The following is a 57,671-nucleotide window of genomic DNA, read 5'->3' on the forward strand; positions in this document are numbered from 1 at the left end:
GCCGACCGCGCGCTCGGCCGCTGGGCGGGCTTCTCCATCGGCTGGCTCTACTGGTTCTTCTGGGTCGTCGTGCTGGCGGTCGAGGCGACCGCGGGCGCGGTGATCCTCGAGAGCTGGATCCCGGCCGTGCCGCAGTGGGGCTGGGCACTGATCGTGATGGTCGTGCTGACCGCGACCAACCTGGTCTCGGTCTCGTCGTACGGCGAGTTCGAGTTCTGGTTCGCGGGCATCAAGGTCGTCGCCATCGGCGGCTTCGTGATCATCGGTCTGCTGGCCGTGTTCGGCGTGCTGCCGGGCTCCGACAACCCGGGCGCGGGCTTCGCGCACCTGACCGACTCGGGCGGCTTCCTTCCCAACGGCGCGGGCGCCATCCTCACCGGTGTGCTGATGGTCGTCTTCTCCTTCATGGGCAGCGAGATCGTCACGCTGGCGGCCGGTGAGTCCGAGGACCCGCGCCGCGCGGTCACCAAGGCCACCAACAGCGTGATCTGGCGCATCGCCGTCTTCTACCTGGGCTCGATCTTCGTGGTCCTGACGCTGCTGCCGTGGAACGACAAGTCGATCATCGAGAAGGGCTCGTACGTCGCGGCCCTGGACTCGATCGGCATCCCGTACGCCGGCCAGATCATGAACGTCATCGTGCTGACGGCGGTCCTGTCCTGCCTGAACTCCGGCCTCTACACCGCCTCGCGCATGGCCTTCTCGCTGGGCCAGCGCGGTGACGCGCCGAAGGCCTTCGCCAAGGTCAGCGCCAAGGGTGTGCCGACCGCCGCGATCCTGGGCTCCGTCGTCTTCGGCTTCGGCGCCGTGTACGCCAACTACGCGTACAAGGACTCGGTCTTCTCCTTCCTGCTGAACTCCTCGGGTGCCGTGGCGCTGTTCGTGTGGCTGGTCATCTGCTTCACCCAGCTGCGCATGCGCAAGATCCTGCTGCGCGAGGCGCCGGAGAAGCTGACGGTGAAGATGTGGCTCTTCCCGTACCTGACCTGGGCGACCGCCGCGATGATCACCTTCGTGCTGGTCTACATGCTCTTCGACGACGCGAACCGTGAGGTCGTGCTCTGGTCGGTGGCCGTCGCGGCCGTCGTGCTGATCATCGGCTTCGTGCTCGACCGGGTGCGGCCGAAGCAGGCCGTGGACGCCGAGCCGGCGCAGCAGATCGAGGACGCCAGGGTCTGAACGGATTGAACCCGGCGCAGCGCCTGACGGCTTGCGTCAGGCCCTGCCGGTAGACACGAAAGAGGCTCGCCCGGGTCGGTGATTCGACCCGGGCGAGCCTCTTTCGTGCGCTTACGGCCTCAGCCGCGGCGGCCGATGAGCTTCCAGGCGGTGGGCAGCGCGCCCATCGCCAGCGCGGCCTTGAGCGCGTCACCGATCAGGAACGGGACGAGACCCGCCGACACGGCCTGGGCGAGCGTCATTCCGGTGGCGAGGGCCAGATACGGCACGCCGACCGCGTAGATGATCGCGGAGCCGAGGACCATCGAGCCCGCGGTGCGCAGGACGGAGCGGTCGGCGCCGCGGCGGGCAAGGGCGCCGACCACGGTGGCGGCGAGCAGCATGCCGAGGATGTAGCCGAAGGACGGCATGGCGTAGCCGGAGGTGCCCTCGGCGAACCACGGCATGCCCGCCATCCCGGCGAGCGCGTACAGCGCGAGGGAGAGGAAGCCCCGGCGGGTGCCGAGCGCGGTGCCGACGAGCAGCGCGGCGAAGGTCTGGCCGGTGACCGGGACCGGGGAGCCCGGGACCGGGACCGAGATCTGTGCCGCGATGCCCGTGAGCACCGCGCCGCCGACGACGAGGGCGATGTCCTTCGTGCGGGAGGCGGGCAGCAGGTCGGCGAGGGTCCCCCGGCCTTCGGCATGGGGAAGCCCACCCGATCGGACGGGGGCGGCAGCGGTGCTCATCGGGTCTCCTGAAGTCAGTGTGGACATGGCGACGTTAGCCCAGGAGTGAACGACCGATCACCGTCAGCCGATGACAAAGGCCCGGTCCGCGGCTTGGTGGAGTTCACACAAAGCGGTTCCGGCACGCACCGATGCCGAGTGATGCTCGTCACTGAGGTGACGGGACGAGGGAGCCCGTTTTGGCGATCGGAACGATGCTCGGGGAGACTGTAGGTTCCCCATAAATCCCCACAGTCCCCCGAGAGCCCCCAGCACCATGCACGATGCACCGCCCAGCCTGCCGGCCACCGAGGCAGAACCTCTGTCGCACGGGCTGAAGCAGCGGCACCTGACCATGCTCGGCCTCGGCGGGGTGATCGGTGCGGGGCTGTTCGTCGGCTCGGGCGCCGGGATCGCGCTCGCGGGCCCCGGCATCGTGATCTCGTATCTGCTCGCCGGCGCGCTGGCGATGCTCGTGATGCGCATGCTCGGCGAGATGTCGGCGGCGATGCCCGCGTCCGGCGCCTTCTCCGTGCACGCCGAGCGGGCGCTGGGCCGCTGGGCCGGCTTCAGCGTCGGCTGGCTGTACTGGTTCCTGCTGGTGGTCGTGCTCGCCGTGGAGGCGACGGGCGCGGCGACGATCGCCCACGGCTGGGTTCCGGGCGTTCCGCAGTGGACCTGGGTGCTGGTCTTCATGGTGGTCTTCACGGTCGCCAACCTCGCCGCGGTGAAGAACTTCGGCGAGTTCGAGTTCTGGTTCGCCGCGCTGAAGGTCGGCGCGATCGTCCTCTTCCTGCTGCTGGGCACGCTGGCGATCCTCGGTGTGCTTCCCGACACGGACCCGGTCGGGCTGAGCAATCTGACCGGCCAGGGCGGATTCCTGCCGAGCGGCTGGGCGGGCGTCGTCTCCGGAGTCCTCGCCGTGGTCTTCGCCTTCGGCGGCCTGGAGGTCGTCACGATCGCGGCCGCCGAGTCGAAGGACCCGGCCCGCGCGGTCGGGCGAGCCGTGCGCAGCGCCGTGTGGCGCATCCTCCTCTTCTACGTCGGCTCGATGCTGGTCATCGTGACCGTGCTGCCGTGGACCGCGATGAAGCCGGGCCAAAGCCCGTACGTCGCCGTCCTCGACGCGATCGGGGTGCCCGGGGCCGCGCAGATCATGAACATCGTGGTGTTCGTGGCGCTGCTGTCCGCCCTCAACGCCAACCTCTACGGCTCGTCCCGGATGGTGTTCTCGCTCGCCGAGCGCGGCGAGGCGCCCGCGGGTCTGCTGAAGGTCTCCGAGGGCGGGGTGCCGCGCCGGGCGGTGTTCGCGTCGGTCGCCTTCGGCTTCGTCTCCGTACTGCTCAACCTGAAGTGGCCGGACACCGTCTTCCTCTACATGCTCAACGCGGTCGGCGCGGTGCTGCTGTTCGTCTGGGGCCTGGTCGCCGTGTCACAGCTGCGGCTGCGCCGGCGGATCGAACGCGAGGCGCCGGAGAAGCTGACCCTGAAGATGTGGTGCTTCCCGTGGCTGACCTGGGTGGCGCTGGCCGGGATCGCGGCGGTGCTGGTGCTGATGCTGGGTGACGACGGCGCGCGCCCGCAGGTGCTGTGGTCGGCCGCGGCGACGGCGGCGGTGCTGCTGGTGGCGTGGTTGCGGGAGTTGCGCGACCTGCGGGCGAGCCGTGCCTGACCCTTCACAGTGTGTGAGCATCTTGTCCGTATAGCGGTCCCGCGTGCTCCGTGAGCGGTACGACCCGCAGACTGTGGGCCACTCCCCTTTCCCGCTCATGAACAGGGCACGCCCATGTCTCGGACCTCGGCGCCCGCGCCGGTCGACACCAAAGTCGACTCGGCGCTCGCGCACGGCCTCAAGCAGCGCCATCTGTCGATGATCGCCCTCGGCGGTGTGATCGGCGCAGGCCTCTTCGTCGGCTCCGGCGCCGGTATCGCCGCCGCCGGACCGTCGATCGTCATCGCCTACGCGATCTCCGGCCTGCTCGTCATGCTCGTGATGCGCATGCTCGGCGAGATGTCGGCGGCGAACCCGGCCTCCGGCTCCTTCTCGGTGCACGCCGAGCGGGCGATCGGCCCCTGGGCGGGCTTCACGGCGGGCTGGGCTTTCTGGTTCCTGCTCTGTGTGGCGGTCGGCCTCGAGGGCATCGGCGCCGCGAAGATCGTCACCGGCTGGCTGCCGGGCACGCCCGAATGGGCCTGGGTCGCGCTGTTCATGCTGGTCTTCTGCGTCACCAACCTCGCGGCCGTGAAGAACTTCGGCGAGTTCGAGTTCTGGTTCGCCGCGCTGAAGGTGGGCGCGATCGTCCTCTTCCTCGGTCTCGGTGTGCTCGCGATCGTGGGAGTGCTGCCCGGCAGCGACGCCCCCGGCACCGCGAACCTCACGGGTGACGGCGGCTTCATGCCCAACGGCACCGAGGGGCTGGTCGTCGGACTGCTCGCGTCCGTCTTCGCGTACGGCGGCCTGGAGACGGTCACCATCGCCGCGGCCGAGTCCGAGCACCCGGTGCAGGGTGTGGCCAAGGCCGTCCGTACCGCGATGTGGCGCATCGCGATCTTCTACATCGGCTCCATGGCGGTCATCGTCACGCTGGTCCCGTGGGACGACAAGACCGTCGTCGAGAAGGGCCCGTACGTCGCCACGCTCGACCACCTCGGCATTCCGGCCGCCGGCCAGATCATGAACGTGGTCGTGCTGGTCGCCCTGCTCTCCGCGATGAACGCCAACATCTACGGCGCCTCCCGTATGGCCGGTTCGCTGGTCACCCGCGGCCAGGGCCCGAAGGTGCTCGGGAAGATCTCGGGCGGCGTACCGCGCGTGGCGGTGCTGACGTCCTGCGTCTTCGGCTTCGCCTGCGTACTGCTCAGCTACTGGCGGCCGAACGACGTCTTCATCTGGCTGCTCAACATGATCGGCGCGATCATCCTGGTCGTCTGGATCTTCATCGCCGTCTCGCAGCTGCTGCTGCGCCGCCGGACCGATCGCGAGGCGCCGGAGACGCTGGTCGTGCGGATGTGGGCCTACCCGTACCTCACCTGGGTGGCGCTTGCGGGCATGGCCGCGATCTTCGTCCTGATGGCCCGCGAGGAGGACACCCGTCTGCAGCTGTACTTCACGGGTGGGCTGACGGTGGCGCTGGCCGTCATCGGTGTCGTCCGTCAGGTGCTGGCCTCGACGGCGGCGCCCAAGGCGAACGAGGCCGAACCGGCCGATGCCGCCGACTCCACCGACTCCACCGACTCCACCGACTCCGCCGATGTGAAGGCGTAGCCGCCGGCCTCCCCTGGACGCGGCACGCCGCCGCCCCGCACGCGCGCCGGCGATACGGCACAGCACACCGGACCCCCGGGCCGCCTCGGCCCGGGGGTCCGGTGCGTCGCGGAACGGAGCGGATGCTTCCCCGGGTTCGGGGCCGAGCCCTTTCCGCCGCCACGCCGCACCGCGTGGTGCACGGCAGGCGTACAGGTGGTGAAGCCGCGGCCCCGGGCACGGGAGCGGGCCTAGCCTCCGGAGGCGGAAGGGGAACGTCCACAGGAATGAGGGAGAGTCGTATGTCCGTGATGCCTGGGCGTCGTTCGATACTCGTCGCGGCGGGTGCCGCCGCCGCGGCCGCGGCAGGTGCCGCCGGGACGGCGGAGGCCGTGGGGAGGACACCGCGAGGCCCCGTGGTCATCGGGCACCGGGGTGCCGCGGGATGGCGGCCGGAGCACACGGCCGCGTCGTACACGTACGCGGTGCGGGCCGGGGCCGACTGGATCGAGCCGGATCTGGTGGTCACCGGGGACCAGCGGCTGGTGGTGCGGCACGAGAACGAGATATCGGGGACGACGGACATCGCCGCGCACCCGGAGTTCGCGGACCGCCGGACCACGAAGACCATCGACGGCCGCGCCGTCACCGGCTGGTTCACCGAGGACTTCACGCTCGCGGAGCTCAGGACACTGCGCGCCGTCGAGCGCCTCCCTGCCGTCCGCAACCGCAACACCGTCTTCGACGGTCGCGAACAGATCATGACGTTCGAGGAGGTCGTGGAGCTGGCCAGGGACCTGTCCCGGCGCCACCGCCGCACCGTCGCCGTCTTCCCCGAGACCAAGCACCCCACCTACTTCCGCTCCATCGGCCTCCCCCTGGAGCCCCTGCTCGCCCGCGCCGTCCGCCGCGCCCGGCTGCGCGGCCACGAGTGCGTGGTGCAGTCCTTCGAGCCGGACAGTCTGCACCGGATCGCCGCCGAACGGCTCGGCGTACCGCTGTGGCAGGCGCTCGGGACGACCGGCGGTCCGTACGGCCATCCGGTCACGTACAAGCAGATGATGACGCCGGCGGGGCTGCGCGAGATCGCCTCGTACGCACGGTGGATCGGCCCGGACAAGTCGTCCGTCGTCCCGCCCTCGACGCTGGTCGCCGACGCGCACGCCGCGGGGCTCCGGGTCGGCGCGTACACGTTCCGCGCGGAGAACCAGTACCTGCCCGCGGACCTGCGCCGCGGCACCGACCCGAACGCGTTCGGCGACGCCTTCGCCGAGTACGAGCGGCACTTCGCCCTCGGCGTCGACGCCGTCGTCACCGACTTCCCCGACCTGGCCGCGACGGCCCGCGACGACCGTCCCGACGCCGCACGGACCTAGGCCGTGTCTGACAAATCCCGCCTGACGCGCGACGCCCGGCACCCGCACTCGCTGCGTTGTCGGAGTCATCCAAGTACGTCCAGTACGAGGATGATCTCCCCCAGCCTTCGGCGGGGGCACCCCCACCGCCTTGCGATTGCACGCACCGGACGCCGCGCACCCCGCCCTGCGGGCGGACGACGCTATCTGTCAGACGCGGCCTAGGGCGAAAGGCTGATCAAGTTCCCGACCCTCCTGCTGCTAGCCTGCAGTTGCACAAGGTTTGCAATAAGCAGTCGGAGGGCTCGGACATGGCCATGTACACGCTTCCTGAACTTCCGTACGACTACGCGGCGCTGGAGCCGGTGATCAACCCGGAGATCATCGAGCTGCACCATGACAAGCACCACGCCGCCTACGTCAAGGGCGCCAACGACACCCTCGAGCAGCTCGACGAGGCGCGTGACAAGGAAGCCTGGGGCTCGATCAACGGTCTGGAGAAGAACCTCGCGTTCCATCTCTCCGGCCACATCCTGCACAGCATCTACTGGCACAACATGACGGCGCCGAAGGAGGGCGGCGGCGGCGAGCCGCTGGCCGCGGACGGTGTCGGCGAGCTGGCGGATGCGATCACGGAGTCCTTCGGCTCGTTCGCCAGGTTCCGCACTCAGCTGTCGAAGGCCGCCGCGACCACCCAGGGCTCCGGCTGGGGCGTCCTCGCCTACGAGCCGGTCAGCGGCCGGCTGATCGTCGAGCAGGTCTACGACCACCAGGGCAACGTCGGCCAGGGCTCGGTGCCGATCCTCGTCTTCGACGCCTGGGAGCACGCCTTCTACCTGCAGTACAAGAACCAGAAGGTGGACTTCATCGACGCCATGTGGGGCGTCGTCAACTGGCAGGACGTGGCGAAGCGTTACGCGCAGGCCAAGGGGCGCACGCCGCTCATCACCCCGTGACGCACGGCTCCCGGCCGGTCGCGAAGTCGTCCTGCTCGTGATCGTCTTCTCAACCTTCACCCGCAGGCGGAAAGAAGAAGGACCCCCGCGAGGACGTGACTCGCGGGGGTCCTTCCGTAGCACGCGGCGGCTACGGGACCACGGCCTCAGGAGAAGTCGGGGCCCTTCGTCCGCGTGCGCTTGATCTCGTAGAAGCCGGGGATCGACGCCACCATCAGCGTGCCGTCCCACAGCTTCGCCGCCGCCTCGCCCTTGGGCGCGGGGGTGACGACCGGACCGAAGAAGGCGATCTGCTCGCCGTCCGACCCGGGCACGGCGATGACGGGCGTGCCGACCTCCTGGCCGACCTTGGAGATGCCCTCCTCGTGGGAGGCGCGCAGCTCGGCGTCGAACGTGTCCGACTCCGCGTGGTCCGCGAGCTCCGCCGGGAGACCCACCGCGTCCAGGGCTTCCAGGATCACCTCGGGCGTCACGCCGCGCCCCTCGTTGTGGATGCGGGTGCCGAGGGCGGTGTAGAGCGGGCCGACGACCTCGTCCCCGTGCTTCTGCTGCGCGGCGATGACGACACGGACCGGGCCCCAGGCCTGCTTCATCCCCTCGCGGTACTCCTCGGGGAGTTCGTCCATCCTGTCCTCGTTGAGCACGGCCAGGCTCATGACGTGCCAGCGCACCTCCACCGGGCGGACCTTCTCCACCTCCAGCATCCAGCGGGAGGTCATCCACGCCCAGGGGCAGAGCGGGTCGAACCAGAAGTCGGCGGGGGTCCTGTTCTCGGACATGTGTCTCCTCATACCTCGTGACCGGACGCTCCACGATTCAACGTCACCGGTCGCCGAACGCATTCCCGATGCCCGTGGTCACGAGTGCATGCGAGGATCGGTCCTGACCGAACGAGACACGAAGGAGTGGACGTGCCCGGAGAGAATCTGTCCCGCGACGAGGCCCGCAGCCGGGCCGACCTGCTGTCGGTCGAGGGGTACGAGGTCTTCCTCGACCTGCGTTCCGCGACCGGCGAGAGCAGCGAGGTCGAGCCGCGGACGTTCCGTTCGGTGACCACGATCCGGTTCCGCCGTATCGCGCCGGGTGACACCACCTTCGTCGATCTTGTCGCCCCCTCCGTGACGTCGGTGTCGCTCAACGGCCGCGAGCTGGACCCGACGGACGTGTTCGACGGCGCCCGGATCGCCCTGACCGGTCTCCAGGCGGAGAACGTGCTGGTGGTGGACGCGCAGTGCGCGTACAGCCGGACCGGTGAGGGCATGCACCGCTTCGTCGACCCGGAGGACGGCGAGGTGTATCTGTACACGCAGTACGAGCCGGCCGACGCCCGCCGGGTCTTCGCCACCTTCGAACAGCCCGACCTGAAGGCCCCCTTCCGCTTCGAGGTGGCCGCACCGGAGGGCTGGACCGTCTGGAGCAACGGCGCGGAGGAGTCCCGCGACGGACAGACCTGGCGCTTCGCGGAGACCAGGCCGATCTCCACGTACATCACGGCGGTCGTGGCCGGTCCGTACCACTACGAGACCGATCTCTACACGCGGACGTTCGACGACGGGACGACGCTGGAGATCCCGCTCGGCGCGATGTGCCGCAAGGGGCTGGCCAAGCACTTCGACGCGGACGACATCTTCCTGGTCACCAAGCAGGGCCTGGACTTCTTCCACGACCACTTCGACTACCCCTACCCGTTCGGGAAGTACGACCAGGCCTTCGTGCCGGAGTACAACATCGGCGCGATGGAGAACCCCGGATGCGTCACCTTCCGGGAGGAGTTCGTCTTCCGGGGCAAGGTGACGCAGGCGTCGTTCGAGCGGCGGGCGAACGTCATCCTGCACGAGATGGCGCACATGTGGTTCGGCGACCTGGTCACCATGCAGTGGTGGGACGACCTGTGGCTGAAGGAGTCCTTCGCGGACTTCATGGGCGCGTTCTCGCTGGTCGAGGCGACGCGTTTCCGTAACGGCTGGGTGACCTTCGCCAACAACCGCAAGTCGTGGGCGTACCGGGCGGACCAGCTGCCGTCCACGCATCCCGTCACGGCCGACATCCGTGACCTGGAGGACGCCAAGCTCAACTTCGACGGGATCACCTACGCCAAGGGCGCGTCGGTGCTGAAGCAGCTCGTCGCCTACGTGGGGCGGGACGCGTTCCTGGAGGGCGCCCGCCGGTACTTCAAGCGGCACGCGTACGGCAACACCCGCCTCGACGATCTGCTGTCGGTGCTTCAGGAGACCTCCGGGCGCGACATGAAGGCGTGGTCGCGGTCCTGGCTGGAGACCTCGGGGGTCAACTCGCTGACGCCGCAGGTCACCTATGACGCGGGCGACCGGATCACCGAGCTGGCGATCGTGCAGGACGGCGACACGCTCCGGCCGCACCGGGCGGCCGTGGGCCTCTACCGGCACGAGGGCACCGAGCTGGTGCGCTACGCCCGCGCCGAGGTGGACGTCACCGGGGTGCGGACCGTCGTGACGGAGCTGGCGGGCGAGGAGCGCCCGGCGCTGGTGCTCGTCAACGACGACGACCTGACGTACTGCAAGATCCGCTTCGACGAGGGTTCGCTGGAGACGCTGCGCGGGCACCTCGGCTCGGTGACGGACCCGCTGGCGAGGGCCCTGTGCTGGTCCGCGCTGTGGAACCTGACACGGGACGCGCTCATGCCGGCGCGCGACTTCGTCGGGCTGGTCCTCGACTTCGCCGGGCGCGAGTCGGACATCGGTGTGCTGCAGATGGTGCACGCGTGGGCACGGACGGCGCTCGTCCACTACGCGGCGCCCGAATGGCGCCAGGAGGGCGGGCGGCTGCTGGCGGAGGGTGCGCTGCGGGAGCTGCGGCTGTCCGGGCCGGGCAGTCAGCACCAGCTGACGTGGGCGCGGTTCTTCGCGACGGCGGCCACGACGGAGGCGGATCTGCAGCTGCTCCAGGGGCTGCTGGACGGCACCGCGAAGATCGACGGGCTCGATGTGGACCAGGAGCTGCGGTGGGCGTTCCTGGAGCCGCTCGCCTCGCACGGGCTCGCGGACGAGGCGGTCATCGGCGCGGAGCTGGCGCGGGACGACACCGCGTCCGGCAAGCGCCACCAGGTGCGCTGTCTGGCGGCGCGGCCGTCGGCGGCGGTCAAGGACCAGGCGTGGGCGCAGGTCGTGGAGTCGGAGGCGCTGTCCAACGCGCTGGTGGAGGCCACGATCTCGGGCTTCACGCAGGCGTCGCAGCGGGAGCTGATCGCGCCGTACGCCGAGAAGTACTTCGCGGCGATCGAGCGGGTGTGGGCCGAGCGGTCGATCCAGATCGGCATGGACGTGGTGCGGGGCCTCTTCCCGGCCCTCCAGGACGACGAGGCCACGCTCACCGCGACGGACGCCTGGCTCGACTCCCACGCCGGTGCTCCCCCGGCCCTGCGCCGTCTGGTCCTGGAGTCCCGTGACGACCTGGCCCGCGCCCTGCGCGCGCAGGCCTGCGACACGGCGGCGTCCCGCGGCTGACGGCCTTCTCCCGTCCGCGTCCCCGTGACCGTTCCCGTCCCTCGCGACGGGGGCGGTGACGGGGACGGTGCCGGGGATGCCCGCATTGTCGGGCAGAACTGATCGGCAATCGAACGTCCGTACTTTAGGACGGGGTTGTCCGGAATTGTCGACGAGCGTGTAACAGCGGTTAGGAGGCGGCCTCAGCGCGGGAATTGGCGAGGCATGAACCACAACACCCCTCTGTCTCCCCGTCCGTTGAGCGACCTCTCCGATGTGCGTCGGCGTGTGCTGTCCGCCGCTCAGCTGCGCGAGCAGGGCGTGACCGCCGCCCACGCCGCCGAGCAGTGCCGGCCCGAAGGGCCCTGGCAGCAATTGCTGCCGGGGGTGTTCCTGCTGCACCCGGGGCCGCCCACCAGTGAGGAGCGGCTGCACGGCGCACTGAAGTACGCCTCCCGCCCTGGTGAAGGCGGCGCTTGCGGCAGCGGCGAGGCGATGGTCACCGGCCTCGCGGCGCTCGCGCTGTACCGGTTCGGCTCCGCCCCGACGCTGCCGGCGCTCGACCGGATCGACGTCCTCGTGCCGCGTACCCGGCGGCTGCGGTCCGCCGGCTGCGCCCGGCTGATCCGTACGCAATCCATGCCGAAGCCGGAAGAGGTGACGGGCCTGCCCGTCGCCCCGGTGGCCCGCGCGCTGGCGGACGCCGTCGCCCGGCTCTCCGACGCGGGCGCGGTCCGCCGGCTGCTCACCGAGGCGGTGCGCGGCGGCCACTGCGAACCCTCCGCGATCGTCGGGGAGTTGAACGGCGCACGGCTGCTGTCCCGCCCACACGTCGTGGAGGCCGTCGACTCGCTCCTCGCCGAGGGCCGGGCCGTCGCCGAGGACCGGCTGTACGACCTCGTCCGGATGTACGGACTGCCCGAACCGGTGTGGAACGTGGACCTGCGCCTCGCCGGCGGCCCCCACCTCGGCGGCGTCGACGCCTACTGGCCCGAGGAGGCCGTCGCCGTGGAACTCGCCACCCGGGCCCCGCGCCCGGCCCACGCCCGGGGCCGGGCCGGGGCCCCGGGCCTGGACACGGACCTGTCCGGAAACACCACCCGGCGCGAGCACCTGGAACGGCTCGGGATCACCGTCGTCCGCATCTCCCCGAGGAAGCTGCGGGACACCCCCGTACAGCAGGCCATGGTGATCCGGACGGCCCTGATGGCCTCCTCGGACCGGGAGCCGGCGCCCTATGTCGTGGTCCTGCCCCGTTGAGCGGTCACGGCCGGCAGAACTCCGCCTCGACGACGGCCGCGCCGTCCCCCGCCCAGTCGCTGTTGAAGTTCAGCGCGAGCGCGTGACGGCCGTCCGGGGAGGTCACCGCCTCGGAGGAGGAACCGTGGATCCCTCCGCCGTGCCCCCAGACCTCCTTGCCGCAGGACAGCTTCTGCGCCATCAGGCCGAGCCCGTACCGCAGCCCCGGCGCGTCCTCGCCCATCGCAACCGTCGTGGTCATCTTCCTGACCTGGCCCTTCGGCAGCACCTTGCCGGTCAGCAGGGCGCGGTAGAAGCGGTTGAGGTCCCCGGTGGTGGAGATCATCTCGCCGGCGGACCACGCGGCTGACGCGTTCAGCTCCGTGACGTCATGGATCGCGGTGCCGGGCTCGGGTCCCACAAGGACCGAATACGCCCGCCCGCTCGGCCGCGGCATCCCCGGCCGGGTACCGGGCAACGACGTGGCGCGCAGCCCCAGTGGGCGCAGCACCCGGCGCTCCAGCTCCTGCCCGTACGGGCGGCCGGTCACCTTCTCGATGACCAGCCCGGCGAGGACGTAGTTGGTGTTGGAGTACCGCCAGTCCGTGCCGGGGGCGAAGTACGGCTCGTGTCCCATGGCGGTCCGCACGAGATCGCGGGGAGCCCAGGTGTCGTAGCGGTGCTCGAAGAATCCCTCGCCGAAGAGCTTCCGCACGAACGCGTCGTCCTCCGTGTAGCTGTAGATGCCGCTGGTGTGGTTGAGGAGCTGGCGAAGCGTGACGGAACGCCCGTCGTGGCCGTTCCCGCGGACCAGCCCCGGCAGCCACCGCTCCACGGTGTCGTCCAGGCTCAGTCTTCCCTCCGCCTCCAGCTGGAGGATCACCGTCGCGACGAAGGTCTTGGTGATGGAGCCGACCCGGAAGCGGTCCTCGGGCTTCCGCTCCCGGCCGGTCGTGCGGTCGGCGACGCCGGCCTCGCCGTTCCAGGTCGGGTGCCCGGCCCGGGCGGCCTGGGCGAGGGCTCCGGGAGAGCCCGCCTCGACGGCCTGTTCGAGCGCCTGCTGGGTGCGCTCGTGCCCGGAGCCGGAGTGGTGGGTCCGCTGCCGGGGTTCCGCCGCCGCCGGCGTCACGAGGGCGCCGGCGGCGATCGCTGCCGCCACCACCGCCACGGCGAGACGCGTCCGGACCGTTCGTACGGGACGTACTGTCATGCGAACTCTCCTGTCTGCGAGCTTCTGCGACTGGGCTCGGCGGACAGGACCCCGGCGGAACGCGAGGAGTTGAGCGGTACGCAGGGGGTTGGGCGGGTTTCAGCCGTGTGTGCGCTCGTCGCCGTCCACCCGCCCGACGGCGGGCCGCTCGCGCCACAGCTCCAGCCCGATGTCGACCAGAGCGACCCGGTCGAGCCCGGCGACGGCGTCCAGGGGGTGCCAGGCGGCGAGGTCGGTGGAGCCGTCGGGCTCGGGCCGGAGCTCACCGCCCGTGATCCGGCCTTCGTAGACGACGCGCAGGCTCTGGAAGTCCCCTCCGGGGCCGAGCTTGCGCGGTTTCCGGGTCGTCATGGAGTCGAGGCCGAGCAGAGCGGTCACCTCGGCCGTGTAGCCGGTCTCCTCCCCGACCTCACGCACGACCGTGTCGACGGGGTGTTCCCCGTGGTCCATTCCGCCGCCGGGCAGGGTCCAGCGCTTCGTGCCGTCCCGCGCCACCCAGCGCGCGAGCAGGATCTGTCCGTCCCGTATGCACACGGCGTACGCCGCGACCCTCAACTGCTGGTTCATGCGGCGAGGTTAGCCGCCGGGAACGGGCCGGAACCGGGGCATCGGCCGGCCCGTAGCCTTGAGGGTCAGCCGACCCCGGGAGCCCGTCCATGACCACGTCCGATCCTCGGCCGCTCGTCGGCGAGCCCCTCGCCCTGGACCTGCTCAACACCCGGTGGATCCACGAGGGCGAGGAACACGACCTGCTCGACTCCGTGAACGGGCTGCGGACCTGGCTCGCGAGCAGTGCTCTCGCCGGCCGTTTCACCGCCGACGGCGCCACTCTGGTCAGGACCCGTGCCGCGCGGGACGCCCTGGCCGCCGTGATGGACCGCCCCGGGGACGCCGCGGCGACGGCGCGGGCGGACGCGGTCCTGGAGCACGGACGCATCCGGGCCGCGCTCACCCTCGGCGGACCCGCCGAAAGGACCGAATTCGCCGATCCGTCCTGGGGTCCCGGCTGGACGGCCGTGCGCGACTATCTGGAACTGCTGCGCACCGCGCCCGACCGGATCCGCGCCTGCGCCCACACCTCATGCGTCCTGCGGTTCTTCGACACCTCGCGGAACGGAACCCGGCGCTGGTGCTCCATGGCCGTCTGCGGGAACCGCGCGAAGGCGTCCCGGCACTACGCGAGGACGCGCGAGGACTGATCACCCGACGCCGAAGTGATCCATTATTGAACGGCTTTGCGGGCCCGATCGACAGTTATCCACCCCTATGTCCCCCATGGGACCGGTCCCGCCACTGGCGGATGTACGCCATGGCCGTATCCCGCCTCTGACAACTCTCCACAAACCCCTGTCACTTGCGAAAGGCTGAGCGGTCATCCGGTACCGATTTCCGGACCCCTCTTTCACAAAACAGGGATGCTGATGACCACCCTCGAGTCCCAGGGCTCCATATCCGGGCACAGACGCGTGGCCCGGATCGCCGCCGCTGCAGGCCTTGTCGCCGCACTGGTGGCCTCCGGCGCCGCCCCCGCCTTCGCCGCTGCCGCGGCGGACGACCCGGCCGGAGCCAACGGCCCGGTCAAGACCGCCGAGATACCGGCCGACAAGCTCGGCCGGGCGGACGCCGAACTCCTCGCCGAGGCCGAGGCGAAGGGCCAGAAGACCGTCACCGTGATGGTCGCCACCGCTCCCGGCCAGACCGAACAGGTCGCCGGTCAGCTCGACTCCGTACCCGGCGCCGTCGTCGGCCAGAAGGACGACAAGCTCGGCTACGTACGGGCCACTCTTCCCACCGGCAAGGCGAAGAGCGCGCTCAGCAGGGCCGGTGAACTCTCCACCGTGCAGGGCATGGACCTCCAGCGCGAGATCAAGCTGGACGACCCGAGGCCGGACGCGGGCGCCAGGGGTGCCGCTTCCGTCGGCCAGAAGTCGGGTTCGTACCCCGCGCCCGGCAAGAAGACCCCGGCGAAGAACCCGTACAACCCGTCCCACGAGACGGGCGCCGTGGAGTTCGTCGAGGACCACCCGAAGGCCGACGGCCGCGGGGTGACCATCGGCATCCTCGACTCCGGCGTCGACCTGGGCCACCCGGCCCTGCAGAAGACCTCCACCGGCGAGCGCAAGATCGTCGACTGGGTCACCGCGACCGACCCGGCCAAGGACGGCGACGGCACCTGGCGCCGGATGGACGCCGGCGTGACCGGCCCGGTGTTCACCGTGGGCGACCGCAGCTGGAAGGCCCCCGCGGGCGAGCACCGGTTCAGCGTCTTCGAGGAGCGTGCGACGCTCGGCGGCGACATGGCCGGTGACCTGAACCGGGACGGCGACACCACCGACAAGTGGGGCGTCCTCTACGACCCCGCCGCCGGTACCGTCCGGGTCGACCTGAACGACGACGCGGACTTCACCAACGACGCCGCGATGAAGCCGTACAAGGACGGGTACCAGGTCGGGTACTTCGGCACGGACAACCCGGCCACGGAGATCGCCGAGCGCATCCCGTTCGTGGTGGAGGTCCGCAAGAACGTCGAGTACGAGGCCGGGAAGTTCTCCGACTACGTCAGCATCGGCGTCATCGAGGGCTCGCACGGCACGCACGTCGCCGGCATCACCGCCGCCAACGGCCTCTTCGGCGGCCGGATGGACGGCGCGGCGCCCGGCGCCAAGCTGGTCTCGTCCCGCGCCTGCACCTGGAGCGGCGGCTGCACCAACATCGCGCTGCTCGAAGGCATGCGGGACCTCGTCGTCAACCGCGGCGTGGACATCGTCAACATGTCCATCGGCGGTCTGCCCGCGCTGAACTACGACGACAGCGACCGCGGCGACGACGCCGACAACGCGCGCGCCCTGCTCTACAACCGCCTGATCGACACCTACGGCGTCCAGCTGGTCATCTCGGCCGGCAACGAGGGCCCCGGCGTGAACACGATCGGCGACCCGGGCCTGGCCAACAAGGTCCTCTCGGTCGGCGCGGCGATCTCCCGCAGCACCTGGGCCGCCAACTACGGCTCGCAGGTCGCCAAGCCGTACAACATGTTCAACTTCTCCTCCCGCGGCCCGACGGAGAACGGCGGCTTCACGCCGACCATCTCCGCGCCCGGCTCGGCGATCAACACGATCCCGACCTGGCAGGCGGGCGCCCCGGTGCCCGAGGCCGGCTACAGCCTGCCCGCGGGCTACGGCATGCTGAACGGCACCTCGATGTCCTCGCCGCAGGCCGCGGGCGCGAGCGCGCTGCTCATCTCCGCCGCCAAGCAGCGTCACATCAAGCTCTCGCCGCTGACCCTGCGCACCGCGCTGACCAGCACCGCCCAGCGCATCGACGGTGTGAAGGCGCACGAGCAGGGCGCCGGTCTGATCGACATCAACGAGGCGTGGGAGTCCATCGAGGACGGCGCCACCGCCCACTCGTACACGGTGAAGGCACCGGTCGACACCGCGCTCGACCAGTTCCTGAAGCCGGAGGCGGGCTTCGGTGCCGGTATCTACGACCGCGAGGGCGGTCTGAAGACCGGCCAGCGCAAGACGTACGACGTCACCATCACGCGCACGAGCGGCCCCAAGTGGCCGGTCGAGCACGAGCTGGACCTGCGCAACAACGACGGCACGTTCCGTATCGTCGGCGACGACGAGGTGGACCTGCCGCTGAACAAGCCGGTCACCGTGAAGGTGCAGGCCAAGGCCGCTTCCGCGGGCGTCCACAGCGCCATCCTGGAGGCGGACGACGAGCGCACCGAGGGCGTCGACAAGCAGATCCTCGCCACCGTGGTCGCCTCGAACGAGCTGGTGAAGCCGGGCTACACCTACACCGCCAAGGGTTCGGTGCAGCGCAACAGCTTCAAGAGCTACTTCGTGACGGTGCCGCAGGGCGCCAGGACGCTGGAGGTCGGGCTCGGCGGTCTCGCCGCCGGCAGCCAGACCCGGTTCATCTCGGTCCACCCCTACGGTGTGGCCTTCGAGGACACCGCGTCCACGGCCTGCTACCCGAACTACAACAACCCGGCCAACACCTGCCGTCCCGATGTGCGCTCGTACGCGAACCCGCAGCCGGGCGTCTGGGAGATCGAGGTCGAGTCGCGCCGTACGTCCCCGCTGCTGGACAACCCGTTCAAGCTGGACGTCACGCTGCTCGGCACCACCTTCGACCCGGCCGTGAAGACCCTGCCCGAGGCGAAGATCGGCACCCCGGCCACGGTCGACTGGAAGGTCACCAATGACGCGGCCGCGCTGGAGGGCAAGCTGAAGGGCGGCTCGCTCGGCTCCGCGAAGACCGCGACGCCGACCATCGCCCAGGACGAGCGCCAGGTGTCCACGGTCACCGTCGGCGCCGGCGTCGAGCGGCTCGACGTCGTCATCGGCAACACCTCCGACAAGGGCGCCGACCTGGACCTGACGGTCATCAAGGACGGCAAGCTCGTCGGCCAGTCCGCGGACGGCGACTCCGAGGAGTCGGTCTCCGTGGCGAACCCGGCCGCCGGTACGTACACGATCCTCGTCGACGGCTACGCGGTGGCGCCCGGCGGCACCACGTACGACTACAAGGACGTGTACTTCTCCTCGGCGCTCGGCACCGTCAAGGTCGACGAGTCGAAGACCGTCTCGCTGGCCAACGGCGCGAGCGCCCAGGTCGGCGCCGAGGTGCTGGTGAGCGCCGCGGCACCGGAGGGCCGCCGGTTCTTCGGCGAGGTGCAGCTGCTGAACGCGCGCGGCACGACCGCGGGCACCGGCAGCGTGGTGATCGAGAAGGTCCTTCCGTAACGGTATGACCTGATCAGGAGGGCGGGCGTCCACAAGGGCGCCCGCCCTTCGTGTGTGACAAGGCCCATGCGTCCCGTCCCTCGGACAATGGATTGGACAAAACGGCCGGGGACATACGCATCATGGAAGGCACGCAGGCCACGCAGTCTGCACAAGCGTACGGAGGAGTCCCCGTGAAGGTCGGAATCGTCGGAGCCACCGGACAGGTCGGCACGGTCATGCGCAAGATCCTCGCCGAGCGCACGTTCCCGGCCGAGGAGCTGCGGCTGTTCGCCTCGGCCCGGTCCGCGGGGTCCACGATCGACTGGCAGGGCCGGGAGATCACCGTCGAGGACGCCGCCACCGCCGACTACTCCGGCCTGGACATCGTGCTCTTCTCGGCCGGCGGCGCGACCTCCAGGGCGCTCGCCGAGAAGGTCGCCTCCCAGGGCGCCGTCGTGATCGACAACTCCTCCGCCTGGCGCCGCGACCCGGAGGTGCCGCTGGTGGTCTCCGAGGTCAACCCGCACGCGATCAAGGACCGCCCCAAGGGCATCATCGCCAACCCGAACTGCACGACCATGGCCGCGATGCCCGTCCTGAAGCCCCTCCACCAGGAGGCGGGCCTCGTCGCCCTGGTCGCCACGACCTACCAGGCCGTGTCCGGCTCGGGCCTCGCGGGCGTCGCCGAGCTCGACGGCCAGGTGAAGGCCGTCGCCGACCGCGCCACCGCGCTCACCCACGACGGCGAGGCCGTCGTCTACCCGGAGCCCGGCGTCTACAAGCGCCCCATCGCCTTCAACGTCCTCCCGCTCGCCGGCTCGATCGTCGACGACGGCTCCCACGAGACGGACGAGGAGCAGAAGCTCCGCAACGAGTCCCGCAAGATCCTGGAGATCCCGGAGCTGAAGGTCTCCGGCACCTGCGTCCGCGTCCCGGTCTTCTCCGGCCACTCCCTCCAGGTCAACGCCCGCTTCGAGCGTCCGCTCGGTGTCGAGCGCGCCTACGAGCTGTTGAAGGACGCGGAGGGCGTGGAGCTCTCCGACATCCCGACCCCGCTGCAGGCCGCCGGCAAGGACGCCTCGTACGTGGGCCGCATCCGCGTCGACGAGACCGTCGACAACGGCCTCGCGCTCTTCCTCTCCAGCGACAACCTCCGTAAGGGTGCCGCGCTGAACGCGGTGCAGATCGCGGAGCTGGTGGCCGAGGAGCTGCGCGGCTGACGCCGCCTTCCGGCTGTGGAGAGGGCGGGCGCCGCGGGGCGCCCGCCCTCTCGTCGCACCCGGGCCGCTCACCGGCTCAGGGCCTGCGCACCTCGTAGTGGAAGCAGCCGAACTCGGCGGCCCTGATGTGGACGAGTGCGACCGAAGGATCGGCGAACGCCTCGGCGAGGGCCGCCTCGATCACCGCCGTGGGGTCGTCGCCGAGATCGAGGACTCGTCCGCCGACGATACGGCCGCGGGCGTCGTAGCGACGGGCCGTGCGCTGCGCACCGGGCCGGGCGAAGGGGTACCCCTGGTCGTCCCGTGGCTGCTGCTCGTCCCGTGGCCCCTGGTCGTCCCGTGGCTGCTGCTCGTCCCGTGGCCGCTGCTCGTCCCGTGGCCGCTCGCACGCCTCGGCGTGGACGAAGACGGGACCCTGCTCGTCGTAGGCGCCCGGGTCGGCCCCCGTCGCGGCCGCCCAGCGGCGCAGCGGCGCGTACGAGACGAGCGCGATCCGCTCCCCCGGCTCGCTGGGGCGCAGACAGCAGCGCAGCGGGGCGCCGCCCTCCTCGTCGGTGTACGGCAGGCAGCGGCGGTCGGCGTCGTCGCGGTCGCGGAGCTCTTCGAGCACCGCCGTGTCGATGGATCTCGGCCGGTACGTGATGGTCATGACCTCAGCGTCCTCGCCGCCGCGCCCCGCTTCCGGCGGCTTTCGGACGTCGCCCTCGGCGTTGCGCGGGAGTCCGGCCGGCTGCGCACGGGCTCTCCGAGCATGCGGACCGACCCCCATGGAAGGATGACCCGAAACGTCGCATACCGAGGACGAAACAACCGAGGAGATGACCGGGTGCCTGGCACAAACCTGACCCGCGAAGAGGCACAGGCGCGGGCGCGCCTGCTCACCGTTGACTCGTACGAGATCGACCTCGATCTCACCGGGGCGCAGGAGGGCGGCACCTACCGGTCCGTGACCTCCGTGCGCTTCGACTCCGCGGAACACGGCGCGGAGACCTTCATCGACCTGGTCGCACCCGCGGTGCACGAGGTCGTGCTGAACGGCAAGTCGCTGGACGTGGCCGCGGTCTTCCGGGACTCACGGATCGCGCTGCACCATCTGCACGAGGGCCCGAACGAGCTGAGGGTCGTCGCGGACTGCTCGTACACCAACACGGGCGAGGGGCTGCACCGGTTCGTCGACCCCGTCGACCAGCAGACCTATCTGTACACCCAGTTCGAGGTGCCGGACGCGCGCCGGGTGTTCGCGAGCTTCGAGCAGCCCGACCTGAAGGCCACCTTCCAGTTCACCGTGAGGGCGCCCGAGGGCTGGTCCGTCGTCTCCAACTCGCCGACGCCGGAGCCCAAGGACAACGTGTGGGTCTTCGACCCCACGCCGCGGATCTCCTCGTACATCACGGCGCTGATCGTCGGCCCGTACCACTCCGTCCACAGCTCGTACGAGAAGGACGGGCAGAGCGTCCCGCTGGGCATCTACTGCCGTCCGTCGCTCGCCGAGTACCTGGACGCGGACGCGATCTTCGCGGTCACCCGGCAGGGCTTCGACTGGTTCCAGGAGAAGTTCGACTACGCGTACCCGTTCGCGAAGTACGACCAGCTCTTCGTGCCGGAGTTCAACGCGGGTGCGATGGAGAACGCGGGCGCGGTGACGATCCGCGACCAGTACGTGTTCCGCTCGAAGGTGACGGACGCGGCGTACGAGACGCGTGCCGAGACCATCCTGCACGAGCTGGCGCACATGTGGTTCGGCGACCTGGTCACCATGGAGTGGTGGAACGACCTGTGGCTGAACGAGTCGTTCGCCACGTACACGTCGATCGCCTGCCAGGCGTACGCGCCGGGCTCGAAGTGGCCCCACTCGTGGACGACGTTCGCGAACTCGATGAAGACCTGGGCGTACCGGCAGGACCAACTGCCCTCCACGCACCCGATCATGGCCGAGATCCGGGACCTGGACGACGTCCTGGTCAACTTCGACGGCATCACGTACGCCAAGGGCGCGTCGGTGCTGAAGCAGCTCGTCGCCTATGTCGGCATGGACGAGTTCTTCCAGGGCGTGCAGGCCTACTTCAAGGAGCACGCCTTCGGGAACACCCGGCTGTCGGATCTGCTGGGCGCGCTGGAGGAGACCAGCGGGCGCGATCTGAAGACCTGGTCGAAGGCATGGCTGGAAACCGCCGGTATCAACATCCTGCGCCCGGTGATCGACACCGACGCGGCCGGGGTGATCACCTCCTTCGCGGTCAAGCAGGAGGCCCCGGCGCTGCCCTCGGGCGCGAAGGGCGAACCGGTGCTGCGGCCGCACCGGATCGCGGTCGGCTTCTACGAGCTCCAGGGCGACGCGCTCGTACGGACCGAGCGGGTCGAGCTGGACGTCGACGGCGAACTCACCGCCGTACCGGAGCTGGTGGGCAAGCAGCGCCCGGCGGTCGTGCTGCTCAACGACGACGACCTGTCGTACGCGAAGGTCCGCCTGGACGACGACTCGCTGAAGGCGGTCACGGAGCACCTGGGCGACTTCGCCGAGTCGCTGCCGCGCGCGCTGTGCTGGGCCTCCGCCTGGGACATGACCCGCGACGGCGAGCTGGCGACGCGCGACTACCTGTCGCTGGTGCTCTCGGGCATCGGCAAGGAGTCGGACATCGGCGTCGTGCAGTCGCTGCAGCGGCAGGTCAAGCTGGCCATCGACCTGTACGCGGCGCCGGAGTGGCGCGAGGCGGGGCTGACGCAGTGGACGGACGCGACAGTGGCGCACCTGCGCGCGGCGGAGCCCGGCAGCGACCACCAGCTGGCGTGGGCGCGGGCGTTCGCGGCGACCGCGCGCACCCCGCAGCAGCTCGACCTGCTGCAGGCGCTGCTGGAGGGCCGGGACACGATCGAGGGCCTGGTCGTGGACACCGAGCTGCGCTGGGCGTTCGTGGAGCGGCTGGCGGCGACCGGGGTCCTCGACGACGAGGACATCGCGGGCGAGCTGGAGCGGGACCGCACGGCCGCCGGTGAGCGCCATGCGGCGACGGCGCGGGCGGCCCGTCCGACGCCGGAGGCCAAGGCGGAGGCGTGGGCGTCGGTCGTCGAGTCCGACCAGCTGCCGAACGCGGTGCAGGAGGCCGTCATCGGCGGCTTCGTCCAGACCGACCAGCGTGAGCTGCTCGCCCCGTACACGGAGAAGTACTTCGCGGCGGTCAAGGGCGTCTGGGACTCCCGCAGCCATGAGATCGCCCAGCAGATCGCGATCGGTCTCTACCCGACGCTCCAGGTGTCCGCCGAGACGATCGACGCGACGGACGCCTGGCTGGATTCCGCCGCTCCGAGCGCGCCGCTGCGCCGGCTGGTCTCGGAGTCCCGCGCGGGTGTCGAGCGGGCGCTGAAGGCCCGGGAGGCGGACGCCGCCACGGCCTGATTCCCCGGTACGACCGGAACCTTTCGCCCGCCCAATGCCCCGCATTGGGCGGGCGGACGGCTTTTGGGGTCGCTCACGCCGGTGAATGGGGTGACCTTGTGTCAACTTCCCTTGGCACAAGCCGTTATGCTCCCGGCCATCATCGTAAGATCGTCTTTCAATGTTTTGAGGGTGCTGATGATCCGAGAGGAATCGCCGCCCGGAACGGCCCGGCCCACGTCGTCGTACCTGTGGCTGGTGCCTGCCCTTGCGACCGCTGCGGCCACCGTCCTGGTCGTGGCTCTGGTCTCCTCGTCGGCGCGTGTCCCGGTGGCCTGGATCGGCGCAGCGGCCGTCGTCGCCGTCGCCGTGGCCTGCGGTGAGGCCGCACGACGGGGCCGGCTCGTCGAGGAACTGCGCCACAAGGTGGCGGAGCAGCGGGACGCGCTGGTCCGCCAGGAAACCGAGACCGTGCGGCTGGCCCAGGTGGCCCTGCCGGAGATGATGGAGCGCCTGCGCCGGGGCGACTTCCCCGAGGACGTCCTCGCCTGGCTCGGGTCGGCGGAGCAGGCCGGCGGACACCAGGAGGGGCTGACCCCCGAGTTCCGCGCGGCGCACCGGGCGGTGCTGAGTTCCGTGCTCGACGCGGTCTCCGCCGAGGAGGACCTGCGCGAGTCGGCGCAGCGCGCCTTCGTGAACATCGCCCGGCGCGTGCAGGCGATCGTCCACCAACAGGCGCAGGAACTGCGGGAGATGGAGGACCGGCACGGCCGGACCCCGGACGTCTTCGGCGATCTGCTGCGGCTCGATCACGGCACGGCGCTGATCGGCCGGCTCGCCGACTCCATCGCCGTGCTCGGCGGGGCGCGTCCCGGCCGTACGTGGAGCCGGGCCGTCCCCCTGTACAGCGTGCTCCGTGGCGCGATGTCGCGGATCATCGACTACCAGCGCGTGGAACTCCACTCGGTCTCCGAGGTCGCCGTCGTCGGCCTGGCCGTGGAGCCGCTCATCCACGCGCTGGCCGAGCTGCTGGACAACGCCACCCGCTACTCGCCGCCGCACACGCGGGTCCATCTGACCGCGGTGGAGGTGCAGTCGGGCATCGCCGTCGAGATCGAGGACGGTGGCGTCAACATGAGCGAGGAGGCCCGCAAGCGGGCCGAGCGCATGCTCCGCCAGGCACAGCAGGGCATCGACCTGAACGACCTGGGCGAGACCCCGCGACTGGGCCTGGCCGTGGTCGGCCGGCTGTCCCAGGCGTACAACTTCCAGGTGTCGCTGCGCTCCTCGGCCTACGGCGGCGTCCGGGCCGTGCTCATCGTCCCGCAGGACCTGATCACGAGCACCTCGGCCGCCACCGGCCTGGCGCACGGCATCGGGACCGCCTCGGGGCCCCGTGCGGCCACGCAGCTGCCGCGGCAGCAGCCCGCCCGTCCCGTCACGGGACCGCAGCCCGCGGACCCGCAGGAGGAAGAGCTGCCCGTGGTGACCGAGCGCACCGAGAACGGACTGCCGCAGCGGCGCCGCAAGAACCGGGTCACCGCGCCACCCACCCCCGCTCCGACCGCAGCCGAACCGGAGACGGCGCCGCAGGTGGAGCCCGGCATCTGGCTGGCTGCCTTCCAGAGCGGCCTGTCCGGTGAGACGACACAGGACGGCGACGCCTCCTCGGCATCGGCAAACAAGGGGAACCAGCAGTGATTCAGCAGCGGGCCAACATGGACTGGATGCTCAAGGACCTCGCGGAGGGAGTTCCGCAGACCCGGAACGTGGTCGTGCTGTCCTCGGACGGGCTGCGCATGGCCCAGTACGGCGCGGACAACGACACCGCGGACCGGCTGGCCGCCGCCTGTGCGGGACTGCAGAGCCTCGCGGGCGCCGTGGGCGCCGAACTGCCGCACAGTGAGGGCAGGATGCGCCTGGTCGTCATCGAGATGGACGGTGGCTTCTTCTATCTGATGGCGGCCGGTGCCGGGGCCTTCCTCGCGGTGCTCGCCGACGAGGGAGTGGACGCCGGGCTGATGGGGCAGCGGATGCGGGACCTGGTGATCCGGATCGGAGCACATCTCAGCAGTCCGCCGCGCCATGACGAGCAGGCCAGGTGAGCAACGGGGACCGGGGCTGGGAGGACGCCAGCCCCGAGCGCCTCTACGTCATCACGGGCGGGCGCAGTGGCTCTTCCGCCCCCACCCGACTCGACCTGGTCACGCTGATCGTGGCCAGGTCCGTGCCCAGACCCGGGATCCAGCCGGAGAAGGCCGCGATCATCCGGATGTGCGACGCGCCGCTCTCGGTGGCGGAGATCTCGGCGTACACCGGGCTGCCGGTGAGCGTCGTCACCGTACTGCTCAGCGACCTGCTGGCCGAGAAGCAGGTGCTGGCACGCGCACCCGTGGCGCCCTCCCAACTCCCCGACCGCGCTTTGATTGAGGCAGTGATCGATGGACTTCAAAAGCTCTGAGCAGCCTGCGGGGCCCCGGCGCGAGGATGTACTGCCGGACACCGCAACCGCCGCCGTCAAAGTGGTCATCGTGGGCGGGTTCGGAGTCGGCAAGACGACCCTGGTCGGCTCGGTGAGCGAGATCCGTCCGCTGACCACCGAGGAGACGATGACCCAGGCCGGGGTCGGCGTCGACGACACGGTGGGCGTGGAGCGCAAGACCGCGACCACGGTGGCGATGGACTTCGGCCGGATCAGCATCAACAAGGAACTGGTGCTCTATCTCTTCGGGACACCGGGGCAGGAACGGTTCTGGTTCCTGTGGCGCGGCCTGTTCGAGGGGGCGCTGGGTGCCGTGGTGCTGGTCGACACCCGCCGGCTCGAGGTCAGCTTCGACGTGATCGGCCGGCTGGAGGAACGCGGCGTTCCGTTCGTGGTGGCCATCAACTCCTTCCCCGGCGCGCCCGACCACCCCGTCGAGGAGCTGCGCGGAGCCCTCGATCTGCCCGCGTCGGTGCCGATACTCGTCTGCGACGCGCGGCGCCGCGACTCCAGCAGAGACGTCCTGATGGCGCTGATGCGCTATCTGCACTCCCTAGCCGTAACTCCGGAGGCATCGTGAGCACTCCCCCCTCTCCGCCGCCGGGCTGCCCGGCGGCGGGGAGGGGGGCCACCTCATCCGTTACGCCGTCAAACCCGCGTACAGACTGCGCAGTTCACCGAGGCCTCGCGCGGTCGGCTCCCCGTGCACCCGCATCCGCGCCACGCCGCCGTCCGGAAACGCATCCAGCCGTACATGCGTCGCGACCGCGGGCGTCGCGAGCGGGAAGCGGTGCGGGGTGTCCGGCTGGAGGCGGGTGCGCGGGAGGAGCTCGAACCAGTCACCGGTCTCGCCGTCGCGGCCGCTGAGGGCGATCCAGCCGGCCGCGTTGCCCTTGAGATACGCCGTGTCGATCTCGACGGCCCGGACGACGCCCTGCGCGGCGAGCCGGAACCGTACCCAGTCGTTGGTGTCGCGGACCCGCCGGCGGCGGTTCTCCCAGCCGTCGTCCATCTTGCGGGAGGTACCGGGCAGGATGATCTGCGTCGGTGACGAGTAGAACCTGTCCGAAGCGTCCTCGCACACCCCGCCGTTGAGTACGGAGGCGAGGTCGATGATCCCGAGCAGTTCCAGCCACGCGGGGTCCGGCACGACCTCGCCGTGCACGCGGAGCCGGGCGATGCCGCCGTCGGGGTGCTGGCAGAGCCGGATGTGGGTCCAGCGGCGCTCGGAGGTGATCTCGAAGCCGTTGGCCGCGTGGCCACGGACGGGAGTGGGCGGGAGGAGCTCCTCCCACTTCACGTCTTCCGCGAGGAGATCCCCGGGACCCGGGGCCCCTTCGGCGACGGTGGCCTGGAGGGACACCTTCTGCGGGTAGTTGCCCCGGAAGTGCGCCGTGTCGACCACGACGCCGCGGATCACGCCGGCTGCGCCGAGGCGCACGATGGCCCAGTCGTGGTCGTCGGCGGACGGGAACGGCGATCCGGGGCCCGTGCCGCGGCGGCGCCGGGTCTCCCAGCCGTCCATGATCTTGCCCTTGTGCCCGAACCGTTCCGGGTCGAAGACGGCGGGCTCTCGCACGAGCAGGTTCTCGCGCTCGGCGAAGAACTCGTCGTTCGCGGCGATGACTCCCGCGCCCAGTCGGCGGTCGGCGAGATCGACGAGCGTGGTGAAGGGGAAGTCCCCGGAGCGGTAGTCGGCGTAGGGGTCGCCGCCCGGGTAGGGGGCGGCGTCGTTGGCGTGCGGGTCGGTTGTCATGGCACCGACTGTGGCCCCGCACGACCTCCCAGGTCCATCGAATGTTTTCGCACAATCACTTCAGCAGATCTGAAAGGTCTCTGGTCCGGCCCGCCACGACCGCTCGCAGCGCCTCCAGTACGTGCGCCACCCCGGCGCCCTCCTCCGCGCCCCGGCGCACCGCCGCCACGACGTGCCTGCGCGGCTGGTCGGCGCTGAGCACCCGCATCACGACGCCGCTTCGGCGCTCCGCCGCCGCCATCCGCGGCACGAGCGCGACCCCCATCCCCGCCTCCACCATCGCGAGGATCGCGGTCCACCCGGACGCGGAGTGCGCCTGCTCGGGCACGAACCCGGCCGCCTCGCACGCGGTGAGCGTGATCTCGGACCAGGGCCCGCTGCCTCCGAAGATCCACGGCTCCCCCGACAGGTCGGCGAGCCGCAGGCCGGGCTCGGCGGCCCTCGGATGCCCGGCCGGCAGGGCCACGTCCAGCGGATCGGCGAGCAGCGGTACGCGGGTGAACCTCGGATCCCGCGCGGTCGGCGCGTGCGCGGCCAGCGACAGGGCGAGGTCCACGTCCCCGGCGGACAGCAGCTCGTACGCCTCGGCCGCCTCGGCCTCCCGTACCCGTACCTCCAGCGCCGGACGGTCGGTCCGCAGCCGCTGCACCGCGGGCACGACGAGCGCCGGCACGGCGGTCGAGAACGCCCCGACGCGCACCTCCCCCGCCTCGCCCTGCAGATACCCGGCCAGTTCGGCATCGGCACGCTCCAACTGCGCGAACACCGCCTCCGCATGCCGCAGCACCAGATGCGCCGCGTCCGTGAGCCGCACCCGCCGCCCGTGCGCCTCCAGCAGTTGTACGCCGAGCTGCCTGGCGAGGTTCGTCAGCTGCTGCGACACGGCCGAGGGCGTCATCCGCAGCGTCTCCGCGGTCGCGGTCACCGTGCCGCGGTCCCGCAGCGTGCGCAGGATCTGCAGCTTCTTGACGTCCCACCTGTCCCACTCGGCCATGAGCCGCAACCTACCGGTCCGCGGGGCGATGAGTTCCGGCCCCGGCCGTGGTCTTCACTGCTGTCACCGCGACCCGACCCCGCGTGGAAGGACCACCGACCATGACAACCACCCACACCCTCGCCGTACCGGGCGGACGACTGCACTACGAGGTCCGCGGCGAGGGGCCGCTGCTCCTGGTCATGGGGGCGCCGATGGACGCCGGGGCCTTCGCGCCGCTGGCGGACGCGCTGGCAGGTGACCACACCGTCGTCACGCACGACCCCCGGGGCATCTCCGGAAGCCTCCTCGACGATCCCGGGCAGGACTCCACCCCCGAGCTGCGGGCCGACGACGTCGCCGCACTGCTGGACGCCCTCGGGGCCGAGTCCGCCGACGTCTTCGGAAGCAGCGGCGGCGCGGTGACGGGCCTGGCGCTCGTCACGCGGCACCCGGGGCGGGTGCGTACGCTCGTCGCGCACGAACCTCCCGTGCTGGAGCTGCTCCCCGACGCCGCCGCACAGCGTGCCGCGACCGACGACATCGTCGAGACCTTCCACCGGGACGGGCCGGGGCCCGCATGGATGAAGTTCATGACCAACGCCGGATTCGATCTCGGTGGCGACGGTGCCCCGACGCCGCCGCCGGGAGAACCCTCGGAGCAGGACCTCGCCAACAGCGCCCGCTTCTTCGCCCACGAGCTTCGCGGCACGGCTCGCCACCTCCCCGACGTCGCCGCGCTGAGGACCGGCCCGGCCCGCGTCGTCGTGGGCGTCGGCGCCACTTCGGGCGGCCTCGTCACGTACCGCACCTCCACGGCACTGGCCGAGCTGCTCGGCACGCCACCGGTCCGGTTCCCCGGTGACCACGGCGGCTTCCTCGGGCAGCCCGAGGAGTTCGCGGACGTGCTGCGCAAGGTGCTCGCGGGAGGGTGAGCCCCCTGCCCCATCGTCCAGGAAGGGCGGGGCAGGGGACCTGGTCGCACCTCGGTGAGCCGTGGAACGGCCGGCGGTGGAGCAGCCCAGCGGTGCGCCGGCCCGAGCAGCCCAGCAGCCGAGCGGTGCTCCGGCCCGAGCGATGGATCAGCCCGGGCGGTGGATCAGCGGTGCTGGACGAAGGTCCTGCCCGCATGGGCCCCGGCGGAGCAGGACTTCTTCTCCGCCGGGGTCATCGTGCGGCTCTTGACGACCACCGCGTTGCTCTTGCCGTCCGTGCCGTTCGCGGCCGGGCCGGTGATGGTGTCGTCGAAGAACCAGTAGTAGTGGTCCCACTTGGGGCTGTCGTAGTGGGTCTGCCATGTGCCGGAGACCTGCTGCATCACCTGTGCGCGGGAGATCCAGCCCACCTCACCGGGCTTCACCGTCATGTTGAGCGAGCTGCTCTCCGCATGCGTGCTGGTCCAGCTGTGGCTGTAGGTCGCGGTCACGCTCAGGTCGACGATGCCCGCGATCTTGCCGCCCGCGGTGACCGAGACGCCGAGCGAATCCGTGGAACCCACGGTGTCGCTCCAGGTCATCGACTGAGTGGCGTCCGAGCTGCTGCAGTTGTAGAGCGAGTCGGAGACCTGACGGAACCCGCCGAGATAGGCCTCGCCGAGCTGGGGCGAGTTGAAGGTGCACTTGCCCAGGCCCGATTCGCAGTCCGCCCTGAGCAGCTCACGGGTCGGCTGCTCGTCGGCCGTCGCGGCGGAGGTGGCCGTCGCCACGATTCCGCACGCCGCCACCGTCGCGGTCAGTAACCGGGTGCCCCGGCGCAGGAGGCCGTTCATCCTCATTCTGGTGCCTTTCGTGCTGTGTGAGGAGTCGGTGAACCGGGCCGGGAGGTACGTGACTTGAGCGTCACGCCAAAGCGCGGGACACCGCCTGTGCCCGCGAGACTGTCCTAACGATCGACGCAACCCCACCAAGGGAAAGCAAAGTTGTCATTGATGACGAAACGACCCTGCCCTGCGTCCGTTCGGGTGACCGCGGGATCGGGGAGATCGGCCACCGGGTCGGGCGATCGGCTGACAAGGGCTCAAGCAGCGGCGCGGCCCGGTCGAAAAGAGCGGCGACATGATCATCATCGATCCGATGGGAGTATCCATGCGACTGTTCGCGCGCTGCGCGGCCGCCGCTCTGCTGCTCGCCGTGTCCGTGGCCGCACCCGGGGCCGCCGCGGAGAGTGGCACGGACGGTCCGACGCCCGCCCCGCTGCACCGGTCGGCCGAGCCGGTCAAGGGCCGGTACATCGTCTCGCTGAAGACGGGCACCGAGCCGGCCGCCGTCGCCCGGGAGGCCGGCGTGAAGCCCCGGTACACGTACAACCGGGCCATGCACGGGTTCTCCGCGACGCTGAACCCGACCCAGCTGGAGGCGATGCGGCTCATGCCCGGGGTCGCGGCGGTGGAGGAGGACGCCAGGGTCTCCGCGCACGACGTCCAGGACGACCTCCGGAGCCCGGGCGGGCGACCCGGCGTCCAGGACGACGACCTCCGGTCCCGCCGGGTGGTCCCGGCCGCCAGCTGGGGGCTGGACCGTGCGGACCAGCGCGCCCTGCCGCTCGACGGGCAGTACACGACCGTCGGCAAGGGCAAGGGCGCCACGATCTACATCGTCGACACCGGAATCGACTACGCGCACAGCGAGTTCGGCGGGCGCGCCGTGTTCGGGTTCGACGCGATCGGCGACGGCCGCCAGGGACGGGACTGCGAAGGCCACGGCACCCATGTGGCGGGCACGGCCGCCGGGGCGACGTACGGGGTGGCGCCGGAGGCCACCCTCGTCAGCGTCCGGGTGCTGAACTGTGAGGGCGAAGGGGCCTGGTCCGGGATCATCGCGGGCCTCGACTGGGTCGCGAAGAACGCCCGTCAGCCCGCCGTTCTGAACGCCTCGCTCGGCGGCTCCACGTCCGTCGCCGCCAACGACGCCGCCAACACCGTCTTCGCCAGTGGTGTCCTGCCGGTCATCGCGGCCGGCAACTCCGCGGAGGACGCCTGCGACATCTCGCCCGCGAGCGCGTCGGACGTCATGACGGTCGGCGCGACCGACTCGGCGGACTCGGAGACCGACTACAGCAACTACGGCGAGTGCCTCGCGCTCTACGCACCCGGCAGTGACATCGTCTCGGCGCTGATGGGCGGCGGCACCACGACGAAGAACGGTACGTCGATGGCCGCCCCGCACGTGGCGGGGGTCGCCGCGCTCTACAAGGCGGCCCATCCCACGGCAGGTGCCCGGGCGGTGTCGGACTGGATCATCGCGCAGTCGACGAAGAGCGCGGTGCGGAACATCTCCAGGGGTTCCCCGAACCAGTTGCTGTTCACCGGCGGGCTGTGACCCTGTCCGCACGGGCGTTCCCTGAGTGCGGGGCGGGCGGCGGGTTCCGGACCCGTCCGCCCGGCACTCGGGGACCTACCGTCGCACCGCCCGAACAGTCAGGTCCATCGAATCTCGCCGAGGATTCTCTTCAGTGAGACTGAACGATCTGGAGGGCGCGACCTGTCCGGCGACCGTGGCGGCGACCGCGATCGCCATGCCGAGCAGTTGCTCCGCCGTCAGCCCCTGACCGAGCGCCGCCCAGCCGATGACCGCCGCGGTGACCGGGGAGAGCGGACCGAGAAGCGTGACGGAGGTGGCGGTGAGCCGCCCGATACCGCGGAACCAGAGCCAGTAGCCGACGGCGGTGTTGGCGAGCGCGAGATAGACGTAGCCGGCGACGGCGCGGCCGTCGAGCGTCGGCGGTGGGCCCTCGACCAGGAACGCGACCGGCGCGATCAGCAGCCCGCCCGCGGTGAGCTGCCAGCCGGTCATGACGAGCGGCCCCGCCCCCTCGGGGCGGCCCCAGCGCTTGGTGAGCACCGTCCCGGCGGACATCGAGACGGAGGACGCGAGTCCGGCGAGGACGCCGACCAGGTCCAGTGCGGCGCCGGCCTTGAGGACGACGAGACTCACGCCGAAGGCCGCCGCGACGGCGGCCAGCAGCCCCCGCAGGCCCGGCCGGTCGCCCAGCAGCAGCGCCGCGAGAGCGATGACGAAGAGCGGCCCGACCGAGCCGACGACCGCGGCGACCCCGCCGGGCAGCCGGTACGCGGCGAGGAACAGCAGCGGGAAGAAGGCTCCGATGTTGAGCGCGCCGAGGACCGCCGACCTCCACCACCACGCTCCGCGCGGCAGCGCCCGGGTGAGCGCGAGCAGAGCGAGTCCGGCGGGGAGGGCGCGCATCAGCCCGGTGAAGAGGGGACGGTCGGGCGGCAGGAACTCGGTGGTGACGGCGTAGGTGGAACCCCAGGAGATCGGGGCGAGCGCGGTGACGGCGACGACGGCGGCTTTGCGCGACGGCATGACGGTTCCCCCATGGACGGATGCGAGTCCCTCACGGACGGCCGCGAAGGAGTAGCTCGGCAGTAAGTAGCTTAGCAATAAGCTACTTACTAACAAGCTACTTGCTTGTCAGTAACTGGAACGGCGAGACTGCTCCCATGACCTCGACCCCGGACCCCGTGGACGCCATCACCGCGCAGTGGGCCGCCGTGCGCCCCGAACTGGACACGGTTCCGATGGCCGTCTTCGGGCGGATCTACCGACTGTCGAGCGCGATGGCGCTGCGCATCGACAAGGCCTACAAGCCCTTCGGCATCGCGCGCGGCGAGTTCGACGTACTCGCGACACTGCGGCGCTCGGGAGAGCCGTACACGCTCTCACCGCGCCAGCTGTCGGCGACGCTGATGCTGACGACGGGCGGCATGACCGGGCGCCTGGACCGCCTGGAGCGGGCCGGACTGCTCAGCCGCAGCCCCGACCCGCACGACCGGCGCGGACTTCGGGTGACCCTCAGCGACCGGGGCCGGGCGCTGGTGGACGAGGCCGTGGAGGCGGGACTCGCGGCGCAGCGCGAGGCGCTGGAATCGGCGCTCGACGAGGAGGAGGCGGAGCAGCTGGCGGGACTGCTGCGGAAGCTGCTGACCTCGATCGGGGCCTAGTCTTCTGAGTCGGGAATTCTGTTCAGATATGAGGCAAGGCGTTCGAGGATCTCGTCGGCTGTCTTGGTCCAGACGTAGGGCTTCGGGTCGGTGTTCCAGGCTGCGATCCAGTTGCGGATGTCCTTCTCCAGGGCTTGGACGGATCTGTGGACGCCTCGCCGTATCTGCTTGTTGGTGAGTTCGGCGAACCATCGCTCGACGAGGTTGAGCCAGGATGAGCCCGTCGGTGTGAAGTGCAGGTGGAACCGGGGATGGGCCAGCAGCCACTTCTTGATGGCGGGTGTCTTGTGGGTGGCGTAGTTGTCGCAGATCAGGTGGACATCCAGGCCGGCGGGCACTTCCTTGTCGAGCTTGACCAGGAACTTCTTGAACTCCTCGGCGCGGTGTCGGCGGTGCAGCGAGCCGATGACTTTGCCGGTGGCGACCTCCAGGGCCGCGAACAGTGTGGTGGTCCCGGAGCGGACGTAGTCGTGGGTCGCCCGCTCGGGAACCCCGGGCATCATCGGCAGCACGGGCTGGGACCTGTCCAGGGCCTGGATCTGCGATTTCTCATCCACGCAGAACACCAACGCCCGCTCGGGCGGGTCCAGGTAAAGCCCCACGACGTCGTGGACCTTGTCGACGAAGTACGGATCGGTTGACAGTTTGAAGGTCTCCGACCGATGCGGCTGCAGTCCGAACGCCCGCCAGATCCGTGACACCGACGACTGCGACAGGCCCACCTCCTTCGCCATCGACCGAGTCGACCAGTGTGTTGCGTTCTTCGGCGTGGACTCCAGTGTTTTCGTGACCACCGCGGCGACCTGCTCGTCCGTCACCGTCCTGGGTCCGCCCGGACGCGGCATGTCACCCAGGCCGGCGATCCGGTACTGCACAAAGCGGGACCGCCAACGGCCCACCGCATGAGGCGTGGAACCCAGCCGGGCCGCCACATCCTTGTTCGAGGCACCCTCGGCACACGCCAGGATGATCCGACACCGCAAGGCCCACGCCTGCGGCGTGGAACGACGCCGCACCCACCCCTCGAGTGCAGCCCGCTCCTCATCCGACAGTCTCAACTCGGCCTTCGGCCGCCCCGTCCGCGCCATGAGGCAAGCCTACATATCTGAACAGAACTCCTGACTCAGCAGACTAGGTCGTGTCTGACAAATAGCGCCGTCCGCCCGCAGGGCGGGGCGTGCGGCGTCCGGTGCGTGCAATCGCAAGGCGGTGGGGGTGCCCCCGGCCGAAGGCTGGGGGAGGGCATCCTCGTACTGGACGTACTTGGATGAGTCCGACAACGCAGCGTGGGGGCACCTCCCGTGCCCGAAGGGCTACGGGGGAGTGCGTGCCGGGCGTCGCGCGCCAGGCGGGATTTGTCAGACACGGCCTACGGGACGTCCCCTGCATGTTGGTTCCCGGCCCGTCGGGACGCCGGGCCGGGAACGCACGAAAGCGCCGCGCGGTGCGTACCGCGCGGCGCCCTCACGAAAGGTGCGAAGGAGCGGGTGCTCAGGCCTGCTTCTTGGGCCTGTCGGACTTGTCGAGGACCATCACCAGGCCCGCGATCACCAGGAACAGGACGATCGGCGCCGCGACGAACAGGCCGAGGGTCTCGGCCACGCTCAGGCCGGGACCCGGGTCGTCACCGTCGTCGGAGATCAGCGCGAGCGCCGGGGACGACATGAGCAGCATCATCAGCGTCGTACCGGCCGCGACGGTGCCGGCGCGCAGGGCGTTCTTCTTGTCCACGGTGCAAACGTAGCGAACGACTAGGAGAGGCGCGCGCCCGGGGTGCCCGTACGGGGTGTGGGCGCCGTCCGGAAGATCTCCATCAGGGCGTGCAGCCGCGGCGAGGTGGCCAGTTCCTCCAGGGTCAGGGGGCGGCCTTCGGCGTCCGCGAGGGGCAGCCGCCAGTTCGGGTACTGGTCCCAGGTGCCCGGCATGTTCTGCGGCCGCCGGTCCCCCACCGCGTCCGGCAGCCAGACGCCGACCATCCGGGCGGGGGTGCGCAGCAGGAACCGGTACACGGCCCGGATCTCGCCCTCCTCGTCGTGCGTGCCCTCGGGCAGCAGACCGAGCCGGGTCAGACAGGCGCGCCACTCCGCGACCTCCGCGGAGTCCTCCGTACGTTCCTGGTCCAGCGGCCGGGTGAGCAGCCCCAGCCGGTGGCGCAGCGCCACGTGCTCGCCGGTGAGACGGGCCGCGGTGGACGGCAGATCGTGGGTGGTCGCCGTGGCCACACAGCCCTCGCGCCAGCGACCCGGGGGCAGCGGGCGGCGGGTGCCGGTCCAGTCGCGCTCGAACCAGAGCACGGACGTGCCGAGCACGCCCCGGCGCGAGAGGGTCTCGCGCACGCCGGGCTCGACCGTGCCGAGGTCCTCCCCTATGACGACGGCTCCGGCGCGGTGTGCCTCCAGGACGAGGACGGCGAGCATCGCCTCGGCGTCGTAGCGCACGTACGTGCCCTCGGTGGGCTCGGCGCCGATGGGCACCCACCACAGCCGGAACAGGCCCATGACATGGTCGAGCCGCAGCGCACCCGCATGCCGGAGAAGCTCGCGCAGGAGTCCGCGGTACGGGGCGTAGCCGGACGCGGCGAGGACGTCGGGCCGCCACGGCGGCAGGCCCCAGTCCTGGCCGCGCGCGTTGAACGCGTCCGGCGGCGCCCCCACCGACATCCCCGCGGCGAACGCGTCCTGCTGCGCCCAGGCGTCGGCGCCGCCCGGGTGCACGCCGACGGCGAGGTCGTGGACGATGCCGACGGGCATTCCCGCGTCGCGCGCCGCCGCGGACGCCGCGGCCAGCTGCTCGTCGGTGAGCCAGGCGAGCCGGCAGTGGAAGTCGACACGGTCCATCAGCTCGTCGCGGGCGCGGGCGGTCTCCGCGGAGCGCGGGTCGCGCAGCCCGGCGGGCCAGGCGTGCCAGTCGGAGCCGTGGATCTCCGCGAGGGCGCACCAGGTGGCGTGGTCGTCCAGTGCCTCGCCCCGGTCGGCCAGGAAGTCGCAGTACGCGGCCCACCGGCCGGGGCCGAGCGGGACGCGCAGCACCAGCTCCAGCGCCTGGAGCTTGAGCTCCCACACGGCGTCGCGGTCGATCAGCGCGCCCTTGCGCAGAACGGTCCCGCGCAGCCCGGCCGCCTTCTCCACGAGGGCGTCGAGGCGGACCCGGTCCTGGCCGGTGACGTACGCGTACTCGGGGACGTCCTCGATCCGCAGATGCACGGGATCGGGGAAGCGGCGCGAGGACGGCCGGTACGGGGACGGGTCGGTCGGCGCGCCGGGCACCGCCGCGTGCAGCGGGTTGACCTGCACGAACCCGGCCCCGAGCGCCCGGCCGGCCCAGGCCGCGAGCTCCGCGAGGTCCCCGAGATCGCCCATCCCCCACGACCGTGCGGACAGCAGCGAGTAGAGCTGCACCAGGAAGCCGTGCGCCCGCCCCGGCGGCGGCGCGACCGCCTCGGGCGCGACGACGAGCGTGGCGCGCGCCGTGCGGCCGTCGGGTGTGCGCACGGTCAATCCATGCAAGCCGGTGGGCAGTTCGGCCCAGTCGGCGGGCGCGGGTGGCTGCTCGTCGGCGCCCCCCGCGCGCGGTGCGCGTTCGCGCCATTCCCGCGTGCCGCCGTCCTCCAGGTGCACCCGTACACGGGCGCCCGGAGGAACGGCGACGGGTGGCCCGGTCACCGGGAGCCAGGCCACCACCGTCGGAGGGAGGAGGCGCTCCTCGGCGGCGGTGTCGGCCGCGGCGAGGGCCGTGCGGACCGAGTCGGAGGTGGCGGCGTCCACGCCGAGGGCGGCGAGCACCGCGACGACCGTGGAGTCGGGCACGGGAACGGTGACGCCCGCCGAGGGCGAGTACGTGGTGGCGACACCGTGCAGCGCGGCCAGCCGGGCCAGGCCCATTCAGACTCCTGGGGACTCCGTGCCGCCGGCTGCGCCGGGGGCGGTGGGTTCGCTGGTGAGGGGGGTGGCCTCGGCGAGCGGGGGCTCGCTGGTCAGGGGGGTGGCGTCGGCGAGCGGGGGCTCGCTGGTCAGGGGCAGGGCGGCGGTGAACGGCGGCTCGCTGGTCAGGGGCAGGGCGCCGGCGAGCGGCGGCTCGCTCGTGAGCGGGCCGGGCACCGGTTTGGACAGGGCGGAGAGCAGCAGCTGCGCGGAAGCGGCCACGGGTGGCCTCCTAAAGGTGGGCAACGGGACATTGCAGCCCTACCCAGCGGGCACGGCCGCAGACGTACACCTGTCGTCAACGTGTTCCGTGTCACATTCTGCTCCACGCACGGGAGTTGAGCCGCCCGTCCGCGTCCCTCGCGCGTCGTCGGGCAAATACGACACAACAGTCAGCCACATTGACACGTTCACCGCACCGGTGGTGGGCTCGAACCCGTTTCGCTGGGGCACGGGGAGTCGAGGGGAGCCTGATGTGCGGTTCGGGCGCAGAAAGCAGACGGCGACGGCCGTCGCCGTCGCGGTCATCGGCGGACTGCTCGGCACGGCTCCCGGAGCCGCCGCCGCCCCGGACGTACCGGGTCCCCCCGCCACCACGGTGCCCGAGCGGGAGGGCGAGGGGACACCGCCCGCGGTCTGGCCGCGTCCGCAGACGCTGAAGTCCACCGGACCGGCCGTGCGGCTCGGTGAGGACGTGACCCTCCTCGCCGCCCCGGACGCCGATCCGTACGCCGTGGAAGCGGTTCGCGAGGCGCTGCGTGCCGCCGGGGTGCGGACCGTCCACACCTCGCTGCCCGGCCGTGGCCCTGTGCTCCATCTCGGCGGCAGCGGCGCACTCGAAGCCCTGCGCGCCCTGCGCGCCTCCGAACGCGCCGATCTGCCCTCCGGCGGCTACCGCATCGCCACCGGCCGTGTCTCGGGCCGGGACACCGTCGCCCTTGACGGTGTCGGTGCCGACGGGCTGTTCCACGGCGCCCAGACGCTGCGGCAGCTCGTGAAGGACGGCGCGGTCGCCGGCGTCGCCGTGCGGGACTGGCCCGGCACGGCCGTGCGCGGAGTGACGGAGGGGTTCTACGGACAGCCCTGGACCCACGAACAGCGGCTGGCGCAGATCGACTTCATGGGCCGGACCAAGCAGAACCGGTACCTCTACGCGCCGGGCGACGACGCCTTCCGGCAGACCCGCTGGCGCGATCCGTATCCCGCCGACCAGCGCGCCGCGTTCCGCGAACTCGCCGAGCGGGCCGCCCGCAACCATGTGACGCTCGCCTGGGCCGTCGCCCCCGCCCAGTCCATGTGCCTGGCCTCCGACGACGACGCCAAGGCCCTCAAGCGCAAGGTCGACGCCATGTGGGCGCTCGGCGTACGCGCCTTCCAACTGCAGTTCCAGGACGTCAGCTACAGCGAGTGGCACTGCGACCGGGACGCCGACACCTTCGGCTCGGGGCCCGCCGCCGCGGCGAAGGCGCAGGCGCGGCTCGCCGGGGAGCTGGCGGACCATCTCGCGGAACGCCACCCCGAGGCGGCGCCACTCACGGTGATGCCGACGGAGTTCCACCAGGACGGCGCGACCGAGTACCGCACGGCCCTCGCCTCGGCGCTCGACGCCCGGGTGCAGGTCGCCTGGACCGGCGTCGGGGTCGTACCGCGCACCATCACCGGGCGGGAACTGGCCGGGGCCCGCGAGGTGTTCCGCCACCCGGTGGTCACGATGGACAACTATCCGGTCAACGACTACGCCCAGGACAGGCTCTTCCTCGGCCCCTACACCGGCCGCGAGCCGGCCGTCGCGACGGGCTCGGCGGCGTTGCTCGCCAACGCCATGGAGCAGCCGGCCGCGTCCCGCATCCCCCTGTTCACCACCGCCGACTACGCATGGAACCCCAAGGGTTACCGGCCGCAGGAGTCCTGGCGGGCGGCGATAGACGACCTCGCGGGCGGCGACCCGAAGACCCGGGAGGCGCTCGGCGTGCTCGCCGGGAACCACGCGTCGTCCCTCCTCGACCCCACCGAGTCCGCCTATCTGAGCCCGCTGCTGGCGGAGTTCTGGCGGTCCCGTACCAGCACGGACGCGGACGCCAGGGACGCGGCGGCCGAACGGCTGCGGGCCGCGTTCACCGTGATGCGGGAGGCGCCCCGGCGGCTGGCCGCGCTCGATGCCGAAGTGGGGCCGTGGGTGGACCAGTTGGCCCGCTACGGCACGGCGGGCGAGGTCGCCGTCGACATGCTCCAGGCCCAGGCGCGCGGCGACGGCGAGACGGCGTGGCGGTCCTCGCTGGCCCTCGCGCCGCTGCGCACGGCGATCGGCGCACGGCGGGTGACGGTCGGCAACGGCGTCCTCGGCCCGTTCCTGACCCGGGTGGCGAAGGAGTCCGCGGCGTGGACGGGCGCGGACCGCAGGCCGGGACCGGTGACCCGGACCGCCGACGCGTACACGGTGCGGCTGGACCGCGCCCGGCCCGTCGAAGTGGTGACCGCGATGACCGAGCCCGCCGCGGAGGGCGCGGCCGGCGTCACGGGCACGCTGGAGGCTCATGTGCCGGGCGGGGGCTGGCGCCGGCTCGGCGCGCTCGCCCCGTCAGGCTGGACGCAGCACCGCACCCAGGGACTGCGGGTGGACGCGCTGCGGATCACCGGGGCGGCCGGTGTCCACGCGCTCGTTCCGTGGTTCGCCGACGAACCCCGGGCGCGGCTCGCGCTCGTACGGGGCGAACTGGACGCGCCCATCGGCGGCGGTCCGCAGCGGACGGAGGCGTACGTCGCCGCCCGGCGGCCGGACGAGGTGCGGGGTCCGCTGACCGCGAAGGCTCCGAAGGGCATCACGGTGGCCGTGCCGAAGGAGGTGCGGGTGCCGCGGGGCCGGCGGACGGCCGTGCCGGTCGAGGTGACCGTGCCGCCGGGGACTCCGGCGGGCGAGTACCAGGTGCCGTTCACCTTCGACGGCGAGGAGCGCACCCTGACGGTGCGGGCCTACCCGCGCACCGGCGGCCCCGATGTGCTGCGTACGGCCAGGGCCTCCTCCTCCGGCGACGAGACGCCCGACTTCCCGGCCTCCGCGGCCACGGACGGCGACCCGGCCACGCGCTGGTCCTCCCCCGCGGAGGACGGCGCCTGGTGGCAGGCGGAGCTGCCCGGGCCGACCCGGCTTGGCCAGGTGGTGCTGCACTGGCAGGACGCCCACGCCACGCGATACCGCATCCAGGTCTCGGCGGACGGCCGCAACTGGCGCACGGCGGCGACGGTCCGCGACGGCAGGGGCGGCCGAGAGTCGATCCGCATGGACGCGCCGGGGGTTCGCTTCGTCCGGGTGCAGGGCGAGACACGCGCGACCCGCTTCGGCTACTCGCTGTGGTCGGTGGAGGCGTACGCGGTGTCGGAGCAGGAGGTCGGCGCCCCCTGACCCGAGGGTCGGCGGGGGCACCCGCACACAACAGTGGCCCGGATCCTCAGGCGGATATGCCGTCGATCCGGGCCATCGCGTCGTCCGCGCCGAACGGCTGCAGATATGGCAGCCAGCGCGGGTCCCTATGCCCTGTGCCGATGATGCGCCAGGCCAGGCCGCTCGGTGGGGCGGGTTGGTGCCGCAGCCGCCAGCCCAGCTCGCGCAGGTGCCGGTCGGCCTTGACGTGGTTGCAGCGGCGGCACGCGGCCACCACGTTGTCCCAGACGTGCTGACCGCCGCGACTGCGCGGAACGACGTGGTCGACGCTGGTTGCGACACCACCGCAGTACATGCAGCGGCCCCCGTCGCGGGCGAACAGCGCGCGGCGGGTCAGAGGAACGGGCCCCCGGTAGGGGACCCGGACGAAGCGCTTGAGCCTGACCACGCTGGGCGCGGGCATCACTCGGGTCTCACTGTGCATGAAGGCGCCGGACTCCTCGAGACAGATGGCTTTGTTCTCGAGGACGAGGACGAGCGCGCGGCGGAGCGGTACGACGCCGAGTGGCTCGTACGACGCGTTGAGGACCAGGACATGCGGCACGGATGCCTCCTTGTACGCCGGCGGCGCGTGGCTCGCGCCGGGACGATCTGCTCTCAGTCTCTCCTCATGCCTGGTCGAAGCGCCACTACGTCCCCGTAACGGGCCGGAAGGATTTTGTGTGCGCTCGGCCACACCGGAAGGATGCCCGGGTGAGCCTTGTCTCTCCCTCCGGTGAAGGACCGGGGCATACCCGATGCCCCGTTAGTGTGGATGGTCCGCCGACCGCACAACCGGAGGTCCCCGCCGTGTTCCTGGCCGCCGATCCGTCTGCCCCGCCCGTCACCCTCGACGAGGCCGCGGAGAGGGCCAACAACGCCGCCGGCTGGGTGGAGCAGAACTGGTCCACCTGGCTCAGCGTCGGTCTGCGCATCCTGCTGATCGTCGTGATCGCGGTCCTGCTGCGGATCGCGATCCGCCGCGCGCTCACCAAGCTCATCGAAAGGATGAACCGCAGCGCCCAGGCCGTGGAGGGCACGGCCCTCGGCGGTCTGCTGGTGAACGCCGAACGGCGTCGTCAGCGTTCCGAGGCGATCGGTTCCGTCCTGCGGTCGGTCGCCTCGTTCGTGATCCTCGGCACGGCCGGCCTGATGGTCCTCGGCGCGCTCAACATCGATCTGGCGCCGCTGCTCGCCTCGGCGGGTGTGGCCGGTGTGGCGCTCGGCTTCGGTGCCCGCAATCTCGTCACCGACTTCCTGTCCGGCGTCTTCATGATCCTGGAGGACCAGTACGGCGTCGGCGACTCGATCGACGCGGGTGTCGCCTCGGGCGAGGTGGTCGAGGTCGGTCTGCGGGTGACGAAGCTGCGCGGTGACAACGGCGAGATCTGGTACGTCCGCAACGGCGAGGTCAAGCGGATCGGCAACCTCAGCCAGGGCTGGGCGACGGCCTCCGTCGCCGTCGCGGTGCGCCCGTCGGAGGATCTGGACCAGGTCCGCAAGGTCATCGAGGAAGCCGCCGGGACCATGACCAAGGACGAGCCGTGGAACGAGCGGCTGTGGGGTCCGGTCGAGGTACTGGGCCTGACCGAGGTGCTGCTGGACCAGATGACGGTCTCGGTCGCCGCGAAGACCATGCCGGGCAAGGCGCTGGGCGTGGAGCGCGAACTGCGCTGGCGCATCAAGCGCGCGTTCGACGAGGCGGGCATCCGGATCGTCGGCGGTCTGCCGCTGCAGGCGGACGGCGAGCAGCCCGTGAAGGACCCGACGGCCGGCGTCGCGGCCCCGTCGGCGTACTCCTCGGCGACGTCGCCCCAGTCTCTGGCGGCGTCCCCCATCTCCCCGCCGGCGAGCCTGTCGAAGTAGTCGCAGGAGGGCTCAGGACGCCGCAGGAAGTCGTCCGAGCCCGAGAGAGGGCGCCCCCGCCGTCACGGCGGGGGCGCCCTTTTCACGTCTGGGGGCATTCGCGGGTCTCGGGGTATTCGCGGGCCGCGGGGTATTGACGGAGCGACGACGGGGCACTTACCTTCTCGTCGTCAATTAGGAAACTTTCCTAACAATGCTCGAAGGGCAGGTGGTCGTCGTGGCCGGTACTACCCCGGGAACACCGCGCGTACTCCGTGCCATGAACGACCGTGCGGCGCTCGACCTGCTGCTGGAGCACGGTCCGCTCTCGCGCACCCGGATCGGCAAGCTGACCGGTCTGTCCAAGCCCACCGCCTCCCAGCTGCTGGCCCGGCTGGAGGCCGCGGGTCTGGTCGTCGCCACCGGCACCACCGAAGGCCGGCCGGGGCCGAACGCGCAGCTGTACACGATCAACGCCCGCACCGCCTTCGCCGCCGGCCTCGACGTGACCCCGCAGCGCATCCGCGCCGCCGTCGCCGACATCACCGGAGCGACCGTCGGCGAGTTCGTCGTACCGACCCCGGCGCGGCGCGGCGACGGTGTCGTACGGCAGGTCACCGACGCCCTCGACGGGGCCGTGAAGGCGGCCGGGATCACCCGGGCCGATGTGCACCGCCTGGTCATCGGCACCCCGGGCGCCTTCGACCCGTCGACCGGGCGGCTCCGGTACGCGTCCCATCTGCCCGGCTGGCACTCCCCCACGCTGCTCGACGAACTGGCGGCCGTGCTGCCGATGCCCGTCGAGTACGAGAACGACGTCAACCTGGTCGCCGTGGCCGAGCAGCGGCTCGGCGCCGCCCGCGGCCATGACGACTTCGTTCTGCTGTGGAACGAGGAGGGACTCGGCGCCGCCCTCGTCATCGGCGGACGGCTGCACCGCGGCTTCACCGGCGGCGCGGGCGAGGTCGGCTTCCTGCCGGTGCCCGGTACGCCCCTGGTGCGACAGGTCTCCAAGGCGGGCAGCGGCGGCTTCCAGGAACTGGCCGGCGCGCAGACGGTGCCCCGGCTGGCCAGGGAGCTCGGCATCGAGGACATCGGGCAGGGAGCGCACCACGAGATGGCGGCCGGACTGCTGGAGCGGGCCGCGGAGGCCGAGTCGGGTCCGTACCGCATGCTGCTCGACGCCTTCGGGACCGGGCTCGCCACCGGTCTGGCCTCCATGGTCGCCGTGCTCGACCCGGAACTCGTCGTCCTCTCCGGACCGCTGACCGTCGCCGGCGGGGAACCGCTGCGGACGCGGGTCCAGTCGGAGCTGGCCGAGCTGGCCCCGTCCCGGCCGCGTCTCGTCATCGGCGACGTGCAGGAGCATCCCGTGCTGCGCGGGGCGCTGGAGAGCGCCCTGGCGGCCACCCGCGACGAGGTCTTCGACACCTCGCGCTGAAGTCCACGCCACCGCCCCCGACCCGGTCCTCAGCCCCGCTCCGGTCCACTGCTCCACCTCGGTCCGCCGGTCCGCCTCCGGTCCACTGCCCCGTCCCGGTCCACTGTTCCGCCCCGTCCGACCCCGTCCCGTCCATGCCCCGCCCCCAGGGAGACAGCGTCATGCCCGGAAGCCGCCGCACCACGGCCGTCGCACTGGCCGCGACCGCCTCGATAGCCCTGCTCGCCACCGCCTGTACGGGGTCCAACGACGCCGGCGCGAAGGACGACCCGAACGCGCGGACCACCCTCACCTTCTGGCACGGCTGGAGCGCGCCCAGCGAGGTCGAGGCGATCGCGGCGAACATCGAGGCGTTCGAGGCGAAGCACCCCAACATCAAGGTCAAGGTCGTCAAGGGCATCACGGACGACAAGCTCAACCAGGCGCTGCGGGCCGGCGGCTCGAACGCTCCGGACGTCGTCTCCTCCTTCACCACCGACAACGTGGGCCGCTTCTGCTCCACCAACGCACTCGCCGACCTCAAGCCCTTCCTGGACAAGGCGAAGATCGACCCGGCGAAGACCTTCCTGCCGCAGATGGCCAAGTACACCGAGCACGAGGGCAAGCGCTGCACGGTGCCGCTGCTGGGTGACGCGTACGGCCTCTACTACAACAAGAAGGCGTTCGCCGAGGCCGGCATCACCGCCCCGCCGAAGACGCTCTCCGAGTTCGACGAGGTCGCCAAGAAGCTCACCAAGGCCAAGGGCGACACCTACGAGCAGCTCGGCTTCATGCCCAACTTCCAGGGCTACGAGACCACCTTCGAGCACTACGCCGCCCAGTTCGGCATCCAGTACCTCGACGGCGAGGGCAAGTCCAGCCTGGCCTCGGACCCCCACACCAAGGAACTGCTGACCTGGCAGAAGGGACTCGTCGACAAGCTGGGCGGCTACCAGAAGCTGGAGAAGTACCGCACCGGACTCGGCGACGAGTGGGGCCCCAAGCACCCGCTGCACACCGGCCAGGTCGCCATGCAGCTCGACGGCGAGTGGCGCGGCAAGATGGCGAAGGACGCGAAGCTGCCGTTCGAGATCGGCGCGGCGCCCTTCCCCGTGCCGGACGACCAGGCCGCCGACTACGGCAAGGGCTATCTGTCCGGGACGATCCTCGGCATCGCCGGCACCAGTGAGAAGCAGAACGCCGCCTGGGAGCTGGTGAAGTACCTGTCGACCGACACCGACGCGGTCGTCTCCTTCGCCAACGCGATCCACAACGTGCCGTCCACCCTGGCCGCCCTGAAGTCGCCGAAGCTCAACAACGACCCGGTGTACCGCACGTTCGTCGACATCGCGCAGCACCCGAAGAGCGCACACGCTCCGTCCTCGGTGAACGGCGGCGCCTTCCTGCTGACCGCCCAGGACTTCGGCGTCGCCTACGAGGCCGGGCGGGAGAAGGACCTCGACGCCGGGCTGAAGAAGACCGACGCCCAGGTCGACAAGGACAACGAGCAGGCGGGCTGATGACCGCGGCACTCCCCGTCCCGGCGGGGCTGAGGGCGAAGCGCAGGAGAGCCGCGCTTCGCACCCTCGGTTTCCTGTCGCCCTGGCTGATCGGGTTCGGCGTCTTCTTCGCCTACCCCCTGGTCTCGGCCGTCTACTTCTCCTTCATGAAGTACGACGGTTTCACCGCGCCCACCTGGGTGGGCCTGAAGAACTGGTCGTACGTCTTCGGCGATTACCCGTTCTTCTGGCCGGCCCTGCGCAACACGCTCTGGCTGATCGTGGTCATGGTGTCGCTCCGGGTCGTCTTCGGCCTCGGCGTCGGGCTGCTGGTGACGAGGATCAGGACGGGCGCGGGGCTGTTCCGGACGCTGTTCTATCTGCCGTACCTGGCCCCGCCGGTCGCGGCGACGATGTCGTTCGTCTTCCTGCTGAACCCGGGTACGGGACCGGCGAACACCGTCCTGGCGGCGTTGGGGCTGCCGGAGCCCGGCTGGTTCAACGACCCGCTCTGGTCGAAGCCCTCACTGACGATCCTGGCCCTGTGGGGCATCGGCGACCTCATGGTGATCTTCATGGCGGCGCTGCTCGACGTGCCGAAGGAGCAGTACGAGGCGGCCGAACTGGACGGGGCCGGGTCCTGGCAGCGGTTCCGGTACGTCACGCTGCCGAACATCTCCCCGATCGTGCTGTTCTCCGTGGTCACCGGAGTGATCGCGACGATGCAGTACTACACGGAACCGATCGTCGCGGCGAAGGTCGCCAGCGGGGTGATCGGCGGCTCCGGGCAGCAGTTCGAGCCCGGCTATCCGGACAAGACCACGCTCACCGTCCCGCAGATCGTCTACAACCTCGGCTTCCAGCGGTTCGACACGGGTGCCGCGTGTGTCGTGGCCCTGGTGCTGTTCGCGCTGGCCATGGTGTTCACAGCGTTTCTGATGAGACGGCGCTCCGGCTTCCTGTCGGCGGAGGACTGAACGATGACCCCCACCACGACACTCACCCCGGCGGCACCCGCCGTGCGCAGGCCGGCCGGCGGCGGCTCCGCCCTGCGCAGCGCGCGGCGCAGGGCCGCCCTGGAGTGGATCGCGGTCCACTCACTGGCGATCGCCGCCGCCCTGTTCTTCCTCCTGCCCTTCGTGTTCGTGTTCCTGACCGCGGTGATGAGCGACGACCAGGCGCTCACCCGCGAGCTGTGGCCGGGCACCTGGGAGTGGGGCAACTTCGCCACCGTGTGGAAAACACCCGGGTTCCTGACCTGGTGGCGCAACACCCTGCTGTACGCGGGGCTCGGCACGGTGCTCGCGGTCGGGTCGAGCATCCCGGTGGCCTACGCGCTGGCGAAGTTCCGCTTCCGCGGCAGAAGTCTGGCGATGATGCTGGTCATCGCGATGATGATGCTGCCGCCCCAGGTCGTCGTCATCCCGATGTACCTGTTCTGGGCGAAGCAGCTGGACCTCGCGGGCACCCTGTGGCCGCTGATCATTCCGTTCGCCTTCGGCAACGCGTTCACGATCTTCCTGCTGCGGCAGTTCCTGCTGACCATCCCGAAGGAGTACACCGAGGCGGCAAGGATCGACGGCTGCGGCGAGTTCCGGACGATGGTGCGGATCGTGCTGCCGATGGCGAAGCCGGCGATCGCGGCCGTGGCGCTGTTCCACTTCTTCTACTGCTGGAACGACTACTTCGGCCCGCAGATCTACGCCTCGGAGAATCCCGCCGCCTGGACGCTCTCCTACGGACTGGAGTCCTTCAAGGGCGCGCACCAGACGGACTGGAACCTGACGATGGCCGCGACCGTGATGATCATGGCGCCGGTGATCGTCGTGTTCTTCTTCGCACAAAAGGCCTTCATCGAGGGCGTCACACTGACCGGAGTGAAGGGCTGACACGCATGCTGCATTCCCACGGGGAACCACCCCTCGCCCCTCGGCCGGCCAAGATCGCAGTGGTGGGTGGCGGATCCACCTACACCCCTGAACTGATCGACGGATTCGCCCGGTTGAGGGACACCCTGCCGATCGGCGAGCTGGTCCTCATCGACCCGGCGGCCGGCCGGCTGGACCTGGTCGGCGGGCTCGCCCGGCGGATCTTCGCCAAGCAGGGCCATCCCGGGACCATCACGACCACCGCCGACCTCGACGCCGGTGTCGCCGGAGCGGACGCCGTGCTCCTGCAGCTCCGTGTCGGCGGGCAGGCCGCGCGGGAGCAGGACGAGACCTGGCCCCTGGAGTGCGGCTGCGTGGGTCAGGAGACGACCGGCGCCGGCGGGCTCGCCAAGGCCCTGCGCACGGTGCCCGTGGTGCTGGACATCGCCGAACGGGTCCGGCGCGCCGCACCGGAGGCCTGGATCATCGACTTCACCAACCCGGTGGGCATCGTCACCCGTGCCCTGCTCCAGGCCGGTCACCGGGCCGTCGGGCTGTGCAACGTGGCGATCGGCCTCCAGCGGAAGTTCGCCGCGCTGCTGAACACGGCCCCCGGCGAGGTGCATCTGGACCATGTGGGCCTCAACCACCTCACCTGGGAGACGGGTGTACGACTCGGCGGACCCGAGGGCGAGAACGTCCTGCCGGCCCTGCTCGCCGAGCACGGCGACACCATCGCGGGCGACCTCAGGCTGCCCCGGGAGGTCCTGGACCGGCTCGGCGTCGTCCCCTCGTACTACCTGCGCTACTTCTACGCGCACGACGCGGTCGTACGGGAGCTGAGGACCAAGCCGTCGCGGGCCGCCGAGGTCGCCGCGATGGAGAGGCAGCTGCTGGAGATGTACGGCGACCCGGCACTCGACGAGAAGCCGGCGCTGCTCGCCAAGCGGGGCGGCGCGTTCTACTCGGAGGCGGCCGTCGATCTGGCCGCCTCGCTCCTGGGCGCGGGAGGCAGCCCGTTCCAGGTGGTCAACACGTACAACAACGGGACGCTGCCCTTCCTGCCCGACGACGCCGTCATCGAGGTGCAGGCCGCCGTCGGCACCAAGGGCGCCTCGCCGCTGGCGGTACCGGAGCTCGACCCGCTGTACGCCGGGCTGATCGCCAACGTCACGGCGTACGAGGACCTTGCGCTGGAGGCCGCGCTGCGCGGCGGCCGCGACCGGGTCTTCAAGGCACTGTTGTCCCACCCCCTGATCGGCCAGTACGAGTACGCCGAGGCGCTCACCGACCAGCTGATCGCGCACAACCGGGAGCACCTTTCGTGGGCGTGACCCCTTCGGTGTCGGTGCTCGCCGTCGACGCCGGCAACAGCAAGACCGACGTGGCCGTGATCGGGCCCGACGGTTCCGTGATCGGGGCGGCGCGCGGCGGGGGCTTCCAGCCGCCCGCGGTGGGCGTCCGGGCGGCTCTGGACGGCCTGGCCGAGCCGGTGGAACGGGCCCTCGGACAGGCCGGGCTCCGGGCCGTCACGCATGTCTCCGCCTGCCTCGCCAACGCCGATCTCCCGGTCGAGGAGGAGGAGTTGACGGCCGCCGTGCACGCCCGTGGCTGGGGCGGGACGACCGTCGTGCGCAACGACACCTTCGCGATCCTGCGCGCCGGGGTCGACGAACCACGGGGCGTGGCCGTCGTGTGCGGCGCGGGCATCAACTGCGTGGGCATGCTGCCGGACGGCCGCACCGCCCGCTTCCCGGCGATCGGCCGGATCTCCGGCGACTGGGGCGGGGGCGCCGGACTCGCCGAGGAGGCGCTGTGGTTCGCCGCGCGGGCCGAGGACGGGCGCGGCGAGCCGACGGAGCTCGCACGGACGCTTCCGGCGCACTTCGGTCTGGAGTCGATGTACGCGCTGATCGAGGCGCTGCATCTGGGCCGTATCGACGGGGCGCGCAGGCACGAGCTGACCCCGGTCCTCTTCGCCACCGGGGCGGCGGGCGATCCGGTGGCCCGCGCGATCGTCGACCGGCTCGCGGACGAGGTCGTCGCCCTGTCGACGGTGGCGCTCGGCCGGCTCGGTCTGCTGGACGAGGAGGTGCCCGTGGTGCTGGGTGGCAGTGTGCTGGCCGCCCGTCATCCGCAGCTGAGCGACAGGATCGACGAACTGCTGGCCGCCCGGGCGCCGAAGGCGGCCGTGTCCGTGGTCACCTCGCCACCGGTGCTGGGTGCGGCGCTGCTGGGACTCGACCACGTCGGAGCGCCGGCGCAGGCGCGGGCGCGACTGCGGGCGGGGTACGCGCAGGAGGGCGGGTCTCGTTCGCGCCGTCAGCATCACACGCGTGGGTGACGCGTCGCGGACGGTGCACCGGGAGTGGTCCGTGGCGCCCGAGCCCTTCGTGCGCGCCGCCCGGCGGCGCCACGGGCGCAGGCCCCGATTCACGGCGCAACGCCGCTGACCCCGGCGTGAGGGGAACCGATCGGGGTCCGGGGACGTATTGATGGTGGGGGCGCGGGAAGCAGGGGGCGGCATTGACGCAAAGGGCCGAATAGCACAAGATCCAGTGAATCCCGGGTGTGGATGTCCGCCCCTGCGGCCATACTGCTGGCCGGAAGCCGTCCCCCGACCCGCCGGGAGGCGGGACGTCGTCAGTGACCAAGGGGGAGGTCAAGGTGACACACACGCCGAATCAGGGAGGTCCGCCGGCGCCACCCGTGCCTCAGGTCCCGGCGCAGCCGGGGCCGTTGCCCGGAGCGTTGCCGGCGCCGTTGCCCGGACCGGGCTCACGGCCGTCCGCCGACGAGTCGGCGTCACCCCCGGGGACCCTCGCGCGGCGCAGCGCCTGGGCGGAGACGACGGCGCAGCTGCGCGCCGCCGCGACGACGGAGCCGGGCCGGCTGCGGATCATCGGCGCCGTACTGGCCGCGCTGGTCGTGGCGTTCGGTGTGGTGACCGCCTTGGAGATCGCCGACCGCGCCACCGCGGCCGATGACGTGGTGAGCCGCAGCCAGCCACTGAGCGCGGACGCGGCGAGCATCTACCGGTCCCTCGCCGATGCCGACACGGCCGCGGCGAGCGGGTTCCTGGCCGGCGCGCAAGAGCCCGCCGCGACGCGGAACCGGTATCACCAGGACATCGCCAGTGCGTCCCGGCTGCTGGTGAAGGCCGCGGCGAACACGGACAGTTCCACCGAGTCGGGCCACTGGATCGCCACGCTGAACGAGCAGCTCCCCCGCTACACGGGCCTGATAGAGCGGGCCCGCGCGAACAACCGCCAGGGACTCCCCCTCGGCGGCGCCTATCTGCGGTACGCGAACCAGCAGATGACCACGGAGCTGCTCCCGGCGGCCCAGAAGCTGTACGACGCGGAGACGGCCCGGCTCTACGACGACCACGGCGACGCGCGGCTGTGGCCGTTCCTGTCCCTGGGCATCGGCGTGGCGGCGCTCGGAGGTCTGGTCTGGGTGCAGCGCCGCAACTACCTGCACACGAACCGGGTGTTCAACCACGGGCTGCTCGCGGCCACCGCGGCGTCCGCGGTGATCCTGCTCTGGCTCGGGGTGGGGCACGCGGTCGCCAGGGTCGAGCTGAACGACGCGCGGGCGCACGGCCAGGAGTCCCTGAAGGTCCTCAACGACGCCCGGATCAGCAGTCTGAAGGCCCGGGCCAACGAGAATCTGACCCTGGTCGCGCGTGGCGCCGTGCTCACGGCGGACGGCAAGAGCGACAAGTACGAGACGGACTACACGTCGGGCATGAGCAGACTCCATGACTCGCTCGTCCGGGCGGAGAGCCTCGCCGACGACGGCGAGGGCCGCACACCGGTCGCGACCGCCGTCACCGCGGTGTCCGAGTGGAAGACCCGGCACAAGTCCGCCAGCGACACCGACAAGGCCGGGGACTACGACGGGGCACTGGCCAAGGTGATCGGCAGCAAGGGCTCCACGGGGCAGTGCTTCGACCAGGTCGACGCCGCGCTGGACCGGGCCCTGGCCCATGAGCAGGCCGAGTTCACGCAGTCGGCTCAGGACGGCAGGGGCGCGCTGGCGGGCCTGCCGATCGGGGCGGCGGCGCTCGCGGTGCTCGGTGCGCTGGGCGCGATCCTCGGCATCGGGCGCAGGCTTTCGGAGTACCGGTGAGAGGGGGAGAGATGGGGGACGCGATGCCGGACGGGACGTCGGCCACGGCACCGGGCCCGGACGGGACGTCGGCTGTGGCACCGGGCGGGACACCGGATGTCACGCCGGACGCCGGTACGGCGAGGTCGCGTCGTGCGAGTCGGCCGGGGAGCCGGCTCCGCGGCTGGGGAGGTGTCGCCACGATGGCGGCGGCCTGTGCGCTGACCGCGGTGCTCACCCTGGTTCCGCTCTCGCACGGTGGCCCGCCCGCCGGTGCGCAGGCAGGCGCGGCCGCGGCCGCCGCGCAGCCCGCGAAGGCCGACGACTGCGAGAGCCCGGAGTCCTCGCTGCGGCCGTCCTCCGAGGACGGACCGGCGATCGAGGAGATCAAGCAACGCGGCATGCTCATCGTCGGCGTCGACCAGAACAGCTACCGCTGGGGCTACCGCCGCGCCGACGGCAAGCTGGAGGGCTTCGACATCGATCTGGCCCGGGCGATCGCGCAGGACATCCTCGGTGACCCCGAGAAGGTCATCTTCCGGGCGGTGCCCACCAACCAGCGGATCGCCGCGCTCAACAACGGCACGGTGGACCTCGTCGTACGGACGATGACCATCAACTGCGCCCGGATCAAGCAGGTCGCGTTCTCCACGGCCTACTTCCAGACCGGCCAGCAGGTGCTCGCGCCACGGCAGTCCACGATCACCGGCTTCGACACGTCGCTCGCGGGGAAGAAGGTCTGCTCGGCCGAGGGCTCCACGGCCTACGAGGCGCTGGCGAAGGACCCGCACGGCGCCGAGTTCAAGGACAAGGACGACGAAGGCCCCGGCGACAAGGACCGGTTGACGGTCTCCAACCAGCTGGACTGCCTGGTCCGGCTGCAGCTCGGCGAGGTCGACGCGGTCGTGACGGACGCGGCCCTCGCGGCGGGCCAGGCGGCGCAGGACCCCTCCGTCGAACTGAAAGGCGCCAGGCCTTTCACCACCGAGTACTACGGCGTGGCGGCCAAACTGGGCAGGGACGACCTCGTCCGCCGGGTCAACAAGGTCCTCGACGAGTACCGTGCGGGCCCCTGGATGCAGGCGTACGCCAAGTGGCTGAAGAAGGACCTGCCCGGCATATCCGGTCCGCCGGTGCCCAAGTACCGGGACAATTGATCCGGTTGGGATGCTGAGTCCCCCGGGTTCGACCCTGCCGGGAGGTCCGGCAGCACATCGGAGAGCACAAGCGGAGAGGTGATCGATGGGCGTCACGGGACCCCCCGGGCCGGTAATGGACCGGGACGAGGTGGACCGTGCGCTGGCGCGGCTCGGGGAGGAGCACGAGGCGATCGAGACCTCGCTCCTCGCCCTGCAGGACCACGCGGGCCGCAGGCTCCTGGAGGGCGCGGAGCTGACGGGTGTCACCAAGGACCGCTGGGCCTCCACCGAGCAGGCCATCACCCTGCTGTGGGGCTACTTCGACGCGTACGCGGCGGCGTTGCGCTCGGCGCGTGAGCTGCGCGCCCGGCGCCGCTGGCCCAACCGGGACGACCTCGTCGAGCTGACCGACCGGCTGCGCGGCCCCAGCGTCACCGTCGCCGGCTCCGCCGCCCATCCGGCCCCGTCCGTGACGGGCCCGGCCAGGCTCTCCGAGCGTTTCACGCTGGAGGGCCTGGTCAGCAGGATGAACACGCTGTACGCACGCTCGCTGGACCTGGTGGTCGCCGCCGACTCGGTGTGGTCGGCACTGCCCGCCCGGATCGATCTGCTCTCCGCGGAGCTGCAGCGCACCCGTTCGCTGGCCCACTCGGTGGGTGTGCGGCCGGGAGAGCACCCGGCGGGCGACGATCTGGAATCGATCACCCACGAGCTGTCCACGCTGCGTGCGCAGGTCGTTTCCGACCCGCTGGCGTTCTGGTCGCCCGCGCCGGTCAGTTCGGCGCCCGGAGGCGGCCGTCCCGACACGGACCGCTACGACCGGGCGGCGCGCGCTCTGGAGGACGTACGCCGTGAGATCGAGGCGGTCCTCGCGGTCCGCCAGGATTCGGAGGAGCGGCTGCTGCGGCTGCGCGACGTGCTCTCGCGCGCGGACCGCACTCTCACCGAGGCACGTTCCGCGCGGGGTGAAGTGCTCGCGAAGATCGCCGCGTCCGAGGTGCCCGCGGTCAGCGGCCCGCCGACGGTGCTGCAGGAGCGGCTCGCCACGGCCGCCGAGTACCGCAGGCACGCCCAGTGGCACCGGCTCTCGCCGCTGCTGGAGTCCCTGGAGCGGGAGGCCGAGGAGGAACTGCTGCGCGCGCGTGAGTCGTTGACGGCGGTGACGGCACCGCTCGCGGTCCGCGCGGAGCTGCGCGGGCGCCTCGACGCGTACAAGGCGAAGGTCGCCCGGCACGGCATGGCGGAGGACCCGCTGCTGATCGAGCGGTACGACGCGGCCCGCCGGATGCTGTGGAGCGCGCCCTGTGATCTGCGCGCCGCCGAGCAGGCGGTCCTGCGCTACCAGCGGGCCGCGGGGGAGGTCCTGGTGCCCCGGCAGTCGGGACCCAGGGACAGCACTGGTCACCAGGGGGAATCATGAGTGACATGGCGAAGTGCAGCCGCCCGGGCTGTGAGGGCTCGTACGAGGACGTCGGCGGCGGCGAGCTGTACTGCGACACCTGCGGGCTGGCGCCCGAGTCCGGGCGCAAGGAGCCGGCCGCGGCGGCCGCCCCCGGCGCGGGCACCTGTCAACGGCCCGGCTGTGAGGGCTCGTACGAGGACGTCGGCGGCGGCGAGCTGTACTGCGACACCTGCGGGCTCGCCCCCGTCGTGTCGCCGACCGGCGCGCTGTCGTCGCCGCCGACCGGGCTGACGGCGGGCGGCAAGGGAAGCAACAGCTCGTCCGCGCGGTCCTCCCGGTCGTCGCGTTCCTCGACGTCGCGGCGGTCCGTGTCGGGGCGGCTGTCCCGTTCGCTGTCCGGCCGCAGTTCAAGCCGCTCGGTCTCGGTCCGCAGCTCGGGCGCGTCGGCGTCCTCGTCGGGGCGGAACCGGCTGGGCGCGGGCCTGGTCACCGTCCCGGACGTGCCGCGCCCCGATCCCCGGTCCGCGGTCATGGCGAACCCTGAGGTCCCCGAGCGCAAGCGGTTCTGCAGCCGCAGCGACTGCGGAGCGCCCGTGGGACGTGCCCGCGGCGACCGGCCCGGGCGTACAGAGGGGTTCTGCACCAAGTGCGGCCACCCGTACTCCTTCGTGCCGAAGCTGCGCGAGGGCGACATCGTCCACGGGCAGTACGAGGTGATCGGCTGTCTGGCGCACGGCGGCCTCGGCTGGATCTATCTCGCCATCGACCGGGCGGTGTCCGACCGCTGGGTGGTCCTCAAGGGCCTCCTCGACACGGGTGACCAGGACGCGATGGCCGCGGCCATCTCGGAGCGCCGCTTCCTCGCGGAGATCGAGCACTCCAACATCGTCCGCATCTACAACTTCGTCGAGCACCTCGACCAGCGGACCGGCTCCATGGACGGCTACATCGTCATGGAGTACGTGGGCGGCAAGGCCCTCAAGGAGATCGCCAACGAACGGCGCGCTCCCGACGGCAAGCGGGACCCGCTGCCGGTCGAGCAGGCCTGTGCGTACGGGATCGAGGCGCTGGAGGCGCTCGGGCATCTGCACAGCCGGAATCTGCTGTACTGCGACTTCAAGGTCGACAACGCGATCCAGACCGAGGACCAGCTCAAGCTCATCGACATGGGCGCGGTGCGCAGGATGGACGACGACGAGTCGGCGATCTACGGCACCGTCGGGTACCAGGCACCGGAGGTCGCGGAGGTCGGCCCCTCGGTCGCCTCCGACCTCTACACGGTGGCGCGCACGCTGGCGGTGCTGACGTTCGACTTCCAGGGGTACACGAACGTGTTCGTGGACTCCCTGCCCGACCCGGACCACATCGAGGTGTTCCGGACCTACGAGTCGTTCTACCGGCTCCTCGTCCGCGCGACCGACCCGGACCCGGCGCGCCGCTTCGCCTCCGCGCAGGAGATGGCCGACCAGCTGACGGGCGTCCTCAGAGAGGTCGTCGCCCTCCAGTCCGGCCGCCCGCGCCCGTCGCTGTCGACACTCTTCGGCCCGGAGCTGCGCGTCACGGACACGGAGCTCTTCGCCGAACTGCGGGGCGAGGTCTCGGCCCTGGGCACCCGCCGGCCCGTGCGCCGCGTCCGCGGCGGTGCCGCCCGGCAGGCGGGCGGCGCCCCGCTCACCGGCACGGCGACCGGAATCCTCGGCGGGACCGACGGGTCGGCCCCCGGCGCCGCTTCCGGCGCGTGGCCGGGGTACGCGTACGCGCAGACGCCGGCCGCGCTGCCCTCGCCGCGCGGGGAGCTGACGGCGCCGCAGCTGCCGCCGGGCGGGGAGCCGCGGCTCGCGGCGCTGGACGTGCGGGCGACCGCACTGGCGCTCCCGGTGCCGCGGGTCGACCCGAACGACCCGAACGCGGGCTTCCTCGCCGGTCTGCTGGCCTCCGCGCCGGCCGAGCTGATCGCCGCGCTGCACGGCGCCCCCGCCGGCTCCGTGGAGCTGCGGCTGCGTGAGCTGCGCGCCCGGCTGGAGATGGGCGAGCTCACGTCCGCGACGACCTCCCTGGCGGATCTGGAGGCGCGTCACCCCGACGACTGGCGGATCGTCTGGTACCGCGGCATCGCCTCGCTCGCGACCGGCGACGACGAGACGGCCGCGCTGTCCTTCGACGCGATCTACGACGCCTTCCCGGGCGAGGCCGCCCCGAAGCTGGCGCTCGCCGTGTGCGCCGAGGTACTGGGCCAGTTGGACAACGCCGCGGAGTACTACCGCCTGGTGTGGGCCACCGACCCGAGCTATGTGAGCGCCGCGTTCGGCCTGGCCCGGGTCCAGCTCGCCGCGGGCGACCGCGTCAAAGCCGTGCGTACGCTGGAGTCCGTGCCGGAGGCGTCCATCCACTACACGGCCGCGCGGGTCGCCGCGGTCCGTGCGCGGCTGCGCCGACGCGCCGCGCACGATCCGCTGATCGACGATCTGACGGCCGCGGCCGCCCAGGTCACCGCCCTGGACGCGCTCGGCCTGGACGCCGTGCGCCGCGAGCGGTTGTCCACGGAGGTTCTGGGTACGGCCCTGGACTGGGTACTCTCCGGCAGTGCCGGGGCCCGGCCGGGGAGCACTGCCCTGCTCGGCAGCGAACTGGACGAGCGCGGACTGCGGTTCGGTCTTGAGCGTTCGTTCCGGGTGCTCGCCCGCCTCGCCCGGCACGGTGAGGAACGGATCGAACTGGTGGAGCGGGCCAACCGCTACCGCCCCCGGACGTGGGTGTGATGCTGTGCTGTCCCGGGGACCAAGCCCCGGACCTCCGGCGGAAGGACCGAGGCGCGCCCGGCATGTCAAGGCGAGGTGAAAGCGAATGACGCCACAGATGCCCCAGTTGTCGGCCTGCCCCGGTTGCAAGGAACCGCTCGAGTCCGGCGACCTGTTCTGCGGTGCGTGCGGGTACGACCTGTCCGCCGTACCAGCGCCGCCGACGGACCACCCCACGATCGCGATGGGCGGGCCGGTCGACTGGCCCGAGGCCCCCGAGGCGGGCGGCTCGGGCCTGCCGGCGCCGGCGCAGCGGCCCGGCGAGGTGCCGGGCACCGACTCGGGCGGCCGTGAACTGCCCGCGACCGCGGTCCGCTTCGACGGTCCGGACGCGCAGACCGGCCCTGCCGCGGTGCCGGGCCGGGCGGCACCCGTCGGCTCGGGGGACTTCGAGCTGGCCGCGCCCGACCCCCGTGCCTCCGGGCACGCGGGAGGGCACGCCGCCACACCCCCGGCCGGCACGAAGCTCTGTGTCGCCTGTCGCGCGGGCCATGTCGACCCCGACGGCTACTGCGAGAACTGCGGACACGCCCAGCCGCGCGAGCGCGACCACATGGAGCAGGAGCTGGGCTCGGTCGCCGCGGTCAGCGACCGGGGCCTGCGGCACCACCGCAACGAGGACTCGTTCGCCGTGTCGTCGACGGCGCTGCCCGACGGCTCCCCGGCGGTCATCGCCATCGTCTGTGACGGCGTGTCCTCGGCCACCCGTCCCGACGACGCCTCCTCGGCCGCGGCGAGTTCGGCCAACGAGGCGCTCCTGGCGGCGCTGCCCAGCGGTACGCATCCGCAGCAGGCGATGCACGAGGCGATCCTCGCCGCGGCCTCCGCGGTCAACTCGCTGGCGGCCGAGCCGGGCCAGGCCATGGAGCACGATCCGCACCGGCATCAGAACGCCCCGGCGTGCACGCTGGTGGGTGCGATCGTGGCGGCCGGTCTGCTGGTGGTGGGCTGGGTCGGCGACAGCCGGGCGTACTGGGTCCCCGACGACCGCAGCGGCCCGCCCGCCCGGCTCACCGAGGACGACTCATGGGCCGCGCAGATGGTCGCCGCGGGCCTGATGAGCGAGGCCGAGGCCTACGCGGACGAGCGGGCCCACGCCATCACCGGCTGGCTCGGCGCCGACGCGTACGAACTGGAGCCGCACACCGCGTCCTTCAAACCGGACCGGCCCGGTGTGGTCGTGGTCTGCACGGACGGCCTGTGGAACTACGCGGAGGCGCCGGAGGACATGGCGCAGGTCCTGCCGCAGGACGCGGCCGGACGGCCGCTGCACGGGGCGCAGGTCCTGGTCGGTCATGCGCTCGACGGCGGCGGCCACGACAACGTAACAGTGGCCGTGCTCCCGTTCGCCGTGCCGCGGCAAGGGGCAGGATCGGCCTGAAGAAGGCCTCGCCT

Annotated in this window: 45 protein-coding genes (1 of these 45 cut by a window edge); 31 read left to right on the forward strand and 14 right to left on the reverse strand. The window is 71.5% G+C overall.

The features are described from left to right. Positions 1-1,179 carry the 3' portion of an amino acid permease gene (locus OG766_RS11815; protein ID WP_266374205.1) on the forward strand. The gene continues 291 nt to the left of window position 1, outside the view, so 1,179 of the gene's 1,470 nt are visible here — the last part of the coding sequence; its start codon lies beyond the left edge, outside the window; it ends in the stop codon at positions 1,177-1,179. Between the two features lie 119 nt (positions 1,180-1,298). Here OG766_RS11815 and OG766_RS11820 read toward each other — a convergent pair whose 3' ends face one another. Beyond that, positions 1,299-1,907, reverse strand: a complete 609-nt coding sequence (locus OG766_RS11820; protein WP_328725252.1) for a biotin transporter BioY — start codon at positions 1,905-1,907, stop codon at positions 1,299-1,301. 256 nt (positions 1,908-2,163) lie between these two features. Between OG766_RS11820 and OG766_RS11825 the strand changes: the two genes are divergently transcribed. From OG766_RS11825 to OG766_RS11840, 4 genes are all read left to right on the forward strand, one after another. Further along, positions 2,164-3,558 (forward strand): amino acid permease, encoded by a 1,395-nt coding sequence (locus OG766_RS11825; protein WP_266374203.1) that lies wholly within the window; start codon positions 2,164-2,166, stop codon positions 3,556-3,558. A gap of 114 nt (positions 3,559-3,672) precedes the next feature. Continuing rightward, complete coding sequence (locus tag OG766_RS11830) at positions 3,673-5,151, forward strand: amino acid permease (protein ID WP_328725253.1); 1,479 nt, start codon at positions 3,673-3,675, stop codon at positions 5,149-5,151. Between the two features lie 281 nt (positions 5,152-5,432). Continuing rightward, a complete protein-coding gene (locus OG766_RS11835) occupies positions 5,433-6,506 on the forward strand; it encodes a glycerophosphodiester phosphodiesterase family protein (RefSeq protein ID WP_328725255.1) in 1,074 nt (357 codons plus the stop codon). 290 nt (positions 6,507-6,796) lie between these two features. Next, the gene (locus OG766_RS11840) at positions 6,797-7,441 is read left to right on the forward strand and encodes a superoxide dismutase (protein ID WP_266377984.1); all 645 of its coding nucleotides are present in this window, start codon (positions 6,797-6,799) and stop codon (positions 7,439-7,441) included. Positions 7,442-7,587: 146 nt separating this feature from the next. Here OG766_RS11840 and OG766_RS11845 read toward each other — a convergent pair whose 3' ends face one another. Continuing rightward, positions 7,588-8,220 (reverse strand): DsbA family oxidoreductase, encoded by a 633-nt coding sequence (locus tag OG766_RS11845; RefSeq protein ID WP_266374200.1) that lies wholly within the window; start codon positions 8,218-8,220, stop codon positions 7,588-7,590. 132 nt (positions 8,221-8,352) lie between these two features. On the opposite strand from OG766_RS11845, the gene pepN (OG766_RS11850) reads away from it, so the two are divergent. Both pepN (OG766_RS11850) and OG766_RS11855 read left to right on the forward strand, forming a co-directional pair. After that, a complete protein-coding gene (gene pepN / locus OG766_RS11850; protein WP_328725257.1) occupies positions 8,353-10,923 on the forward strand; it encodes an aminopeptidase N in 2,571 nt (856 codons plus the stop codon). A 204-nt stretch (positions 10,924-11,127) separates the two neighbouring features. Beyond that, positions 11,128-12,162, forward strand: coding sequence for a hypothetical protein (locus tag OG766_RS11855; RefSeq protein WP_266374198.1), 1,035 nt, complete (start codon positions 11,128-11,130; stop codon positions 12,160-12,162). Positions 12,163-12,166: 4 nt separating this feature from the next. Here OG766_RS11855 and OG766_RS11860 read toward each other — a convergent pair whose 3' ends face one another. Both OG766_RS11860 and OG766_RS11865 read right to left on the reverse strand, forming a co-directional pair. Further along, entirely contained in the window at positions 12,167-13,351 is a 1,185-nt protein-coding gene (locus OG766_RS11860; protein WP_328725259.1) for a serine hydrolase domain-containing protein, read from the reverse strand. Positions 13,352-13,450: 99 nt separating this feature from the next. After that, entirely contained in the window at positions 13,451-13,918 is a 468-nt protein-coding gene (locus tag OG766_RS11865; RefSeq protein WP_266374195.1) for an NUDIX hydrolase, read from the reverse strand. Between the two features lie 89 nt (positions 13,919-14,007). On the opposite strand from OG766_RS11865, the gene OG766_RS11870 reads away from it, so the two are divergent. From OG766_RS11870 to OG766_RS11880, 3 genes are all read left to right on the forward strand, one after another. Beyond that, on the forward strand, positions 14,008-14,550 hold the full coding sequence (locus OG766_RS11870; protein WP_266374194.1) for a CGNR zinc finger domain-containing protein: 543 nt from the start codon (positions 14,008-14,010) through the stop codon (positions 14,548-14,550). A gap of 222 nt (positions 14,551-14,772) precedes the next feature. Beyond that, positions 14,773-18,108: a S8 family serine peptidase gene (locus tag OG766_RS11875; RefSeq protein WP_266374193.1), complete on the forward strand. Its 3,336-nt coding sequence runs from the start codon at positions 14,773-14,775 to the stop codon at positions 18,106-18,108. Positions 18,109-18,281: 173 nt separating this feature from the next. Continuing rightward, positions 18,282-19,310, forward strand: a complete 1,029-nt coding sequence (locus tag OG766_RS11880; RefSeq protein WP_266374192.1) for an aspartate-semialdehyde dehydrogenase — start codon at positions 18,282-18,284, stop codon at positions 19,308-19,310. Between the two features lie 76 nt (positions 19,311-19,386). Here OG766_RS11880 and OG766_RS11885 read toward each other — a convergent pair whose 3' ends face one another. Then, the gene (locus tag OG766_RS11885; protein ID WP_266374190.1) at positions 19,387-19,959 is read right to left on the reverse strand and encodes a DUF1203 domain-containing protein; all 573 of its coding nucleotides are present in this window, start codon (positions 19,957-19,959) and stop codon (positions 19,387-19,389) included. A gap of 177 nt (positions 19,960-20,136) precedes the next feature. Between OG766_RS11885 and pepN (OG766_RS11890) the strand changes: the two genes are divergently transcribed. From pepN (OG766_RS11890) to OG766_RS11910, 5 genes are all read left to right on the forward strand, one after another. Further along, positions 20,137-22,704 (forward strand): aminopeptidase N, encoded by a 2,568-nt coding sequence (gene pepN, locus OG766_RS11890; protein WP_328725262.1) that lies wholly within the window; start codon positions 20,137-20,139, stop codon positions 22,702-22,704. A gap of 177 nt (positions 22,705-22,881) precedes the next feature. After that, entirely contained in the window at positions 22,882-24,384 is a 1,503-nt protein-coding gene (locus tag OG766_RS11895) for a sensor histidine kinase (RefSeq protein ID WP_266374187.1), read from the forward strand. Between the two features lie 17 nt (positions 24,385-24,401). Next, positions 24,402-24,788, forward strand: a complete 387-nt coding sequence (locus OG766_RS11900) for a roadblock/LC7 domain-containing protein (protein ID WP_385474467.1) — start codon at positions 24,402-24,404, stop codon at positions 24,786-24,788. After that, entirely contained in the window at positions 24,785-25,144 is a 360-nt protein-coding gene (locus OG766_RS11905) for a DUF742 domain-containing protein (RefSeq protein ID WP_266374184.1), read from the forward strand. The genes OG766_RS11900 and OG766_RS11905 overlap by 4 nt, the downstream gene beginning before the upstream one ends. Next, entirely contained in the window at positions 25,125-25,745 is a 621-nt protein-coding gene (locus OG766_RS11910) for a GTP-binding protein (RefSeq protein WP_266374182.1), read from the forward strand. Before OG766_RS11905 ends, OG766_RS11910 begins: the two co-directional genes overlap by 20 nt. Before the next feature lie 60 nt (positions 25,746-25,805). Here OG766_RS11910 and alc read toward each other — a convergent pair whose 3' ends face one another. Then, the gene (gene alc, locus OG766_RS11915; protein ID WP_328725263.1) at positions 25,806-26,921 is read right to left on the reverse strand and encodes an allantoicase; all 1,116 of its coding nucleotides are present in this window, start codon (positions 26,919-26,921) and stop codon (positions 25,806-25,808) included. A 55-nt stretch (positions 26,922-26,976) separates the two neighbouring features. Then, positions 26,977-27,915 (reverse strand): LysR family transcriptional regulator, encoded by a 939-nt coding sequence (locus OG766_RS11920; protein WP_328725264.1) that lies wholly within the window; start codon positions 27,913-27,915, stop codon positions 26,977-26,979. Between the two features lie 101 nt (positions 27,916-28,016). Between OG766_RS11920 and OG766_RS11925 the strand changes: the two genes are divergently transcribed. Then, complete coding sequence (locus tag OG766_RS11925; protein ID WP_328725266.1) at positions 28,017-28,829, forward strand: alpha/beta fold hydrolase; 813 nt, start codon at positions 28,017-28,019, stop codon at positions 28,827-28,829. 164 nt (positions 28,830-28,993) lie between these two features. On the opposite strand, the gene OG766_RS11930 is transcribed toward OG766_RS11925, so the two are convergent. Then, positions 28,994-29,662, reverse strand: a complete 669-nt coding sequence (locus OG766_RS11930) for a hypothetical protein (RefSeq protein ID WP_328725267.1) — start codon at positions 29,660-29,662, stop codon at positions 28,994-28,996. Positions 29,663-29,948: 286 nt separating this feature from the next. Between OG766_RS11930 and OG766_RS11935 the strand changes: the two genes are divergently transcribed. After that, the gene (locus tag OG766_RS11935; protein WP_328725268.1) at positions 29,949-31,211 is read left to right on the forward strand and encodes a S8 family peptidase; all 1,263 of its coding nucleotides are present in this window, start codon (positions 29,949-29,951) and stop codon (positions 31,209-31,211) included. Positions 31,212-31,286: 75 nt separating this feature from the next. Here OG766_RS11935 and OG766_RS11940 read toward each other — a convergent pair whose 3' ends face one another. Then, positions 31,287-32,216 carry an EamA family transporter gene (locus OG766_RS11940; RefSeq protein WP_328725270.1) on the reverse strand — a complete coding sequence of 310 codons (930 nt, stop codon included), beginning with the start codon at positions 32,214-32,216 and terminating at the stop codon, positions 31,287-31,289. A 137-nt stretch (positions 32,217-32,353) separates the two neighbouring features. On the opposite strand from OG766_RS11940, the gene OG766_RS11945 reads away from it, so the two are divergent. After that, positions 32,354-32,854, forward strand: coding sequence for a MarR family winged helix-turn-helix transcriptional regulator (locus OG766_RS11945; RefSeq protein ID WP_266374172.1), 501 nt, complete (start codon positions 32,354-32,356; stop codon positions 32,852-32,854). On the opposite strand, the gene OG766_RS11950 is transcribed toward OG766_RS11945, so the two are convergent. The 4 genes from OG766_RS11950 to OG766_RS11965 all read right to left on the reverse strand — a co-directional run bounded on the left by OG766_RS11950 (position 32,851) and on the right by OG766_RS11965 (position 36,996). Continuing rightward, the gene (locus OG766_RS11950) at positions 32,851-33,942 is read right to left on the reverse strand and encodes an IS630 family transposase (RefSeq protein WP_328725084.1); all 1,092 of its coding nucleotides are present in this window, start codon (positions 33,940-33,942) and stop codon (positions 32,851-32,853) included. The two genes, OG766_RS11945 and OG766_RS11950, sit on opposite strands and share 4 nt — an antisense overlap. A gap of 403 nt (positions 33,943-34,345) precedes the next feature. Beyond that, a complete protein-coding gene (locus tag OG766_RS11955; RefSeq protein WP_266374170.1) occupies positions 34,346-34,585 on the reverse strand; it encodes a hypothetical protein in 240 nt (79 codons plus the stop codon). 20 nt (positions 34,586-34,605) lie between these two features. Then, positions 34,606-36,735, reverse strand: coding sequence for a 4-alpha-glucanotransferase (gene malQ / locus OG766_RS11960; protein WP_328725271.1), 2,130 nt, complete (start codon positions 36,733-36,735; stop codon positions 34,606-34,608). Next, positions 36,736-36,996, reverse strand: a complete 261-nt coding sequence (locus OG766_RS11965) for a hypothetical protein (protein ID WP_266374168.1) — start codon at positions 36,994-36,996, stop codon at positions 36,736-36,738. A 253-nt stretch (positions 36,997-37,249) separates the two neighbouring features. On the opposite strand from OG766_RS11965, the gene OG766_RS11970 reads away from it, so the two are divergent. After that, positions 37,250-40,174, forward strand: a complete 2,925-nt coding sequence (locus OG766_RS11970; protein ID WP_328725273.1) for a beta-N-acetylglucosaminidase domain-containing protein — start codon at positions 37,250-37,252, stop codon at positions 40,172-40,174. Between the two features lie 46 nt (positions 40,175-40,220). Here the strand turns inward: OG766_RS11970 and OG766_RS11975 are convergent, their stop codons facing one another. Further along, positions 40,221-40,757 (reverse strand): HNH endonuclease, encoded by a 537-nt coding sequence (locus OG766_RS11975; RefSeq protein WP_266374166.1) that lies wholly within the window; start codon positions 40,755-40,757, stop codon positions 40,221-40,223. A 245-nt stretch (positions 40,758-41,002) separates the two neighbouring features. Between OG766_RS11975 and OG766_RS11980 the strand changes: the two genes are divergently transcribed. The 12 genes from OG766_RS11980 to OG766_RS12035 all read left to right on the forward strand — a co-directional run bounded on the left by OG766_RS11980 (position 41,003) and on the right by OG766_RS12035 (position 57,657). Next, entirely contained in the window at positions 41,003-42,058 is a 1,056-nt protein-coding gene (locus OG766_RS11980) for a mechanosensitive ion channel family protein (RefSeq protein WP_328725274.1), read from the forward strand. Between the two features lie 217 nt (positions 42,059-42,275). Next, the gene (locus OG766_RS11985) at positions 42,276-43,478 is read left to right on the forward strand and encodes an ROK family transcriptional regulator (RefSeq protein WP_266374164.1); all 1,203 of its coding nucleotides are present in this window, start codon (positions 42,276-42,278) and stop codon (positions 43,476-43,478) included. A gap of 161 nt (positions 43,479-43,639) precedes the next feature. Then, on the forward strand, positions 43,640-44,977 hold the full coding sequence (locus OG766_RS11990) for an ABC transporter substrate-binding protein (protein ID WP_328725275.1): 1,338 nt from the start codon (positions 43,640-43,642) through the stop codon (positions 44,975-44,977). After that, entirely contained in the window at positions 44,977-45,933 is a 957-nt protein-coding gene (locus tag OG766_RS11995; protein WP_266374162.1) for a carbohydrate ABC transporter permease, read from the forward strand. Before OG766_RS11990 ends, OG766_RS11995 begins: the two co-directional genes overlap by 1 nt. 3 nt (positions 45,934-45,936) lie before the next feature. After that, positions 45,937-46,845, forward strand: coding sequence for a carbohydrate ABC transporter permease (locus OG766_RS12000; protein WP_266374161.1), 909 nt, complete (start codon positions 45,937-45,939; stop codon positions 46,843-46,845). Positions 46,846-46,850: 5 nt separating this feature from the next. Continuing rightward, positions 46,851-48,158 (forward strand): 6-phospho-beta-glucosidase, encoded by a 1,308-nt coding sequence (locus OG766_RS12005; RefSeq protein ID WP_266374160.1) that lies wholly within the window; start codon positions 46,851-46,853, stop codon positions 48,156-48,158. Beyond that, positions 48,155-49,168, forward strand: a complete 1,014-nt coding sequence (locus tag OG766_RS12010) for an N-acetylglucosamine kinase (protein ID WP_443045603.1) — start codon at positions 48,155-48,157, stop codon at positions 49,166-49,168. Before OG766_RS12005 ends, OG766_RS12010 begins: the two co-directional genes overlap by 4 nt. Before the next feature lie 323 nt (positions 49,169-49,491). Further along, on the forward strand, positions 49,492-50,958 hold the full coding sequence (locus OG766_RS12015; RefSeq protein ID WP_423247035.1) for a hypothetical protein: 1,467 nt from the start codon (positions 49,492-49,494) through the stop codon (positions 50,956-50,958). A gap of 182 nt (positions 50,959-51,140) precedes the next feature. Beyond that, positions 51,141-52,094, forward strand: a complete 954-nt coding sequence (locus tag OG766_RS12020) for a glutamate ABC transporter substrate-binding protein (protein ID WP_443045478.1) — start codon at positions 51,141-51,143, stop codon at positions 52,092-52,094. Positions 52,095-52,209: 115 nt separating this feature from the next. Next, positions 52,210-53,496, forward strand: a complete 1,287-nt coding sequence (locus OG766_RS12025; protein WP_266377981.1) for a hypothetical protein — start codon at positions 52,210-52,212, stop codon at positions 53,494-53,496. Continuing rightward, positions 53,493-56,237, forward strand: coding sequence for a serine/threonine-protein kinase (locus OG766_RS12030; protein ID WP_266374156.1), 2,745 nt, complete (start codon positions 53,493-53,495; stop codon positions 56,235-56,237). Before OG766_RS12025 ends, OG766_RS12030 begins: the two co-directional genes overlap by 4 nt. 85 nt (positions 56,238-56,322) lie before the next feature. Next, a complete protein-coding gene (locus OG766_RS12035) occupies positions 56,323-57,657 on the forward strand; it encodes a PP2C family serine/threonine-protein phosphatase (protein WP_266374154.1) in 1,335 nt (444 codons plus the stop codon). Positions 57,658-57,671 lie beyond the last annotated feature (14 nt).

This window comes from Streptomyces sp. NBC_00259 (genome assembly GCF_036181745.1).
Classification (GTDB): Bacteria; Actinomycetota; Actinomycetes; order Streptomycetales; family Streptomycetaceae; genus Streptomyces; species Streptomyces pratisoli.

What these genes read in the sequence shown, in the direction of transcription:
- OG766_RS11840 (WP_266377984.1), top strand. Translation starts at nt 6,797, where the DNA reads ATGGCCATGTACACGCTTCCTGAACTTCCGTACGACTACGCGGCGCTG.
- OG766_RS11940 (WP_328725270.1), bottom strand. Translation starts at nt 32,216, where the DNA reads ATGCCGTCGCGCAAAGCCGCCGTCGTCGCCGTCACCGCGCTCGCCCCG.
- OG766_RS11900 (WP_385474467.1), top strand. Translation starts at nt 24,402, where the DNA reads ATGGACTGGATGCTCAAGGACCTCGCGGAGGGAGTTCCGCAGACCCGG.
- OG766_RS11950 (WP_328725084.1), bottom strand. Translation starts at nt 33,942, where the DNA reads ATGGCGCGGACGGGGCGGCCGAAGGCCGAGTTGAGACTGTCGGATGAG.
- OG766_RS11825 (WP_266374203.1), top strand. Translation starts at nt 2,164, where the DNA reads ATGCACGATGCACCGCCCAGCCTGCCGGCCACCGAGGCAGAACCTCTG.
- OG766_RS11925 (WP_328725266.1), top strand. Translation starts at nt 28,017, where the DNA reads ATGACAACCACCCACACCCTCGCCGTACCGGGCGGACGACTGCACTAC.
- OG766_RS11860 (WP_328725259.1), bottom strand. Translation starts at nt 13,351, where the DNA reads ATGACAGTACGTCCCGTACGAACGGTCCGGACGCGTCTCGCCGTGGCG.
- OG766_RS11935 (WP_328725268.1), top strand. Translation starts at nt 29,949, where the DNA reads ATGATCATCATCGATCCGATGGGAGTATCCATGCGACTGTTCGCGCGC.
- OG766_RS11945 (WP_266374172.1), top strand. Translation starts at nt 32,354, where the DNA reads ATGACCTCGACCCCGGACCCCGTGGACGCCATCACCGCGCAGTGGGCC.
- OG766_RS12030 (WP_266374156.1), top strand. Translation starts at nt 53,493, where the DNA reads ATGAGTGACATGGCGAAGTGCAGCCGCCCGGGCTGTGAGGGCTCGTAC.
- OG766_RS12035 (WP_266374154.1), top strand. Translation starts at nt 56,323, where the DNA reads ATGACGCCACAGATGCCCCAGTTGTCGGCCTGCCCCGGTTGCAAGGAA.
- OG766_RS11885 (WP_266374190.1), bottom strand. Translation starts at nt 19,959, where the DNA reads ATGACCATCACGTACCGGCCGAGATCCATCGACACGGCGGTGCTCGAA.
- OG766_RS11835 (WP_328725255.1), top strand. Translation starts at nt 5,433, where the DNA reads ATGTCCGTGATGCCTGGGCGTCGTTCGATACTCGTCGCGGCGGGTGCC.
- OG766_RS12000 (WP_266374161.1), top strand. Translation starts at nt 45,937, where the DNA reads ATGACCCCCACCACGACACTCACCCCGGCGGCACCCGCCGTGCGCAGG.
- OG766_RS11995 (WP_266374162.1), top strand. Translation starts at nt 44,977, where the DNA reads ATGACCGCGGCACTCCCCGTCCCGGCGGGGCTGAGGGCGAAGCGCAGG.
- OG766_RS11920 (WP_328725264.1), bottom strand. Translation starts at nt 27,915, where the DNA reads ATGGCCGAGTGGGACAGGTGGGACGTCAAGAAGCTGCAGATCCTGCGC.
- OG766_RS11870 (WP_266374194.1), top strand. Translation starts at nt 14,008, where the DNA reads ATGACCACGTCCGATCCTCGGCCGCTCGTCGGCGAGCCCCTCGCCCTG.
- OG766_RS11855 (WP_266374198.1), top strand. Translation starts at nt 11,128, where the DNA reads ATGAACCACAACACCCCTCTGTCTCCCCGTCCGTTGAGCGACCTCTCC.
- OG766_RS11820 (WP_328725252.1), bottom strand. Translation starts at nt 1,907, where the DNA reads ATGAGCACCGCTGCCGCCCCCGTCCGATCGGGTGGGCTTCCCCATGCC.
- malQ (WP_328725271.1), bottom strand. Translation starts at nt 36,735, where the DNA reads ATGGGCCTGGCCCGGCTGGCCGCGCTGCACGGTGTCGCCACCACGTAC.
- OG766_RS11990 (WP_328725275.1), top strand. Translation starts at nt 43,640, where the DNA reads ATGCCCGGAAGCCGCCGCACCACGGCCGTCGCACTGGCCGCGACCGCC.
- OG766_RS11875 (WP_266374193.1), top strand. Translation starts at nt 14,773, where the DNA reads ATGACCACCCTCGAGTCCCAGGGCTCCATATCCGGGCACAGACGCGTG.
- OG766_RS11895 (WP_266374187.1), top strand. Translation starts at nt 22,882, where the DNA reads ATGATCCGAGAGGAATCGCCGCCCGGAACGGCCCGGCCCACGTCGTCG.
- OG766_RS11910 (WP_266374182.1), top strand. Translation starts at nt 25,125, where the DNA reads ATGGACTTCAAAAGCTCTGAGCAGCCTGCGGGGCCCCGGCGCGAGGAT.
- OG766_RS12020 (WP_443045478.1), top strand. Translation starts at nt 51,141, where the DNA reads ATGGCGGCGGCCTGTGCGCTGACCGCGGTGCTCACCCTGGTTCCGCTC.
- OG766_RS11930 (WP_328725267.1), bottom strand. Translation starts at nt 29,662, where the DNA reads ATGAACGGCCTCCTGCGCCGGGGCACCCGGTTACTGACCGCGACGGTG.
- OG766_RS11845 (WP_266374200.1), bottom strand. Translation starts at nt 8,220, where the DNA reads ATGTCCGAGAACAGGACCCCCGCCGACTTCTGGTTCGACCCGCTCTGC.
- OG766_RS12025 (WP_266377981.1), top strand. Translation starts at nt 52,210, where the DNA reads ATGGACCGGGACGAGGTGGACCGTGCGCTGGCGCGGCTCGGGGAGGAG.
- OG766_RS12005 (WP_266374160.1), top strand. Translation starts at nt 46,851, where the DNA reads ATGCTGCATTCCCACGGGGAACCACCCCTCGCCCCTCGGCCGGCCAAG.
- OG766_RS11830 (WP_328725253.1), top strand. Translation starts at nt 3,673, where the DNA reads ATGTCTCGGACCTCGGCGCCCGCGCCGGTCGACACCAAAGTCGACTCG.
- OG766_RS11865 (WP_266374195.1), bottom strand. Translation starts at nt 13,918, where the DNA reads ATGAACCAGCAGTTGAGGGTCGCGGCGTACGCCGTGTGCATACGGGAC.
- alc (WP_328725263.1), bottom strand. Translation starts at nt 26,921, where the DNA reads ATGACAACCGACCCGCACGCCAACGACGCCGCCCCCTACCCGGGCGGC.